This window comes from Amycolatopsis sp. NPDC051061 (assembly GCF_040682935.1).
Classification (GTDB): Bacteria; Actinomycetota; Actinomycetes; order Mycobacteriales; family Pseudonocardiaceae; genus Amycolatopsis.
This window is the reverse complement of the sequence record NZ_JBFBBZ010000019.1, coordinates 30,647-87,759: the sequence shown is the minus strand read 5'-3', so window position 1 is coordinate 87,759 and position 57,113 is coordinate 30,647. Positions and strand designations below refer to the sequence as shown.

50 protein-coding genes and 2 pseudogenes are annotated in these 57,113 nt (G+C 71.6%); 36 read left to right on the top strand and 16 right to left on the bottom strand.

Going from position 1 to position 57,113, the window contains the following annotated elements; genetic code table 11:
* Positions 1–196: 196 nt before the first annotated feature.
* Positions 197–2,410: a tetratricopeptide repeat protein gene (locus AB0N03_RS25490; protein WP_364376510.1), complete on the bottom strand. Its 2,214-nt coding sequence runs from the start codon at positions 2,408–2,410 to the stop codon at positions 197–199.
* A gap of 164 nt (positions 2,411–2,574) precedes the next feature.
* On the opposite strand from AB0N03_RS25490, the gene AB0N03_RS25485 reads away from it, so the two are divergent.
* From AB0N03_RS25485 to AB0N03_RS25455, 7 genes are read left to right on the top strand one after another with little or no spacing between them, the layout of a single operon-like run.
* Positions 2,575–3,531, top strand: a complete 957-nt coding sequence (locus AB0N03_RS25485) for a helix-turn-helix domain-containing protein (protein ID WP_364376507.1) — start codon at positions 2,575–2,577, stop codon at positions 3,529–3,531.
* 57 nt (positions 3,532–3,588) lie between these two features.
* Positions 3,589–4,350 carry a MoaF C-terminal domain-containing protein gene (locus AB0N03_RS25480; RefSeq protein ID WP_364376504.1) on the top strand — a complete coding sequence of 254 codons (762 nt, stop codon included), beginning with the start codon at positions 3,589–3,591 and terminating at the stop codon, positions 4,348–4,350.
* A 10-nt stretch (positions 4,351–4,360) separates the two neighbouring features.
* Positions 4,361–4,756 carry a nuclear transport factor 2 family protein gene (locus AB0N03_RS25475; RefSeq protein ID WP_364376501.1) on the top strand — a complete coding sequence of 132 codons (396 nt, stop codon included), beginning with the start codon at positions 4,361–4,363 and terminating at the stop codon, positions 4,754–4,756.
* A complete protein-coding gene (locus AB0N03_RS25470; protein WP_364376498.1) occupies positions 4,753–5,922 on the top strand; it encodes an ABC transporter substrate-binding protein in 1,170 nt (389 codons plus the stop codon). The genes AB0N03_RS25475 and AB0N03_RS25470 overlap by 4 nt, the downstream gene beginning before the upstream one ends.
* A 10-nt stretch (positions 5,923–5,932) precedes the next feature.
* The gene (locus tag AB0N03_RS25465) at positions 5,933–6,793 is read left to right on the top strand and encodes a branched-chain amino acid ABC transporter permease (protein ID WP_364376495.1); all 861 of its coding nucleotides are present in this window, start codon (positions 5,933–5,935) and stop codon (positions 6,791–6,793) included.
* On the top strand, positions 6,780–8,480 hold the full coding sequence (locus AB0N03_RS25460; RefSeq protein ID WP_364376492.1) for an ATP-binding cassette domain-containing protein: 1,701 nt from the start codon (positions 6,780–6,782) through the stop codon (positions 8,478–8,480). The genes AB0N03_RS25465 and AB0N03_RS25460 overlap by 14 nt, the downstream gene beginning before the upstream one ends.
* A complete protein-coding gene (locus tag AB0N03_RS25455; protein ID WP_364376489.1) occupies positions 8,477–9,169 on the top strand; it encodes an ATP-binding cassette domain-containing protein in 693 nt (230 codons plus the stop codon). Before AB0N03_RS25460 ends, AB0N03_RS25455 begins: the two co-directional genes overlap by 4 nt.
* 1 nt (position 9,170) lies before the next feature.
* Here the strand turns inward: AB0N03_RS25455 and AB0N03_RS25450 are convergent, their stop codons facing one another.
* Both AB0N03_RS25450 and AB0N03_RS25445 read right to left on the bottom strand, forming a co-directional pair.
* A complete protein-coding gene (locus AB0N03_RS25450; RefSeq protein ID WP_364376486.1) occupies positions 9,171–9,971 on the bottom strand; it encodes an SDR family oxidoreductase in 801 nt (266 codons plus the stop codon).
* A 13-nt stretch (positions 9,972–9,984) separates the two neighbouring features.
* On the bottom strand, positions 9,985–10,290 hold the full coding sequence (locus AB0N03_RS25445; RefSeq protein WP_364376483.1) for an SDR family NAD(P)-dependent oxidoreductase: 306 nt from the start codon (positions 10,288–10,290) through the stop codon (positions 9,985–9,987).
* A gap of 113 nt (positions 10,291–10,403) precedes the next feature.
* Here AB0N03_RS25445 and AB0N03_RS25440 point away from each other — a divergent pair, with 113 nt between their 5' ends.
* The 4 genes and pseudogenes from AB0N03_RS25440 to AB0N03_RS25425 form a co-directional block, all read left to right on the top strand.
* Positions 10,404–11,150, top strand: coding sequence for a MoaF C-terminal domain-containing protein (locus tag AB0N03_RS25440; protein ID WP_364376480.1), 747 nt, complete (start codon positions 10,404–10,406; stop codon positions 11,148–11,150).
* A 3-nt stretch (positions 11,151–11,153) separates the two neighbouring features.
* Positions 11,154–12,758 (top strand): amidohydrolase, encoded by a 1,605-nt coding sequence (locus AB0N03_RS25435; protein ID WP_364376477.1) that lies wholly within the window; start codon positions 11,154–11,156, stop codon positions 12,756–12,758.
* A 168-nt stretch (positions 12,759–12,926) separates the two neighbouring features.
* The gene (locus AB0N03_RS25430; RefSeq protein WP_364376474.1) at positions 12,927–14,156 is read left to right on the top strand and encodes a DUF222 domain-containing protein; all 1,230 of its coding nucleotides are present in this window, start codon (positions 12,927–12,929) and stop codon (positions 14,154–14,156) included.
* Between the two features lie 282 nt (positions 14,157–14,438).
* Positions 14,439–14,717, top strand: a pseudogene (locus AB0N03_RS25425) (alpha/beta hydrolase fold domain-containing protein); the annotation flags it as partial.
* 57 nt (positions 14,718–14,774) lie between these two features.
* On the opposite strand, the gene AB0N03_RS25420 reads toward AB0N03_RS25425, so the two are convergent.
* Positions 14,775–16,211, bottom strand: coding sequence for a GMC family oxidoreductase (locus tag AB0N03_RS25420; RefSeq protein WP_364376471.1), 1,437 nt, complete (start codon positions 16,209–16,211; stop codon positions 14,775–14,777).
* 137 nt (positions 16,212–16,348) lie between these two features.
* Between AB0N03_RS25420 and AB0N03_RS25415 the strand changes: the two genes are divergently transcribed.
* From AB0N03_RS25415 to hpaD, 6 genes are all read left to right on the top strand, one after another.
* Positions 16,349–17,788 carry an aldehyde dehydrogenase family protein gene (locus AB0N03_RS25415; RefSeq protein WP_364376468.1) on the top strand — a complete coding sequence of 480 codons (1,440 nt, stop codon included), beginning with the start codon at positions 16,349–16,351 and terminating at the stop codon, positions 17,786–17,788.
* 91 nt (positions 17,789–17,879) lie between these two features.
* Positions 17,880–19,298, top strand: coding sequence for a fumarylacetoacetate hydrolase family protein (locus AB0N03_RS25410; RefSeq protein WP_364376465.1), 1,419 nt, complete (start codon positions 17,880–17,882; stop codon positions 19,296–19,298).
* Positions 19,280–19,948, top strand: coding sequence for a GntR family transcriptional regulator (locus AB0N03_RS25405; RefSeq protein WP_364376462.1), 669 nt, complete (start codon positions 19,280–19,282; stop codon positions 19,946–19,948). The genes AB0N03_RS25410 and AB0N03_RS25405 overlap by 19 nt, the downstream gene beginning before the upstream one ends.
* 29 nt (positions 19,949–19,977) lie before the next feature.
* On the top strand, positions 19,978–20,925 hold the full coding sequence (gene dapA / locus AB0N03_RS25400) for a 4-hydroxy-tetrahydrodipicolinate synthase (RefSeq protein WP_364376459.1): 948 nt from the start codon (positions 19,978–19,980) through the stop codon (positions 20,923–20,925).
* A complete protein-coding gene (gene hpaE, locus AB0N03_RS25395; RefSeq protein ID WP_364376456.1) occupies positions 20,922–22,430 on the top strand; it encodes a 5-carboxymethyl-2-hydroxymuconate semialdehyde dehydrogenase in 1,509 nt (502 codons plus the stop codon). The genes dapA and hpaE overlap by 4 nt, the downstream gene beginning before the upstream one ends.
* Positions 22,427–23,470 carry a 3,4-dihydroxyphenylacetate 2,3-dioxygenase gene (hpaD, locus tag AB0N03_RS25390; protein WP_364376453.1) on the top strand — a complete coding sequence of 348 codons (1,044 nt, stop codon included), beginning with the start codon at positions 22,427–22,429 and terminating at the stop codon, positions 23,468–23,470. Before hpaE ends, hpaD begins: the two co-directional genes overlap by 4 nt.
* On the opposite strand, the gene AB0N03_RS25385 is transcribed toward hpaD, so the two are convergent.
* Together AB0N03_RS25385 and AB0N03_RS25380 are read right to left on the bottom strand one after the other, a co-directional pair.
* Positions 23,453–25,360 carry a prolyl oligopeptidase family serine peptidase gene (locus tag AB0N03_RS25385; RefSeq protein ID WP_364376450.1) on the bottom strand — a complete coding sequence of 636 codons (1,908 nt, stop codon included), beginning with the start codon at positions 25,358–25,360 and terminating at the stop codon, positions 23,453–23,455. The two genes, hpaD and AB0N03_RS25385, sit on opposite strands and share 18 nt — an antisense overlap.
* A 31-nt stretch (positions 25,361–25,391) precedes the next feature.
* Positions 25,392–25,811 (bottom strand): DUF6292 family protein, encoded by a 420-nt coding sequence (locus AB0N03_RS25380; RefSeq protein ID WP_364376447.1) that lies wholly within the window; start codon positions 25,809–25,811, stop codon positions 25,392–25,394.
* Positions 25,812–26,100: 289 nt separating this feature from the next.
* On the opposite strand from AB0N03_RS25380, the gene AB0N03_RS25375 reads away from it, so the two are divergent.
* The 5 genes from AB0N03_RS25375 to AB0N03_RS25355 all read left to right on the top strand — a co-directional run bounded on the left by AB0N03_RS25375 (position 26,101) and on the right by AB0N03_RS25355 (position 30,845).
* Positions 26,101–27,492 carry an FAD-binding oxidoreductase gene (locus AB0N03_RS25375; protein WP_364376444.1) on the top strand — a complete coding sequence of 464 codons (1,392 nt, stop codon included), beginning with the start codon at positions 26,101–26,103 and terminating at the stop codon, positions 27,490–27,492.
* 5 nt (positions 27,493–27,497) lie between these two features.
* On the top strand, positions 27,498–28,769 hold the full coding sequence (locus tag AB0N03_RS25370) for a cyclopropane-fatty-acyl-phospholipid synthase family protein (RefSeq protein ID WP_364376442.1): 1,272 nt from the start codon (positions 27,498–27,500) through the stop codon (positions 28,767–28,769).
* A 100-nt stretch (positions 28,770–28,869) separates the two neighbouring features.
* On the top strand, positions 28,870–29,073 hold the full coding sequence (locus AB0N03_RS25365; protein ID WP_004558414.1) for a cold-shock protein: 204 nt from the start codon (positions 28,870–28,872) through the stop codon (positions 29,071–29,073).
* 291 nt (positions 29,074–29,364) lie between these two features.
* Positions 29,365–30,297, top strand: coding sequence for an acyl-CoA desaturase (locus AB0N03_RS25360; RefSeq protein ID WP_364376440.1), 933 nt, complete (start codon positions 29,365–29,367; stop codon positions 30,295–30,297).
* A complete protein-coding gene (locus AB0N03_RS25355) occupies positions 30,294–30,845 on the top strand; it encodes a polysaccharide deacetylase family protein (protein WP_364376438.1) in 552 nt (183 codons plus the stop codon). Before AB0N03_RS25360 ends, AB0N03_RS25355 begins: the two co-directional genes overlap by 4 nt.
* A gap of 265 nt (positions 30,846–31,110) precedes the next feature.
* On the opposite strand, the gene AB0N03_RS25350 is transcribed toward AB0N03_RS25355, so the two are convergent.
* Positions 31,111–32,127 (bottom strand): endo-1,4-beta-xylanase, encoded by a 1,017-nt coding sequence (locus AB0N03_RS25350; protein WP_364376436.1) that lies wholly within the window; start codon positions 32,125–32,127, stop codon positions 31,111–31,113.
* A 70-nt stretch (positions 32,128–32,197) separates the two neighbouring features.
* Here AB0N03_RS25350 and AB0N03_RS25345 point away from each other — a divergent pair, with 70 nt between their 5' ends.
* Positions 32,198–33,268, top strand: a complete 1,071-nt coding sequence (locus AB0N03_RS25345; protein ID WP_364376433.1) for a LacI family DNA-binding transcriptional regulator — start codon at positions 32,198–32,200, stop codon at positions 33,266–33,268.
* 11 nt (positions 33,269–33,279) lie between these two features.
* On the opposite strand, the gene AB0N03_RS25340 is transcribed toward AB0N03_RS25345, so the two are convergent.
* From AB0N03_RS25340 to AB0N03_RS25325, 4 genes are read right to left on the bottom strand one after another with little or no spacing between them, the layout of a single operon-like run.
* Positions 33,280–36,312, bottom strand: coding sequence for a glycosyl hydrolase 115 family protein (locus AB0N03_RS25340; RefSeq protein ID WP_364376430.1), 3,033 nt, complete (start codon positions 36,310–36,312; stop codon positions 33,280–33,282).
* 15 nt (positions 36,313–36,327) lie between these two features.
* A complete protein-coding gene (locus tag AB0N03_RS25335; protein WP_364376427.1) occupies positions 36,328–37,152 on the bottom strand; it encodes a carbohydrate ABC transporter permease in 825 nt (274 codons plus the stop codon).
* Positions 37,152–38,123 carry a sugar ABC transporter permease gene (locus tag AB0N03_RS25330; protein WP_364376424.1) on the bottom strand — a complete coding sequence of 324 codons (972 nt, stop codon included), beginning with the start codon at positions 38,121–38,123 and terminating at the stop codon, positions 37,152–37,154. The genes AB0N03_RS25335 and AB0N03_RS25330 overlap by 1 nt, the downstream gene beginning before the upstream one ends.
* Complete coding sequence (locus AB0N03_RS25325; protein WP_364376421.1) at positions 38,120–39,418, bottom strand: extracellular solute-binding protein; 1,299 nt, start codon at positions 39,416–39,418, stop codon at positions 38,120–38,122. Before AB0N03_RS25325 ends, AB0N03_RS25330 begins: the two co-directional genes overlap by 4 nt.
* A 151-nt stretch (positions 39,419–39,569) precedes the next feature.
* Between AB0N03_RS25325 and AB0N03_RS25320 the strand changes: the two genes are divergently transcribed.
* The 4 genes from AB0N03_RS25320 (at position 39,570) to AB0N03_RS25305 (ending at position 45,139) form a co-directional block, all read left to right on the top strand.
* Positions 39,570–40,562, top strand: coding sequence for a LacI family DNA-binding transcriptional regulator (locus AB0N03_RS25320; RefSeq protein WP_364376418.1), 993 nt, complete (start codon positions 39,570–39,572; stop codon positions 40,560–40,562).
* An 88-nt stretch (positions 40,563–40,650) separates the two neighbouring features.
* Entirely contained in the window at positions 40,651–42,948 is a 2,298-nt protein-coding gene (locus tag AB0N03_RS25315) for a glycoside hydrolase family 3 N-terminal domain-containing protein (protein ID WP_364376416.1), read from the top strand.
* The gene (locus AB0N03_RS25310) at positions 42,945–44,162 is read left to right on the top strand and encodes an SGNH/GDSL hydrolase family protein (protein ID WP_364376413.1); all 1,218 of its coding nucleotides are present in this window, start codon (positions 42,945–42,947) and stop codon (positions 44,160–44,162) included. The genes AB0N03_RS25315 and AB0N03_RS25310 overlap by 4 nt, the downstream gene beginning before the upstream one ends.
* 260 nt (positions 44,163–44,422) lie before the next feature.
* Positions 44,423–45,139 (top strand): Asp23/Gls24 family envelope stress response protein, encoded by a 717-nt coding sequence (locus AB0N03_RS25305; RefSeq protein WP_364376410.1) that lies wholly within the window; start codon positions 44,423–44,425, stop codon positions 45,137–45,139.
* 44 nt (positions 45,140–45,183) lie between these two features.
* On the opposite strand, the gene AB0N03_RS25300 is transcribed toward AB0N03_RS25305, so the two are convergent.
* The 3 genes from AB0N03_RS25300 to AB0N03_RS25290 all read right to left on the bottom strand — a co-directional run bounded on the left by AB0N03_RS25300 (position 45,184) and on the right by AB0N03_RS25290 (position 47,576).
* Positions 45,184–45,747 (bottom strand): dihydrofolate reductase family protein, encoded by a 564-nt coding sequence (locus tag AB0N03_RS25300; protein WP_364376407.1) that lies wholly within the window; start codon positions 45,745–45,747, stop codon positions 45,184–45,186.
* Positions 45,748–45,844: 97 nt separating this feature from the next.
* Complete coding sequence (locus tag AB0N03_RS25295) at positions 45,845–46,888, bottom strand: alcohol dehydrogenase catalytic domain-containing protein (RefSeq protein ID WP_364376404.1); 1,044 nt, start codon at positions 46,886–46,888, stop codon at positions 45,845–45,847.
* Positions 46,889–46,991: 103 nt separating this feature from the next.
* On the bottom strand, positions 46,992–47,576 hold the full coding sequence (locus tag AB0N03_RS25290) for a helix-turn-helix domain-containing protein (protein ID WP_364376401.1): 585 nt from the start codon (positions 47,574–47,576) through the stop codon (positions 46,992–46,994).
* Positions 47,577–47,662: 86 nt separating this feature from the next.
* On the opposite strand from AB0N03_RS25290, the gene AB0N03_RS25285 reads away from it, so the two are divergent.
* The 6 genes from AB0N03_RS25285 to AB0N03_RS25260 all read left to right on the top strand — a co-directional run bounded on the left by AB0N03_RS25285 (position 47,663) and on the right by AB0N03_RS25260 (position 52,722).
* Positions 47,663–48,421: a cytochrome P450 gene (locus AB0N03_RS25285; RefSeq protein ID WP_364376398.1), complete on the top strand. Its 759-nt coding sequence runs from the start codon at positions 47,663–47,665 to the stop codon at positions 48,419–48,421.
* Positions 48,418–49,308, top strand: coding sequence for an alpha/beta hydrolase (locus AB0N03_RS25280; RefSeq protein WP_364376396.1), 891 nt, complete (start codon positions 48,418–48,420; stop codon positions 49,306–49,308). The genes AB0N03_RS25285 and AB0N03_RS25280 overlap by 4 nt, the downstream gene beginning before the upstream one ends.
* 67 nt (positions 49,309–49,375) lie before the next feature.
* Entirely contained in the window at positions 49,376–49,525 is a 150-nt protein-coding gene (locus AB0N03_RS25275; RefSeq protein WP_364376394.1) for a hypothetical protein, read from the top strand.
* On the top strand, positions 49,522–50,997 hold the full coding sequence (locus AB0N03_RS25270) for an NAD(P)/FAD-dependent oxidoreductase (protein WP_364376391.1): 1,476 nt from the start codon (positions 49,522–49,524) through the stop codon (positions 50,995–50,997). The genes AB0N03_RS25275 and AB0N03_RS25270 overlap by 4 nt, the downstream gene beginning before the upstream one ends.
* A 30-nt stretch (positions 50,998–51,027) precedes the next feature.
* Positions 51,028–51,897 (top strand): NAD(+)/NADH kinase, encoded by an 870-nt coding sequence (locus AB0N03_RS25265; protein WP_364376388.1) that lies wholly within the window; start codon positions 51,028–51,030, stop codon positions 51,895–51,897.
* 144 nt (positions 51,898–52,041) lie between these two features.
* On the top strand, positions 52,042–52,722 hold the full coding sequence (locus tag AB0N03_RS25260; RefSeq protein ID WP_364376385.1) for a DUF998 domain-containing protein: 681 nt from the start codon (positions 52,042–52,044) through the stop codon (positions 52,720–52,722).
* Here the strand turns inward: AB0N03_RS25260 and AB0N03_RS25255 are convergent.
* Positions 52,707–53,539: pseudogene (locus AB0N03_RS25255) on the bottom strand (dihydrodipicolinate synthase family protein). The gene AB0N03_RS25260 and the pseudogene AB0N03_RS25255 overlap by 16 nt on opposite strands.
* A complete protein-coding gene (locus tag AB0N03_RS25250; RefSeq protein WP_364376382.1) occupies positions 53,526–53,888 on the bottom strand; it encodes a DNA polymerase ligase N-terminal domain-containing protein in 363 nt (120 codons plus the stop codon). Before AB0N03_RS25250 ends, AB0N03_RS25255 begins: the two are co-directional and overlap by 14 nt.
* 105 nt (positions 53,889–53,993) lie before the next feature.
* Here AB0N03_RS25250 and AB0N03_RS25245 point away from each other — a divergent pair, with 105 nt between their 5' ends.
* From AB0N03_RS25245 to AB0N03_RS25235, 3 genes are all read left to right on the top strand, one after another.
* Entirely contained in the window at positions 53,994–54,431 is a 438-nt protein-coding gene (locus AB0N03_RS25245; protein ID WP_364376379.1) for a Fur family transcriptional regulator, read from the top strand.
* Positions 54,428–55,951 (top strand): catalase, encoded by a 1,524-nt coding sequence (locus tag AB0N03_RS25240; protein ID WP_364376376.1) that lies wholly within the window; start codon positions 54,428–54,430, stop codon positions 55,949–55,951. The genes AB0N03_RS25245 and AB0N03_RS25240 overlap by 4 nt, the downstream gene beginning before the upstream one ends.
* A gap of 87 nt (positions 55,952–56,038) precedes the next feature.
* Positions 56,039–57,034, top strand: a complete 996-nt coding sequence (locus AB0N03_RS25235) for a YdcF family protein (RefSeq protein WP_364376373.1) — start codon at positions 56,039–56,041, stop codon at positions 57,032–57,034.
* The last annotated feature ends 79 nt before the right edge of the window (positions 57,035–57,113 follow it).

The window sequence follows — 57,113 nt, the reverse complement described above, 5'->3', positions numbered from 1 at the left end:
GCCTGGACCACGCTTCTCGCCGCGCTCGTCGCGGCGTCCTTCTTCGCCGGGGTGCCGGCCGCCGCGGCGGACGAACAGACGCACGTCGTCCTCGTGGAGCGGGTTCGCGACACCGTCACCATCGTCTGCGCGCGACACGACGGCAAGATCACCTGCACCCGCGCGCACCGGGCCCGGCCCTACCTGACGGCCGTCGTCACAACCGGTCCAGCTCCGCTCGGACCGCGGCCGCGCGCTCCTCACCGCCGTACTCCCGCAGCAGCTCCAGCGCGTCCGTGAACTCCTCCCGCGCCCGGTCGCGGTCCGCGCGGCCCAGGTGCGCGCGGCCCAGCTCGGCCAGCGTCATCGCCTCGTACAGCCGGACCCCGGCCTCCCGCCACAGGTCCACGCTCCGGCTCAGCTCCTCGACCGCGACGTCGAACCGGCCCAGCTCCCGGTGCACGATCCCGATCCGCATCCGGCCGTACGCCATCCCGCGCACATCGCCGGTTTTCTCGCCGACGGCCACCGCGTCGGTCGCGTACGCGAGTTCGCGCGCGCGGTCGCCCTGGCGTCCGTACAACACCGCCAGGTTGACCAGGTTGAGCGTCTCGACGTGCCGCAGCCCGAGCGACCGGTTGAGCGCCAGGCTCCGCTCGCCGAAGCCGATGGCCGCGTCGACGTCGTCGCCGAGGCCGTACACGAAGCAGAGGTTGTTGAGGGTGCCCGCCAGCTGACGCTCGTCGCCGATCGCTTCCCAGTCCGCGAGGCTCCGGCGAAGGAACGCGTGCGACCGCCGGAAGCCGGCCGCTTCGCCGCCGCTCGCCAGCTCTGCTTCGGCGACGCCGAGGTCGTTGCGCAGCGTCGCGGCCGCCACCGGGTCGACGCCGTCGACCAGCTGCAGGGCCACCTCGTCGACCTGGATCGCGTCCCGCCAACGAGCCCGCGCGCGGTGGTATTCGTACAGGCCGAGCCCGACGGCCGCGATCGCCTCGGGCGGCACCCCGGGCGTGGCGGCGGCCTGTCGCACGACCGTGACGAGGTGCGCCTGGTGCCGGTCGAGCCAGGCGAACACCTCGTCCGCGGACGCCGGTCCGGCGGCCGCCCACCGTCCGCCCGCCCAGTCGTGCCGGTGCGACGCCGCCGAGACGAGCGCCATGCTCTGCCAGGCCATCGCCGCGCAAAGCTCAACGACGCGGGTGATCGCCGCCGCCCGCTCGCCCGTCGGCAACCGCGCCGCGTGCTCGCGCGCGTAGAGCCGGAGCAGGTCGTGCAGCCGGTACCACCCGGGGGCGGGCGTGGTCAGGAGGTGCTCGTCGGTGAGCCGCTCCAGCAGCGCCTCCGTGTCCCGCTCGGGCGCGTCGAGCAGCCGGCTCGCGACGGGCACCGACAGCTCCGGGACGTCGAGCAGCGACAGCAGCGGATACGCGCGGGCCGCGGTGTCGTCCAGCGCGCCGACGGCGAGCGCGAAACTGGTCCGGACACCCGTTTCGTCGAGCCGCCGGCGTTCGTCGTCGAGCCGGTGCGCGAGGTGGGCGACGGGCCAGCGCGGGCGGGTCGCCAGCCGCGCGCCGACCAGGTGCAGCGCCAGCGGCAGGTACCCGCACAGGCGCGCGACCGTCCGCGCGGCGGTGGGCTCGGCCGCGACGCGCTCGGGCCCGATTTCGGCCGCGAGCAGGCGCAGGGCGTCGGCCTCGGGCAGCACGTCCAGCAGCACCTGGTGTGCCTGCGGCAAGTCCGTCAGCGCGACGCGGCTGGTGACGATGGCCGCCGAGCCGCCGGCGCCGGGCAGCAGCGGCGCGACGTGCGCGGCGTCGCGGGCGTTGTCGAGCAGGAGCAGCACGCGCTTCGAAGCGAGCAACGTCCGGAAGCGGGCGGACGCGGATTCGAGCGACAACGGCTTCGGCGGCTCGCTCCCGAGCTCGCGGACGAGCCGGTCGAGCAGGTCCAGGGGATCCGGCGGGTCGGCGGCGTGTCCGCGCAGGTCCAGGTGCAGCGAGCCGTCGGGGAAGCGCCGGGCGAGGCGGTGGCCGGCTTCGAGGGCGAGCGCGGTCTTGCCGACGCCCGCCATCCCGGCGATCGCCACGACGACGCCGTGGCGGGGTTCGCCGAACAGCCCCAGGACCCGCTCGAGGTCGGCTTCCCGGCCGGTGAACGCGGCGATCCCGCCGGACAGCTCCCGCGGGACGGCGGTGGTCCCCGCCGGGCTTCCGGGCCGCGCGGCCGCGGCGGCGAACTCCGCGCGGTCGTCCCCGGCGAGGCCGAGGGCGTCGGCGAGCCGGTCGAGGGTTTCGCGGTGCGGGTAGCGGCGGTCGCCGCGTTCGAGCGCGCCGACGGCCTGGCCGCTGAGCCCGGACTTCTCGGCCAGCGCCTCCTGGGTCAGCTCCGCGGCGCGCCGAAGGCGGCGCAGCCGAGTGCCGAACGCATCCATGCCGCCCCTCCTCCCCCGGAAGAGGATCACATGCCGGAGCAGGCGGGCGCCAGGAGACGACTCGAGCGAGGTTCGCCGGACGCTCCGCCGGTGACCGGTCACGCGATCGACGATTGTCGCCGAAGATCGTATCGCTTATCGTATACGACACTGCTCCCCTCTCGATGCTGCGAGGTGACCCCGTGCCCGCCCCCACGACCCTCATCGCCCGCGACTTCACCGAGTTCCGTACCGCGGTCTCGCAGTCGTTCGTCCCCCTGCACGTCACCGACGGCGGTGACGGCTTCCGCGGCCGCATCCGCTCCTCGGGCGCCGACGGCGTGCAGGTCTCCGAAGTCACCGCGTCCCCGCACGTCGTCGAGCGCACGCCGGAACTGATCGCGCGCGGCGACCGGCGGTATTACAAGCTGAGCCTGGTCCTCGCCGGCACCAGCCTGCTCGTGCAGGACGACCGCCAAGCCGTCCTGCGCCCCGGTGACGTCGCCCTGTACGACACCCACCGCCCCTACTCGCTGGTGTTCGAAGAGGACTTCCGCACCCTCGTCGTGATGTTCCCGCAGCGTCTGATCGACCTGCCCCCCGAGCTCGTCGGCCGGCTCACCGCGGTGCGCATGTCGGGCAAGGAAGGCGTCGGCAACGTCGTCGTGCCGTTCCTCGCCCAGCTCGGCGGCAACCTCGAGCAACTCGCCGGACCGGCGGGCGCGCGGCTCGCCCACAGCGCCATCGACCTGCTCGGGACGCTGGTCGCCACCGAGCTGGACCTGGCGAACACCGACCCGCACCACGAGCTGATGCGCCGGATCCGCGCGCACATCGACGCCAACCTCCCTTCGGCCGACCTCGGCCCGGCGCGGATCGCCGCCGAACACTTCATCTCCACGCGGCACCTCCACGGCCTCTTCCAGGAGCAGGGCACCACCGTCGCCGGCTGGATCCGCACGCGGCGGCTCGAGCGCTGCCGCCGCGACCTGCTCGACCCGGTGCACGCCGGCCGCCCGGTCGCGGCCATCGCCGCACGCTGGGGGTTCGTCGACGCCGCGCACTTCAGCCGGGTCTTCAAGAGCGCGTTCGGCCGCGCGCCGAGCGAGCTGCGCCGTGAGTTGACCGTCAGCGACCGGTAGTTGCCCCGCAGCGCGTGACCGCTCGCCGGGCGGGCCGCGCCGCCCGACGATGAGGCCATGCCCGAAGCCCCCACCGACGGCTGGCGCACCTACGACGAGTTCGCCGCCGGGATCGCCACCTACCGCCTGCCGAACGCCGACCTCACCGGCCGGGACGTCACGATCACCCTCGACGACGGCGAAGTCCTCGCCCTGAGCTTCCAGGACGCCGAGCACGTCGTGTGCAACGGCGTCGAGGACCCGTACGACGCGGTCGCTGTGCGCGACGACGTCTACTTCGTGAACCTGCCGCTCACCAGCGTCGAGGGCGAAGCGCTGACCGTCGTGTACTCGACGACGTCCCATCGCGCGCTCGCCGTCCGCTCGGTGATCGGCGCGGAAGACGTCGTTCCCCGTGTCTCGCAGCGATTCGCGTCCGGCAGCACCGACGGCGGCATTCCATCCGGCAGCGCGCCCGGGCCGTCGCGCGACCTCATCGGCAAGCGCAACCTCTACCGCTACAGCCCCGAGCACCTCTACGAGCACGTCTACGTCTCGTCGGAGCGCTACGCGTGGCAGTGCCTCGAAGGCGTCCAACGCGGCCACGGCGACATGGACCTCTCGACGGTGTGGAAGTTCGCCGACGGCCTCTACCTGTTCTGCTTCCGGGAGTTCCGGATCGCCGTGGCGAGCGTGTGGCTGCACGACCTCGGCTACGCACTGCGCACCACCGGCGTCTTCCTCGGCCTCACCGGCGAGGGCCGGTCCGAGCATTCCCGCGCCGGCGGGCACATCTACCCGCTGGGCTCGGTCGGCTACCCCGACGCCCAACCCGTCTGAAGGAGACCGTGTGTCCACTGTGGACGTGATCCGCGCGCACTACGCCGCCAGCGACCGGGGCGACCTGCCCGGCATGCTCGCCCCGCTCGGCCCGAAGACGACCTGGACGGAGGCCGCGGGCTTCCCCTACGCCGGCACGTACACCGGTCCCGAAGAGGTGCGCCGCCACGTTTTCGAGGCGATCGGGCGGGACTGGGACGGCTACCGCTTCACCCTCGCCGACCTCCTCGACGCCGGGGACACCGTCGTCGGCGTCGGCACCTACACCGGCACCCACCGCCGGACCGGCCGGTCGTTCACCGCCCGCGTCGCGCACCTGTGGCGCTTCGACGGCGGCGAGGTCGTCTCCTTCGAGCAGATCGTCGACTCCGCGCCCGTCGTGGCCGCGGCCCGGGAGCAATCATGAGAAAGATCTTCCCCACGCTGGCGATCGCCGCCCTCCTCACCGCCGGCTGCGCCGGGTCCGAAGCCGGCGCGGACCGCCCGATCGTCGTCGGCTCGGTGAACGCGCTGAGCGGCGCGGCGACCTTCCCGGAGGCTTCGCAGGCGGCCAAGGCCGTGTTCGACGCGGCCAACGCGGCCGGCGGCGTCAACGGCCGCAAGATCGAGTACAAGGCGATCGACGACAAGGGCGACCCGGCGGCGGCCGCGGCCGCCGCCCGAGAGGTGGTCGGGGGTGACGAGGCCGTCGCGCTCGTCGGGTCGTCGAGCCTCATCGAGTGCGAGATCAACGCGAAGTACTACGAGCAGCAGAAGATCCTGTCCGTGCAGGGCGTCGGCGTCGACCCGGCGTGCTTCTCCAGCCCGAACATCGCGCCGGTCAACGTCGGGCCGTTCCACGACATGACGCTCACCCTGCTCTACGGCTCCGAAACGCTGAAGCTGAACGACATCTGCGCGCTGCTGGAGATCGCGGGCAACACGCTCCCGGCGTACCGGGCCGCGATCGACGAATGGACGAAGATCACCGGCAAGAAGCTGAAGTACGTCGACGCGACCGTGCCCTACGGCGGTTCCGACTACACCTCCTACGTCGTCAAGGCGCGGGCGGCGGGTTGCAAGGCGATCACCGTCAACCCGGTCGAGCCCGACTCGATCGGCCAGCTCAAGGCCGCGCAGGCGCAGGGCTGGAACGACGTCACCTGGCTGCTGCTGACCAGCGTCTACAGCGAGAACTACGCCAAGGCGATCGCGAACGCCGGCGCCGGCGTGTACGTGCCGGCCGAGTTCTACCCGTTCACCGACGCCGGCAGCCCGCAGACCAAGGACTGGCGCGACCTCATGACGAAGAACAAGATCCCGCTCACGTCGTTCAGCCAGGGCGGCTACCTGGCGGCGAAGTACTTCCTGGACGTTCTTCGCGGGATCAAGGGTGACGTCACGCGCGAGTCGGTGACCAAGGCGCTGCGCGAGATGAAACCGGTCAGTGATCCGATGGTCGGGACGCCGTACGTGTTCGGGCCCGCGCAGGCGCACCACGACAACACCGCGGGCTGGCCGATCAAGCTGGCCTCCGGGACGAACAAGTGGGAGCTGGCCAGGCAGGACTGGCTCCGGATCCCCCGGTCCTAGGAGGACGTTCATGCTGCAGGGCGCTCTGGCCGGTCTCGCCGCCGGCGGGCTCTACGCGGTGCTCGCGGTGTGCCTGACGCTGATGTCGCGCCTGGTGCGCGTGGTCAACTTCGCGCAGTCCGCCACCGGGATGTTCGGCTGTTACGTCGCGGTGTTCCTCGCCGTCCACTGGGGACTCCCGGAATGGCTGGCGACCGTGGCGGGGATCGTGCTCGGTGGCGCGCTGAGCGCGGTCCTCGGCTGGATCGTGTCGACCTGGCTCGCCGAGGCCGACACCGGGACGCGGTCGGCGGTGACCGTCGCGGTGCTCCTGCTGCTGATCTCGCTGGCGTTCATCCTGTTCGGGAACAAGCCGCAGCCGTTCCACCCGCTGCTGGCCGGGCCGGCGTTCACCGTCGGCGGCGTGGTGATCAGCCAGGTCACGGTGGTCACCGTCGCGCTGGCCGTGCTGGTGGCGCTCGGCTGCCGGACGGTGCTGACCCGCACGACGCTCGGCGTCCGGCTGCGCGCGCTGTCCGAGCGGCCGACGACGGCGGAGCTGCTGGGCATCCCGGCGCGGCCGCTGTCGGTCGGCGTCTGGACGGCGACCGGCGTGCTCGCCACGCTCGCCGTCTCGATCGTCGCGCCGTCGCAGTCGAACGACCCGACGTCGCTGGCGATGCTCGTCGTCCCGGCGGCCGCGGCCGCGCTGCTCGGCGGCTTCCGGCGCCTGGACCTGGCCGTGGCCGGTGGCCTCGTCCTCGGCATGGCGCAGGGCGCGGTCGCCCAGTCCGACCGGCTGTCGGTGCTGCGGTACTTCCTCCCGTTCCTGGTCATCGTGGCGCTGCTGCTGTGGACGCAGCGCAAGGAGGTGTGGGATGCGGCTCGCTGAGCGGTTCCTGCCGTTCATGGTCGCGGCCGCGGCGGTGGCGATCGGCTACGCGCTGAGCGTCGGGCTGGCCGGGTACTTCGTCTACCTCGGCGTCAGCGCCGTCGTCGCGGCGATCGCCCTGCTCGGGCTCGGCGTCGTGACCGGCACCGCCGGGATGGTCTCGCTGTGCCAGCTCACCTTCGGCGCGGTGGGCGCGTTCGTCGTCTCGGCGTGCAACGTCGCGGGCGTGCCCGGCGGGTTCGTCGTGTGGCTGGTCCTGGGCGGCTTGGCCGCCGCCGTGGCCGGGGTGCTCGTCGGGCTGCCCGCGCTGCGGCTGCGCGGCATCACCCTCGCCGTCGTCACCCTCGGGCTCGCCGCGGCCGCCGACCTGACGCTGGTGCAGATCCAGTTCCCCGGCGCCACGGAAGGGCTCTCGGTCGAGCGGCCGGAAGCGTTCTCCGACGATCGGTCGTACTTCCTGTTCGCGGTGCTGGTCCTGGTCGCCTGCGGGCTGCTGGTGCACTTCCTGCGCCGCGGCCGCTGGGGCAGCAGCTGGCACCTCGTCGCGTTCTCCGAGCGCGGCACCGCGGCGGTCGGCGCCGGCGTGCGGACGTCGAAGCTGACGGCGTTCGCGGTCAGCGCCGCGCTCGGCGGCATCAGCGGCGGCCTGCTCACCGGCCAGGTCGGCCTCGCGTTCCCGGCGAGCTTCACCGCGATCCAGTCCCTCGCGCTGTATGTGCTGGCCATCATGTCCGGCGCGCACCTGATCGACATGGCGGTGTTCGGGGCGCTGCTCTGGGTCGCGGTGCCGGAGCTGCTGAAACGCTGGGGCGTGCCGCAGGACTGGGGGTTCGTGATCTTCGGCGTGCTCGGCATCCAGGCCTTGGCCGGCCGCGGCAACCTCGGGACGGCCGTGCGGAACCTCTCCTACCGGCGCCGGGCTCGCGGGCCGGCCGGCGTCGGGCTCACCGACGTCGAGGAGATCTCGCCGCTGCCGCCGGGCGAACCGGTACTGGAGGTGCGCGGGCTGAGCGTCCACTTCGGTCACGTGCGTGCCCTGTCCGAAGTGGACATCTCGGTGCCCGAACACGGCATCCTCGGGGTGATCGGGCCGAACGGCGCCGGAAAGTCCACTTTGGTCGACGTCGTCAGCGGCTTCCTGCCGCGGGCGACCGGGACGGTGACGCTGGACGGCCGTCCGCTGACCGGCTCGCCCACCCGCCGGGCCCGGCGCGGGCTGCGGCGGACGTTCCAGCAGGACCGCGTCCCTCCCGGACTGACAGTCGGCGCGTACGTCCGGTTCGTCGCCCGGCGGCGGCTCGGCTCCCCGGAGATCGCCGACGCGCTGGAGTTCTTCGGCTGCCCGTCGGCGCGGACGCCGCTGTCCCGGGTGGACGCCGGCGCGCGGCGGCTCGTCGAGGTCGTCGGTCACCTCCTGGCCCGGCCGCGGGTGCTGCTGCTCGACGAGCCGGCGGCCGGCCTGCCGCACGAGGAGCACGTCGCGTTCGGGCGGCGGCTGCGGCAGGTGCCGGCCCGGTTCGGGGTGTCGGTGCTGCTCATCGAGCACGACCTCGACCTCGTGCGGTCGGTGTGCGACCGCCTGACGGTGCTCGACTTCGGCGAGGTCCTGGCGAGCGGCCCGCAGGCCGACGTGCTGGCCGACCCGGCGGTCCTCAAGGCGTACATGGGCGAAACGGAGCTGCTGTGACGGCGTTGCGAGTCGACGGGCTGACGGTGAAGCGCGGCGCGGGCCCGGTGATCCGGGACGTCGGGTTCACGCTGGAACCGGGCCGGATCACCGCGCTGGTCGGACCGAACGGCGCCGGCAAGACGAGCCTCCTGGAGGCCGTGTCGGGCGTGCTGCCCTGTGCTTCCGGCCGGGTGCACGTCGGCGGCGTCGACGTCACCCGGCATTCGCGGGTGGCGCGGGCGCGGCTCGGGCTGGCGCACATCGAGCAGGGGCGGGCGGTGTTCCCCGGGCTGACGGTGCTGGAGAACCTCCGCCTGACCGCGCGCACCCCCGCCCGGCTCGACGCCGTGCTTTCTCTCTTTCCCGAACTCGACAAGCGCCGCGACTCCCCCGCGGCGCTGCTGTCGGGCGGCGAGCAGCAGATGGTGGTGCTCGCGCGGGCGTTCGCGGCGCGCCCGGCGTTCCTGCTCATCGACGAGATGTCGCTGGGGCTGGCGCCGGTGGTGTTCACGCGCCTGCTGCCGGTGGTGACGCGGTTCGCGGCCGAGGGAGCGGCGATCCTGCTGGTGGAGCAGTTCACGCACCTGGCGCTGGGGGTGGCGCAGGAGGCGCTGGTGGTGTCGTCGGGCCGGGTGACGTACTCGGGCGACGCGCAGGCGTTGCTGGACTCCCCCGCGACCCTGCACGCGGCCTACCTGGGGTCGTGAGTCACAGGCCGGCGCGCTCGAAGGCCAGCGTCGGGAGGTCCACCGCGTGGGCACCGCCGTCGGCGACCAGGACCGCGCCCGTGATGTACGACGACTCCGGCGAGCCCAGGAACCGGACCACGGCCGCGATCTCCTCGGGCTCGGCCGCGCGGCGCAGCGGGACCTCCGCCGTCACCCGGCGGTAGCCTTCGTCGTGGCCGCCCGTGAAGCCGGCCGCCGCCGCGAACTGGTCCATCTCCGCGTCCGCCATCGGCGTGCGGACCCAGCCGGGGCACACGGCGTTCGCCCGCACCCCGCGCGGCCCGAAGTCGCGGGCGATCGAGCGGGTCAGGCCGATCAGCGCGTGCTTCGCGACCGTGTAGCCGGCGACGTTCGGCCCGGCGAACAGCCCCGCGAGCGACGACACCACCACGACCTGCCCGCCCGTCTCGACCAGCGACGGCAGTGCGGCCCGGCAGAGCACGAACGCGCTCGACAGGTTCGAGCGCAGCGCGAGCTCCCACTCGTCGTCGCCGGTGTCGACGACCGAGGACAGGCCGTGCCCGCCGGCGTTGGCGACGACGACGTCCAGCCGCCCGTGGCGGCCGACGATCTCGGCGACCGCGCGCTCGGCGTCGTCGCGCACGCTCGCGTCGCAGGTGATCACGTGCGCGCCGGTCTCCGCGGCGACCTTCTCCAGCGGCTCGCGACGCCGTCCCAGCACGACGACCCGCGCGCCTTCGCCCGAGTAGCGCCGGGCGACGGCCGCGCCGATGCCGGTGCCGCCGCCGGTGACCGCGACGACCCTGTGCGTTGTGTCCACTGTGGATCCTTTCCTAGGCGGGGAACGCCGAGCGGGCCGACATCCCGAAGTCGGCCAGCAGGGCTTGGCCGTCGACCGGCCGGGAGGCGGGGGACGCGAGGAACAGCACCTGCCGGGCGACGTCGCCGGCCTGCTGCACGGGAAACGCCGGGTCGTCGAGGACGTCCCCCAGGTCGGCGCGGGCCACGCCAGGTCCGGGCGCCCGGTCGATCACCCGGACCCGGGCGCCTTCGGCCTGGAACGCCTGCGCGCAGGCCAAGCCGATGCCGGACGCCCCGCCGGTCACCAGGACGGCCTTGCCGGCGAGATCGGTTCGCATGGGCTCATCCTCACCGCCGGCGCCGCCGCGCGGGTTGGCGTCGAGCGCACCGTTGTTGTCCGCGCCCGCACGGGCGGTTCCCCGCGGGCCGGCACGAGCCGAGACTGACCGGCGTGACGACGCTTTCCGACACCTCCAGGTGGCTCCCCCTCGACGACCTCGCTCCCGGATTCGACGCGAACAAGGCCCCCGTGGCCGGCGACCTGGACGACCGCGAGTTCGTCCTGCGCGATGCCGACGGACCGGTCTTCACCTGGAACGGCTCGGCACCCGGCGAGACGTTTCTCGTCGACGACGGGTTGTACTACGTCCAGCTCGACCCCGGCGGCGCTCGCGAAGCCGTATCGCTGGTCCTCGACGTGCGCGACGGCCGTGCCCTGGTCGTCACGACCCGGATCGGCAACGCCGGCACCCCGCGCGTCACCCAGGAATTCCGGCCCGCCACGATCGACGGCATCGAGGCGCGGGGCGAGCCGATGGCACCCAGCACCGCGCTGATCGGGCGCCGCGTGCTGTGGGTGTACAGCCCCGAGCACGCCTACGAACACGTCTACCTCAGCCCGCACTGGTACACGTGGCAGTGCCTGGCCGGGCCCGAGCGCGGGCTCGCCGACACCGACGAGAACACCGTGTACCGGGTGCGGCCCGGCATCCACGTCTTCACCTGGCGGGAGAAGGTCATCCCGTGCGCGTCGGTGACGGTCGCCGACCACCGCGACGCCCGCAGCCTGCGCTCCCACGGTGTCCTCTTCGGACTCGACGCGACCGGCGAGCGGCCGACGCACTTCACCTTCGGCGCGCACGGCCGTCTGCTGAGCACCACCGTCCATCCCGGACACCTCGACCCGGCGGAGAGCTGACCCGTGGCCGCCGACCTCGTCCTCACCAACGCCGTCGTGTACACAGTGGACACGGCCCGGCCCTGGGCGTCGGCGCTGACCGTCACCGGCGGGAAGATCGTCGCGCTCGAAGACGTCGACCGCGGGCCGGCCACCGAGGTGCGGGACCTCGGCGGGGCGTTCGTCATGCCCGGCCTGATCGACGTCCACAACCACCACGCGATGGCCGGGCGCGCGGACCTGTTCGAACTCACCTTCGGCGCGGAGGCGGGCTTCGACGCCATCCTCGACGCGGTCCGCGCGCGAGCCGCGTCCCTGGGCCCGGACGAGTGGCTGACCGGCGGCGCGTGGGCGTCCACCCTGGTCGAGACGATGTCGTCCGCGTCCGCCCGGCGCGCGCTCGACGAAGCCGCGGGCGGCCGTCCGGTCGCGCTCACCGACGACAGCCGGCACAACCGCTGGGTGAGCAGCCGGGCCCTGGAGCTGGCCGGGATCACCCCGGCCACGCCGGATCCGGCCGGCGGCGTGATCGTCCGGGACGGCGGCGAACCCAGCGGCCTGCTGCTGGAGGCCGCGGGCGTGCTCGTCGAGCGGGTGACCGGCGAACTGACTCCTTCGCAGCACCGCCGCGCGTCCCGGCGGGCGATCGAGATCCTGCACGGCTTCGGCGTCACGGCATTCCAGGACGCCGGCGTCTCGACGGACATCCTGGGCGCGCTCCACTCGCTGGACTCGGCCGGCGAACTCGACGCGTGGGTGGTGTCGTCGCTGCTGGTCAACGACCCGATCTTCGGCTTCGACCCGATCGGAGCGCCCCTGCTGGAGGTCGCCGGGCGCTACCGCACCGAGCACCACCGCCCCGACTTCGTGAAGATCTTCCTCGACGGCGTACCGCCGACGCGCACGGCGGCGTTCCTCGAGCCGTACCTGCCCGACGACGCCCACGGCGGCTGCTACCACGGCTCGACGACGATGCCGCTCTCGGAGCTGACGGACTGGTTGCTGAAGGCGGCTTCGGCGGGACTGTCGGCGAAGGTGCACTGCACCGGGGACGCGTCGGTGCGGCAGTTCCTCGACGCGGTGTCGCGGGTGCGGGCCGCGGGGTACACCGAGACACGGTTCCAGGTGGCGCACGGGCAGTTCGTCCACCCGGACGACCTCCCGCGGTTCGCTTCTCTGGGCGTGGCGGCCGATATCTCGCCGTTCCTGTGGGTGCCGGGGGTCATCCCGTCGGCGATCGCTGCCGTGCTGCCGGCTTCGCGCGCGTCCCGGATGCAGCCGAACCGAGCGTTGCTGGACAGCGGTGCCCTGGTCGCGGGTGGGTCGGATTGGCCGGTGAGTTCGTCGCCCAACGCTTGGGAAGGTATCGCCGGGTTGGTGACACGTCAGGATCCGCATGGGCGGTTCCCGGGGGCGCTTTGGCCATCGCAGGCGATCACTTTGGCCGAGGGCATCGAGGTTTTCACCCTTGGTGGGGCTCGGGCTTGTGGGCTCGATGATGTCACCGGGGCTTTGACTCCTGGGCGGTCGGCGGACTTCGTTGTTCTTGATCGGGATCCTTTTCGGAGTTCTTCTTTGGCTGATACGCGGGTTGTCGAGACTTGGTTCGGTGGGCGGCGCGTTTTTTAGGTTTTTAGGGATGCGGCTTCGCCGGGGCGTGGGGAATCGGCGCTTGCTGTCCTTGCTTCCCGCTCGGTGCGAGAGCGCCGATTCCTCACGCTACGGTGCCCCTGCCGGGCTGCCGCTTCCACCTGATCGAGTGATGAACATGCGTTCGTGGGTCGGTAATCTTGAGGTGTGGACAGCGAAGCGGTGATGCGAGCGGATGCGGTGGCCCTGGCCGACCGCATCTCCGCGCTGCTCACTGTTGTGCGGTCCGCTGAGGCCGAGATCGGTGCGCTGCTCGTGGAAATCGAGTCGCGCGGGGTGATGGAACTCTTCGGATACCGGTCTGTGGCGCGGCTTTTCGAGCACCTCGCCGATGTTCCCAAGGCTGCCGCCGAGTCTGTCGTGAAGCGGGCTCGGGCCCTTGCGCCCGGCCGGAACCTCGACGGCAGCCCGGTGCCTGCTGTTGCTCCCGCCACCGGCGCTGCCGCGTCGGACGGCCGGTTGAGCACCCCGATGATCGACACGATCGTCGGGGTGATGACCCAGGTTCCGCTTGAGCACCGCGACGACGCCGAGCAGCATCTGCTGTCCTTCGCCTCCGAGGCCGGGTACAAGCAAGTCGCAGCGTTGGGTGCGCGGATCCTGGCCCACCTCGACCCCGACGGTGCCGAGCCGGACACCACCGAACCTGCTACTCCTTCTCGCGAGCTGTCGTTGCGCCACAAGAGAACCGGGGTCTGGGAACTTCAGGGCCGCTTCGACGACGAGACCGGCGCCCGAGCCAGCGCTCTGCTCGACGCGCTGGCCGAACGCCGCACCAGCGACGAAGGCCCCGACCTGCGCTCCCCGCTGGAACGCTACGGCGATGCCTTCTCCGACGCGATCGACCTCGCGTTGAACTCCCCAGACCTGCCGATGCAGGCCGGCGAACGAGCCCACGTGATGGTCGCCGTGTCATTGGAAGACTTGAAGACGGGCGTCGGCCGGGCCATCCTCGGCGACACCGGCACTATGTCCGCGGCCGAAGCCCGGATCCACGCGTGTGACTGCATGCTCATCCCCGCCGTCCTCGGCACCAAGAGCGAACCCCTCGACCTGGGACACCAGCGACGCCTGGTCTCGACCCCGCTCCGCCACGCCCTATACCTGCGCGACCGCGGCTGCGCCTTCCCCGGCTGTCATCGCCCACCCCGCCACTGCCAGGGCCACCACGTCCGCCATTGGGCTGACGGCGGCCCCACCGAGCTGGGCAACATGGTCCTGATGTGCGCTCACCACCACCGGCTGCTGCACCGCTCCGGCTGGCAAGTCCGCATCGCCGCCGACGGCCTCCCCGAGTTCTTACCCCCGGTATTCCTGGACAAGCGCCGAAAACCGAGGCGCAACAACCTCCACCAACCGCTGCCGTTCGCGGCGTAGACAACCGAACATGGGAAAGGCCCGCAGCCACCGGCTACGGGCCTACACCCACGTCCGCAATAGCAACTGTCGAGCGGCGTCGGCAGCTGCGGACCGCCTCGACTCATCTCGCTACCACGGGCCGCAGCTTGCCCCCCACCGCCGTCCCGCGTACCGCTGGGCACGGTGATGGGCAAGGAGCTGACGATCGCCGGGTCGCTCAACGGCGACATCGCCGACTACCACCGCTCGGTGGGATTCTTCCGCTCGTTCGCCGGGCGGATGCCGTGGGCCGAGCTGTTCAGCGCGCCGGTCGGGCTCAGCGCCGGCGTGGCCCTGCTGGCGCGGGACCGCGGCGGGCCGGCGTTGGCGGGGCAGCTGCTGCTGTGCCCGATGCTGGACGACCGCACCTCCCGGGCCTCGTGTGGACCCGCGAAGCCAACGACTTCGGCCGGCGCAGCCTGCTGGGCGGGCGGACCTCGCCGTACGCGGCCCCGGCGCTGATGCCGGACCTCGGCGGCGTTCGTGGAGGTCGGCGGGGCGGAGCTGTTCCGCGACGAGGACGTGACGTATGCGCAGCGCGGTCCTCGTGGCTGCGGTGGCTGCTCGCTGCGGGGGTCGTGTGAGAAACCGTGTTTCTCACTCACGACCGCCGAGGATGAACTTCGCGGCCTGCTCGCCCACCAGGACCGCCGGGGCGTTCGTGTTGCCCGTCGGCACGCGCGGCAGCACCGACGCGTCCGCGATGACCAGGCCGTCGAGACCGTGCACCGCCAGCTCCGGATCCACCACCGACGCGGCGTCCGTCCCCATCCGGCACGTGCCGACCTGGTGGTGGTACGTGATCGCCGTCCGGCGGACGTACTCCCGGACGTCGTCCGGCGGAGCCGGGTACAGCCGGCGCGCACCCCACTCCGAGGACAGCGCCGGGGCCCGCCCCACCGCCGAGCACTGCTCCACCGACGCCACCAGGCTCTCGAAGTCGGCCCGTTCGGCCAGGGCGGCCAGGTCGATCAGCACCGAGCCGTCCGGCGACAGCCGCAAGCTGCCCCGGCTCTCCGGCGACACCATCCCGGCCATCAGCGAGAACCCTGTCGGCGGCCCGGACATCCACGGCTCGTACATCGGCACGCTGAAACAGATCGGCTGCGTGTCCGGCACCGCCAGGCCCGGACGGCTGCGCCAGAACCAGTGCACCTGCGTCACCGACCGGCCCGGCCACGGCGAAACAGCGCGATCCGTCGCGAAGATCACCGGCGAGAGGAGATGATCGTGCAGGTTGCGCCCCACCCCCGGCAGATCCGCGACGACGTCGATGCCGAGCGCGGCCAGCTCGTCCGCCGGGCCGACGCCGCTGCGCAGCAGGATCGCCGGCGACGCCAGCGCGCCCGCCGCGAGCACCACCAGGTCCGCCGACAGCTCCTGCGAAGAACCCTCGATGGAAGCCACCACGCCGACGACGCGCGAACCGGAGAACCGCAGCCGCTGCACGAAAGCTCCCGTGTGGACGGTCATCCGCGAAGCCACCGGCGAACCGTAAGCGTGCCAGGTGGTGCACCGGCGGCCGTCCCGCAGGGTGATCTGCTGGACGGACACCCCGTCCGGCACACCGCTGTTGTAGTCCGGGTTCACCGGCAGGCCCACGGAAAGACAAGCGTCCATGATGGACTGCTGGATCGGGTGCAGCGGCGCGTTCGGGACGACCTCGACGAGATCCTGCTCGATCCGCTCGAACACCGGCTCGACGTCGGACCAGGCCCAGCCGGGCAGGCCCCAGCCGTCGTAGTCGGCGGGCGCTCCGCGGACCCAGATCATCGCGTTGAGCGCGTGCGAGCCGCCGAGCACCCGGCCGCGCGGCAGGTGCAGCCGGCGGCCGGCCGCGTGGGGCTGCGGGACCGTGTGGAAGTCCCAGTCCTCCGGCCCGTGCCACAGTTCGCCGGCCCGGGCCGGGTCGTGGATCGCCGGGTTGACGTCCGGACCGCCCGCCTCCAGGAGCGTCACCGCCGCACCCGCGTCCACCAGCCGCCGGGCCACCACCGAGCCGGCCGAGCCGGCGCCCACCACGATCACGTCCATGCCGTTCAGCCTGGCCGGTGTCCCGGGCACCGGAACGCATCCCTTCGCCGTCGGTCAACGGGCATGCGTGAGCGGACAAGACCCGCGGCGCCCCGGCGCCCGATACTCGGCTCACCCAAGGCCGAGGAGGAACCCGGATGGCGACACGCCTGTGCATCGACGGACAGTGGACCGAGGCCGGCGGCGGGACGATCCCGACGCGCGACCCCGCCACCGGCCGGGTGCTCGAAGAGGTCGGCACCGCCTCGAAGGCCGACGTCGACGCCGCCGTCGCGGCCGCCCGGCGCGCGCTGACCGCGCCCGGGTGGGCCGGGCTGCTCCCGGTGCAGCGTGCCGCGTTGTTGTTCCGGCTGGCCGACCTCGTCGAGCAGCACCACGAAGAGCTGGCCCGGCTGGAAACGCTCGACCAGGGGCAGCCGATCGGCGTCTCCCGCCAGGTGAGCGTCACCGGCACGGCCGAGCACTTCCGCTACTTCGCGGGCTGGGTGACGAAGCTGCAGGGCACGACGAACCCCGTGTCGTTCCCCGACACCCTGCACTACACGCGCCGCGAGCCGGTCGGGGTGAACGCCCTGATCACGCCGTGGAACTTCCCGCTGATGATCCTCGCGTGGAAGCTCGCGCCGGCGCTGGCCACCGGCAACACCGTGGTGATCAAGCCCAGCGAGGTCACGCCGTTGACCAGCATCCGCCTGGTCGAGCTGGTCCACGAAGCGGGCATCCCGGCCGGCGTGGTCAACCTCGTCACCGGCGACGGCGCGGTCGGCGCCCTGCTGACCGAGCACGCGGACGTCGACCACGTCTCCTACACCGGCTCGACGGCGGTCGGGAAGCTGATCACCGCGGCCAGCGCGGCGTCCAACCTCAAGCGGCTCACCCTGGAACTGGGCGGGAAGGCCCCGAGCATCATCGCGGCCGACGCCGACATCGACGCCGCCGTGGCCGGCAACCTCGCCGGGGCGACGCTCAACACCGGCCAGGTCTGCGCCGCCTACACGCGGTTCTACGTCGACCGCAAGCGTGAGCAGGAGTTCGTCGAGAAGATGTCCCGCGGCCTGGCCGGCCTGCGGATCGGGCCGGGCACCGACGAGACCACCCAGCTCGGCCCGCTGGTGTCCGAGAAGCACCGCGAGCACGTCGACTTCCTCGTCGGCACCGGCCGCGAGCAGGGCGCCGACCTGATCACCGGCGGCAGCGCTGTCGACGTCGACGGCGACGGCTACTTCTACTCGCCGACGCTGTTCGCCGGCGTCCGCGACGACATGGCGATCATGCGCGAAGAAATCTTCGGACCGGTCCTGGCCGTGACCGCCTACGACGACGGCGACGAGCTCCTCGGCCGCGCCAACGACACCGAGTACGGCCTCGCCGCGACCGTGTGGACGCGCGACCTGCGCACCGCTCAGCGCTACGCCGACGGCATCCGGGCCGGCGCGGTGTTCGTCAACATGCCGCCGATCCCGGACATGGCCGCGCCGTGGGGCGGCTACAAGGCGTCCGGCTGGGGCCGCGAGATGGGCCCGTGGGCCCTGGACGCCTACACCGAGACGAAGTCCGTCTGGCTCCACTACGGCTGACGATCAAGGGAAGCCGAACGGGGGTTTCCCTACGCCGCAGATCGTATATTATTTGAGATACCTTCCCGAACCCGGCAGGCAGGAACCCCGGATGACCAGCATCGCGCGGCCCGGCAAGATCATCGCGCTGCACCTCGGCTACCGCTCCCGCGCCGCCCAGCGGGGCCGGGTCCCGGAGCAGCCGTCGTACTTCCTGAAGCCGCCGACGTCGGTGGCGGCGAGCGGGGCCGCGCTCGAACGCCCGGCTGGCACCGAGCTGCTCGGCTTCGAAGGCGAGATAGCGCTGGTCATCGGCCGCACCGCCCGCCGGGTCGCCCCCGAAGACGGCTGGTCGTACGTCGGCGGCGTCACCGCGGCGAACGACTTCGGCGTCTACGACCTGCGCTACGCCGACAAGGGCAGCAACCTGCGGTCGAAGGGCGGCGACGGCTTCACCCCGCTCGGCCCGGCGGTGCTCCCCGCCGCCGACGTCGATCCCGCCGCGCTGCGGCTGCGGACCTGGCTCAACGGCGACCTGGTCCAGGAGGACACCACCGGCGACCTGCTCTTCGGCTTCGGCCGGCTGGTCGCCGACCTCTCCCAGCTGATCACCCTCGACCCCGGCGACGTCGTCCTGACCGGCACCCCCGCCGGCGCCTCGGTCGCCATCCCCGGCGACGTCGTCGAGGTCGAGGTCGACACCACCGGGCACACCACCGGCCGGCTCGTCACGCCGATCACCGAAGGCACCGTCCCGTTCGGACCGTACGGCGCGCTCCCCCGCGCCGACGATCAGCAGCGAGCGGACGCGTACGGGACGGCCGCGCCGCTTTTCGATCTCACGGATGCGCTGAAGGAGCGGATCGAGTCCGTCGGCACCGCGACGCTGTCCGTCCAGCTCCGCAAGCGCGGGCTCGACGACGTCTTCATCGAAGGGCTCACCTCGACCCGCCCGGGCACCCGGCTGACGGGCCGCGCCCGGACCTTGCGCTACCTGCCCTACCGCGAGGACCTCTTCAAGAAGCACGGCGGCGGCTACAACGCGCAGAAGCGGGCCATCGACGGCCTCGGCCCCGGCGACGTCCTCGTCATGGAGGCCCGTGGGGAACGCGGCACCGGCACGGTCGGCGACATCCTCGCGCTGCGGGCGCAGGTGCGCGGCGCCGCCGGGATCGTCACCGACGGCGGCGTGCGCGACCTCGCGGCCGTGTCCGCTTTGGACATTCCGACCTACCACGCGGGGCCGCACCCGGCGGTGCTCGGCCGCCGGCACGTGCCGTGGGACGTCGACGTCGCGATCGCCTGCGGTGGCGCGGCCGTCTGTCCCGGCGACGTGATCGTGGGCGACTCCGACGGTGTCCTCGTCATCCCGCCGGACCTCGTCGAGGAAGTTGTCGGCGCGGCGATCGAGCAGGAGCTGCAGGAGACGTTCATCGCCGAGCAGGTCGCCGCGGGCGAGCGCGTCGAAGGCCTCTACCCGATGGACGAGCACTGGCGCGGAAGGTACGCCGCATGGCTCGCGAAACGGTGAACGGCACGGCGATGAGCAAGTCGCGGATTGCCTACGAGTGGATCAAGGCCCGGATCGCCGACGGCACCTTCTCCCCCGGCTACCGCCTCGTCCTCGGCCAGCTCGCCCAGGAACAGGGGGTCAGCGTCGTGCCGATCCGCGAGGCGATCCGGCTGCTGGAGGCCGAGGGGCTGGTGACGTTCGAACGCCACGTCGGCGCGCAGGTCGCGATGGTCGACGAAGGCGACTACCAGCACACGATGCAGACCCTCGCCCTGGTCGAGGGCTACGCCGCCGCGTTGGCCGCGCCGCACCTGCCGCCCGGATCGCTCGACCGGGCGCGGGCGCTGAACGCCGACCTGGCCGGCTGCCTCGGGCACTTCGAGCCGGCCCGGTTCACCGCGCTCAACCGGGACTTCCACGCCGTGCTGTTCGACGCCTGCCCGAACCCGCAGGTCCTGGACCTGGTCCGGCGGGGCTGGGACCGCCTCAGCGGGCTGCGCACCTCGACGTTCAGCTTCGTGCCCGGCCGGGCCCGCCAGTCCGTGGCCGAGCACGAAACCATCCTCGGCCTGCTCGACCGCGGCGCCCCCGCCGCCGACGTCGAACAGGCCGTCCGCGCCCACCGGCTGGCCACGCTCGACGCGTTCCTCGCCCACCGCCACCCCTGACCCCGGAAGACCGACACAGGAGAGCAGCCATGCGATTCCGCTCCGACCCCCAGGCCATCCGCGGGTCGATCGCGCCGCTGATGACGCCGTTCGCGGCCGACGGCGCGGTGGACCACGACGGCCTGAAGAACCTCGTGCGCTGGCAGCTCGCCTCGGGCTCGCACGGCATTTCGATCGGCGGTTCCACCGGCGAACCCGGTTCGCAGACCGTCGCAGAACGGGCTGAGGCGATCCGCACGGTGGCCGCGGAGGTCGGCGACCGCGTGCCCTTCGTCCCGGGCACCGGCTCGGCGAAGCTCGACGAGACGCTCGAGCTGACCGCCGCCGCGCGCGACGCCGGGATCGACGCCGCGCTCGTCATCACGCCGTACTACGCGCGGCCGACGCAGGACGCGCTGTTCGTCTGGTACCGCACGGTCTGCCGGGAGTTCCCGGACCTGCCGATCGTCGCCTACAACGTGCCGAGCCGGACCGCCGTCGACCTCGCGCCGGCGACCGTCGCGCGGCTGTTCCGCTCGTGCGACAACTTCGTCGGGATCAAGGAGACGACGAAGGACTTCGAGCACTTCTCCCGGGTGCTGCACCTGTGCGGACGCGAGCTGCTCGTGTGGTCCGGGATCGAGCTGCTCTGCCTGCCGCTGCTGGCCCTCGGCGGCGCCGGGTTCGTCAGCGCGACGGCCAACATCGCCCCGGTCGCCTGCGCGGAGATGTACACCGCGTGGCAGGCGGGCGACCACGAACGCGCCCGGGAGATCCACTACGGCCTGCACCCGCTGGTCGACCTGCTGTTCGTCGAGACCAACCCGGCGCCCGGGAAGTGGGTGCTGGAGCAGCGCGGGCTGATCGCGTCCGGGCACGTGCGGCTGCCGCTGATCACGCCGACCGAGCACGGCGTCGCGCGGATCAAGGACCTCATGGCCGAGGGCGAGAAGTACCTTTCGCCGGCCGAAGGCTTCACCGTGGAGGGGAAAGCATGAGCCACTACGTCCCGGAAGGCCTGCCGGGCGAGCTGAAGCACTACATCGGCGGGGAGCTCGTCGACAGCGTCTCGGGCAAGACCTTCGACGTGCTCGATCCGGTGTCGAACACCCCGTACGTGACCGCGGCCGCCGGCCAGGCCGAGGACGTCGACCGGGCGGTCGCCGCGGCGCGGCGGGCCTTCACCGACGGGCCGTGGCCGCGGATGCCGCCCCGCGCCCGGGCCCGGATCCTGAACAAGATCGCCGACGCCGTCGAGGCGCAGGACGCCCGCCTCGCGGAGCTGGAGACGTTCGACACCGGGCTGCCGATCACCCAGGCGCTCGGGCAGGCACAGCGCGCGGCCGAGAACTTCCGGTTCTTCGCCGACCTCGTCGTGGCGCAGGCCGACGACACCTACCAGGTGCCCGGGCGGCAGGTGAACTACGTGCACCGCAAGCCGGTCGGCGTCGCCGGGCTGATCACGCCGTGGAACACGCCGTTCATGCTGGAGAGCTGGAAGCTCGCGCCGGCGCTGGCCTCGGGGTGCACGGTGGTGCTCAAGCCAGCGGAGTTCACGCCGCTGTCGGCGGGCCTGTGGGCGGGGATCTTCGCCGATGCCGGGTTGCCGGAAGGCGCGTTCAACCTGGTCAACGGCTTCGGCGAGGAAGCGGGCGACGCACTGGTGAAGCACCCCGACGTCCCGCTGATCTCGTTCACCGGCGAGACCACGACCGGGCAGACGATCTACCGCAACTGCGCGGCCGGCCTCAAGGGCATGTCGATGGAGCTGGGCGGCAAGTCCCCGGCGATCGTGTTCGCCGACGCCGACCTCGACGCCGCGCTCGACTCGACCCTGTTCGGCGTGTTCTCCCTCAACGGCGAACGCTGCACCGCCGGCAGCCGGATCCTCGTCGAACGCCCGATCTACGACGAGTTCTGCGCACGGTACGCCTCGCGCGCGGCGAACATCGTCGTCGGTGATCCGCACGACCCGGCCACCGAGGTCGGCGCGCTGGTGCACCCGGAGCACTACGAAAAGGTGATGAGCTACGTCGAGCTGGGCAAGTCCGAAGGCCGGCTGCTCGCGGGTGGCGGGCGTCCGTCCGGTTTGGACACCGGGAACTACGTGGCGCCGACGGTGTTCGCCGACGTCCCGTCGACCGCGCGGATCTTCCAGGAGGAGATCTTCGGGCCGGTCGTCGCGCTGACGCCGTTCGACACCGAAGCCGAGGCCCTGGCGCTGGCCAACGACGTCAAGTACGGGCTGGCCGCGTACCTGTGGACGGCCGATTTGCAGCGCGCCCACACCTTCGCGCAGTCGGTCGAGGCCGGGATGGTCTGGCTGAACTCGCACAACGTCCGCGACCTGCGGACGCCGTTCGGCGGGATCAAGGCGTCCGGCCTCGGCCACGAAGGCGGCTACCGCTCGCTCGACTTCTACACCCACCAGCAGGCGATCCACGTCTCGCTCGGGCCGGTGCACACCGCCCGGTTCGGCAGTGTCCGGAAGGGACAGTCATGACCGCCACCCCGCCGGACGTCCTCCGCTGCGCGTACGCCGAGCTCGTGGTCACCGACCTGGCGGCGTCACGGGCGTTCTACGTCGACGTGCTCGGGCTCGTCGTGACCCACGAGGACCCTTCCGCGCTGTACCTGCGGGCGTTCGAGGAGTACCTGCACCACTCTTTGGTGCTGCGCCAGGGATCCACGCCCGCGCTGGCCGTGCTGGCTTACCGGGTGCGGAGTCCTCTCGATCTCGACCTGGCCGAGGCCTACTACCGCGCGCTGGGTGTCCGGGTGGAACGGCGCCCGGCGGGCGCGACCCGCGGCATCGGCGAGGCCGTGCGGGTGATCGACCCGCTCGGATTCCCGGTCGAGTTCTTCCACGAGGCCGAGCACGTCGAGCGGTTCACGCAGCGCTACGACGTCCACGGCGCCGGCGCGCTGTCCCGGCTGGACCACTTCAACCTGGACACCCCGGACGTCCCGGCGGCCCGGAAGTACTACGAGGGCCTGGGTTTCCGCGTGTCCGAAGACATCCAGGACGACGAAGGCACGGTGTACGCGGCCTGGATGTTCCGCAAGCCGACGGTGCACGACGTCGCCCTGACCGGCGGCGACGGCCCGCGGCTGCACCACATCGCGTTCGCCTCGCACGAACGGCACCAGATCCTGCACATCTGCGACCACCTGGGCGCGCTGCGCAAGCCGGGCATGATCGAGCGCGGCCCCGGCCGGCACGGCGTGTCGAACGCGTTCTACCTGTACGTCCGCGATCCCGACGGGCACCGCATCGAGATCTACACGCACGACTACTACACCGGCGACCCGGACAACCCGGTGATCACCTGGGACGTGCACGACAACCAGCGCCGCGACTGGTGGGGCAACCCCGTGGTGCCGAGCTGGTACACCGACGCCTCGGTGGTGCTGGACCTCGACGGCGCGGTCCAGCCGGTCGTCGCCCGGGCCGAGCCGCGCGAAGCCGACGTCACCATCGGCGCGGACGGGTTCTCCTTCAGCACCGGGGAGGCGGAGTTCAAGCTAGGCGAGCAGGTGTGAGAACCACTCGCGGGTCCGGTTGAGGACGTCGATCTGGTGGTCGCGTTCGCGGATCGAGTGGTTTTCCCGCGGATAGACGACGTATTCGTGGTGCTTCTCTCCGAGGGCGCGGTGCAGGAGTTCGGCTTGCGAGAGCGGGACGTTGGTGTCGTCCTCGCCGTGCATGATCAGGACGGGCGTGCGGATCTTCGCGGCGTGGGTGATGGGGCTGTTGGCGACGCCGCCCAGCGCTGCTTCGAACCTCGTGTGTTCGCCGGTGGCGGCGAGCGCCGGCCAGTCGATGACGCCCGCGCCGACGAGGGCCGCGGCGAAGCGGTCGGTCTGCGTCACGGCCCACGCGGCGAAGAACCCGCCGTGGCTCCAGCCGCCGATCCCGAGCCGGGTTTCGTCGGCGACACCGTCATTCACGAGGAGGTCGATCCCGGTGAGGACGTCGGTGAACTCCGCACCGCCGACGTCCCCGGCGACGCTTCGCGCGAAGGCGTGTCCGTGGCCCAGGCCGCCGCGCGCATTCGGGAGGAAGACCGCGAAACCGGCGGCGGCCAGCCATTGACCCGAGGGGTACCAGCCGAGGTGGAAGCGGTCGGCGAACCGGTCGTGGGGGCCGCCGTGGACGAGGGTGACCAAGGCGAAGGGGCCGTCTTCGGTCGTTCTTCCCGGCGGGAGGATCAGGAGCCCGTCGAGGTCCAGGCCGTCCGCGGCTCGGTAGTTCAGGCGGTGCTGGGTGCCCCAGGTGCCGTCCGGGGCGGTGCGGCCGAGGCGGGTCAGGTCGTGCGGCGGACCGGCGTGGACGTCGTCGGGTTCGGTGCCGGTGCTCGCGACCATGGCGATCACCCGGCCGTCACGGCTCGCGGTCAGGGCCGTGCCGTGGACCGGGGCGACCTCGGTGAAGGTGCGGGTGGCGGGGTCGAGGCGGCGGAGGGTGGTGTCCAGGCCTTCGGCGAAGAGGGCGAGCGGTGGGCCGTCGTCGACCTGGGTCAGTTCGATCGGGCAGATGGTCAGGTCTTCGGTGAGGTTGTCGCCGCCGTCGAACACGGCGGTGCCGCCGACCAGGCCGGGTGGGGTCAGGCCGAGGTAGGCGAGGTGCCAGTCGGTGCCGTCGTGCCACCAGGCCGGCGCGGACGCTTCGAGGGCCGGGGTGCCGAGGTCGTGAGTGTCGCCGGTGGCGGGGTCGACGAGGTGGAGGCCGGGTTCGAAAACGCCGGGTTCGCGGTCGGCGCAGGACCAGGTGAAGACGGCGAGGGCTTGCCCGTCCGGTCGCGCGGCGACTTCGCAGACGTGCTGGTCGTGCAGGTCGCCGAGGGGGCGAATGGCGGAGGTTCGGAGGTCGAGCAGCCAGAGCCGGTCGGGCCGGGCGCGGGTGTCCCAGACGCGGGACCGGCGGGCTTCGGAGTCTTTGGTCGAGGAAACCGGTGGTTGCCCGGCTGTCGTGTCCGGCTCGGCCTGGCCCGGCCGGACGATCCGGACCCGCGGATCACCCGCGCGATCCTCCGCGTCCGGCGCGATCACCACCACCGCCGCCGATCCCGGCAGCGGGACGTGGCCGCTGATTCCCGCGGGCCACTCCGTCAGCCGCTCGGGGTCGCCGCCTTCGAGGGAGATCCGGTACAGCTGCGCCGTGCCGCGCTCGTCGCCGTCGGAGAGAAAGAACACCGAACCGGAGTCCGCCGCCCATCGCGGGGCCTGGTGCTCGGCCGTGCCGCCCGCGAGCTCCCGGGCCGGGGCACTCCCGTCGGCCGGCGCGAGCCACAGGCCGCTGACCGGGTGCTTCCCGGTCCGGCCCACCGGAGCCGTCACGTAGACGACCCACCGGCCGTCCGGGGAGATTCGCGGCCGGCGCGGCACGATCCGGTCCACCACGGTCTCCGCCGTCAGTTCCACCCGCGCCACGACACCCCCACTCCCGTGAGGACAGTCTGCCTCAGGCCGGCGCCGCCAAGCCGGCCAGGAGGTCCTCGTGGGCCCCCGGCTCGCGCAACGACGGCGCTTCGAGCGTTCCGGCGTCCGGGTCGTCGGCGCGGATCGCCGCGAGGAACCGGACCACCGCGCGGGGCGCCGGGAGCACCTCGCCGCCGAGGTAGGCCAGCACCGTCGCCCCGTTACCGTCTTCGATCGCCGCCGCCCAGCCGTGCACCTCGTCCCAGACCAGCGCGAGGTCGTGGTCCGGGAACCGGGTCAGGCGCCAGTCGAGCGCGATGTACGCCGCCGCGGGCGTTCCCGCGTCGAGTGTGCAGGACTCCAGCCCGACCCCCACCGCGCCGGCGACCGCGGCCACGTACCCGCGCAACCCGCGCTCGAACGAGAACTCCGTGTCGCGCCCGAAATCGATCAGAATGCTCAACGCCGCCTCGCTTTCCCCATGCGCCGCGGGATCCCCGCGGTCCGGGCGCCGGATACCCCGCGGTCGCCGCGATCAACCGGGAAGATCCGATGTCCGGTGTCGTCCATCCGGCGACATTGTACTTGTCATCTCTTCGATGACAAGTCTGGCGGCCGAGGAACCCCCTTCGCGCGGTCGCCCACCCACACCGGCCCGGGCCACTCCCCGGGTTCCCACCACTCGGGAGGTTCCGAAAGCCCGGCCCGAACGGCACGGTGCGCCCGCCTTCGCCGTGAGGCAGGATCGGGGTGTGACCATCGATCAGGCCGGGGTGCCGGAAGCCCGTCCGGGCCCGGCGTTCCCCGAGCACGAAGCCCGCGTCGACGCCTTGAGGCGGCAGCTCACCGCGATCAGCGGCGAAGCCACCGTGCGGCTCGCCAAGCGGACGTCCAACCTCTTTCGCTCGCGGGCCGCCGCGAAACACCCGGGACTGGACGTTTCCGGCTTCACGCACGTACTGCGCGTCGACCCCGAAACCCGCACCGCCGACGTCGAAGGGATGGTCACCTACGAACAGCTCGTCGACGCCACGCTGCCGCACGGCCTGATGCCCCTGGTCGTCCCGCAGCTCAAGACCATCACCCTCGGCGGCGCGGTCACCGGGCTCGGCATCGAGTCCTCGTCCTTCCGCAACGGCATGCCGCACGAGTCGGTGCTCGAACTGGAGATCCTCACCGGGGACGGCCGGATCGTCGTCGCCACGCCGGACAACGAGCACGCCGCCCTCTTCCGCGGCTTCCCCAACTCCTACGGCACCCTCGGCTACGCACTGAGCTTGAAGATCGTCCTCGAGCCGGTGAAGCCGTTCGTCGAGCTCCGCCACGTCCGCTACGGCGACCGGGACACCTACTTCCGCGCCCTCACCGAGGCCTGCGACAGCGGCGAGCACGACTTCGTCGACGGCACGGTGTTCGGCCCGGACGAGCTGTACCTCACCCTGGCGAAGTTCTCCGACACGGCGCCCGCGACCAGCGACTACACCTGGCTCGACATCTACTACCGCTCGATCCGGACCCGCGAGACCGACCACCTCACGGTCCGCGACTACCTCTGGCGCTGGGACACCGACTGGTTCTGGTGCTCCCGCGCCTTCGGCGTCCAGCACCGGCTGCCGCGGCTGCTGCTCGGCCGCCGGTTCCTGCGGTCCTCCGTCTATTGGAAGGCCGTCGCGCTCGACCGCCGGTTCAAGATCGCGCAGCGGCTGCTCAAGCTCCGGCGGATGCCGCCGGAAGAGACGATCGTGCAGGACATCGAGGTACCGATCGGCCGCGCCGCGGAGTTCCTCGAGTTCTTCGAGCGGGAGATCCCCATCAGCCCGGTGTGGGTCTGCCCGCTGCGGCAGCGCCCCGGCGGCGTGCGCTGGCCGCTCTACGAGCTGAACCCCGAAGCGCTCTACGTCAACTTCGGGTTCTGGTCGGCCGTTCCCCTGGACCCGGGTGAGCGTGACGGCGTGCACAACCGGATGATCGAAGCCGAGGTCACCCGGCTGGGCGGGCACAAGTCGCTCTATTCGGACAGCTTCTACGCCGAAGACGAGTTCTGGCGGCTCTACAACGGTGACGTCTACCGGGAGCTCAAGCGGACCTACGACCCGGACAAGCGACTGCTCGGCCTCTACGAAAAATGTGTCCGCCGCCGGTGAAAGGAATGAACGTGACCCAGGCAACCATCCCGGTCGGCGAGGTCTTCGAGCGCCTGCTCGGCCCCCGCGCGACCGTGTCGATCACCGCCTACGACGGCAGCAGCAGCGGGCCGGCCGACGCGCCGGTCGCGATCCAGGTGCGCTCGCCGCTGGCGCTGGACTACCTGATGTCGTCGCCCGGCGACCTCGGCCTCGCCCGCGCGTACGTCGCGGGCGCGCTCGACGTCACCGGCGACCTCTACACCGCGCTGCACGCGCTGTCGGCCCAGGTCGACCAGCTCACCGCGGCCGACCGGCTGTGGATGCTGCGCAAGCTCGGCCCCCGCCACCTGCGGGTCGTCAAGCCGCCCGCCGAGGAGCACCCGAGCCGGTTCCGGCGCGGGATGACCGCGCTCCGGCACTCGAAGGGCCGCGACAGCGAGGCCATCGCCAGCCACTACGACGTGTCCAACCGGTTCTACGAGCTGGTCCTCGGCCCGTCGATGGCCTACACGTGCGCGGTGTTCCCGGAAGCCGACGCCACGCTGGAGCAGGCGCAGGAGCACAAGTTCGACCTGGTCTGCCGCAAGCTCGGCCTCGAGCCCGGCATGAAGCTCCTCGACGTCGGCTGCGGCTGGGGCGGGATGGTCGCGCACGCCGTCCGGCACTACGGCGTCGAGGCGATCGGCGTCACGCTCTCGCGCGAGCAGGCCCAGTGGGCGCAGAAGAACATCGTCTCCCTCGGCCTGGCCGACCGCGCCGAGATCCGCCACCTCGACTACCGGGACGTCACCGAGACCGGATTCGACGCGATCTCGTCGATCGGCCTGACCGAGCACATCGGCGCCCGCAACGTGCCCGGCTACTTCCGGTTCCTCGCGGAGAAGCTCAAGCCGCACGGGCGCCTGCTCAACCACTGCATCACCAACCCGGACACCAGCGTCGCCCACCGCTCGCGCGGCTTCATCGACCGCTACGTCTTCCCGGACGGCGAGCTCGAGGCGCCCGGCGAGCTCGTCACGGCCATGCACGACGCCGGCCTGGAGGTCCGGCATTCGGAGAACATCCGCGAGCACTACGCGCTCACGCTGGCCGGATGGTGCGCGAACCTCGACGAACACTGGGACGAGGCGGTCGCCGAGGCGGGTGCCGGCCGCAGCCGGGTCTGGGCGCTCTACCTGGCGGCTTGCCGGCTGGCCTTCGAACGCCGGGAGATCGAACTGCACCAGATCCTGGGGGTTCGGACCGACCGCGAGGGCGGGATGGGGATGCCGCTGCGCCCCGATTGGGGAATTTGACCACCGGGGCTGGCCAGCACGGACCGGCAATGGGAGGATGGTCCCGAGACCGGGCGTCCGAACGGGACGTCCAGGCTTACTAAAAAGAGTAGGTATGGGTATGGCTCAGGGCAGTGTCAAGTGGTTCAACGGCGAAAAGGGCTTCGGCTTCATCGCGCAGGACGGCGGGGGTCCGGACGTGTTCGTCCACTACTCCGAGATCCAGGGCAGCGGCTTCAAGTCGCTCGACGAGGGTCAGCGCGTGGAGTTCGAAATCGGCCAGGGCCAGAAGGGCCCGCAGGCCCAGCGCGTCAGCGTCATCTGAGCCACGAGGCATCCTGAAGGCCCTCGCCCCCACCGGGGCGGGGGCCTTTCTCGTGCCCGGCCACACTGCGGATTCACAACAGTCCGGTAACGTAGTGGGTGTCGAGAGCCCTTTTCGGATGCCGGCGTCCCGCCGGTCTCACCTCTCGACCTTGGCCGACCAGGCCGATCGCCGAACAGGAGCGGCGACGTGCCCGGCCCCCGCAGACCGCTGACCGCCGGGTGTTCCGATCCCCCGGCCACCCGCGCGTGAGCCCCGCTCCGCGCGCGATGACTTCGAAACGAGTAATGCATGACAGCCTCCGTGAAGGCTCGCCCTTCCGTCCCGAAACCCGTGCTCTCCGGCCGCCAGACCGTGGCCGAGCTGATCACGATCCGCACGTTCCTGCTGGTCCCGTTCCTCGCGCTCGCCGCGGCCGTCCCGGTCTTCTGGGGCTGGGGCGTCAGCTGGCTCGACCTCACCATCGGCGGCGCGTTCTTCGTCGTGTCGACGCTCGGCATCACCGTCGGCTACCACCGCTACTTCACCCACGGCTCGTTCCGCGCGAAGCGGGCGCTGCGGATCGCCCTGGCCGTCGCCGGCGGCCTCGCGGCGCAGGGCCCGGTCATCGGCTGGGTGGCCGACCACCGCCGGCACCACGCGTTCTCCGACCGCGACGGCGACCCGCACTCGCCGTGGCTGTTCGGCACGTCCCCGGCGGCGCTGGCCCGCGGCTTCTGGCACGCCCACATGGGCTGGCTCTTCGGACGTGACAAGACCAACATCGACCGGTTCGCCCCCGACCTGGCGGCCGACCGTGACCTGCGCGTCGTCGACCGGCTCTTCCCGGTGTGGGTCGTGGTGAGCCTGCTGCTGCCCGCGCTGCTCGGCGGGCTGATCACGCTGTCGTGGTGGGGCGCGCTGACCGCGTTCCTCTGGGCCGGCCTGGCGCGGATCTCGTTCCAGCACCACGTGACGTGGTCGGTGAACTCGGTCTGCCACATGATCGGCGAGCGCCCGTTCGCCAGCCGTGACCGCTCGGCGAACTTCTGGCCGCTGGCGATCCTGTCGATGGGCGAGTCCTGGCACAACACCCACCACGCGGACCCCACGTCGGCCCGCCACGGCGCGCAGCGCGGGCAGATCGACATCTCGGCCCGGGTGATCTGGGCGTTCGAGAAGCTCGGGTGGGCGTGGAACGTCCGGTGGCCGACCGCGAAGCGGCTGGCCGCGCTGGCCCGGTGACCACGGTCGCCCTGACCTTCGACGACGGGCCGTACCCCGAGACGACGCCCGCGCTGCTGACCGCCCTCGGCGACGCGCCCGCGACGTTCTTCCTGTGGGGCGAGCACGCCGCGGCGCACCCGGACCTGGTCCGGGCGATCGCCGCGGCGGGGCACACGATCGGCAACCACACCTGGACGCACCCGCGGCTCACCGGCCTGGACGCCGGGGTCCGCGGCGAGGAGGTCCGGCGCACGCAGGACCTCCTCGCCGAGCTCACCGGGACCCGCCCGGTGTTGTTCCGCCCGCCCTACGGCGACACGGGTCCCGCGGTCGCGGCGACCATCGCCGAGCACGGGCTCACCGAGGTGCTGTGGACCGTCGACACCCGCGACTGGGCGGGCGCCTCGGCGGACGAGGTCGAGGCCACGGCGTCGCGAGCCGAGCCGGGCGGGGTCGTCCTGATGCACGAGGGCCGCCCGGCGACGGTCGAAGCGGTACCCAGGATCCTCGCGGCCCTCGCCGCCCGCGGCCTGCAGCCGGTTCCGGTCACATCCGACCGGTCATGAGGGGCACCTCCATGGCTCCTATGGCCAGGGTCTCGGCAAAGTCGCGTTTGCCGGCCGGGACGTCATGAAAGGGTCGTTCATGACGCTGGACGACTTGAAAGAGTCGTTCATGACGTCGCCAACCCGCGCCACACGTCGCGAATGACTCATTCGGGACCTCCGGCGCCCCCAATGACTCATTCGCGACACCCGACTCCGCGCGCGACCGTGACTTTGCCGGAGCCCTGGCTCTCATGGCCATGAAGGTGCCCCCTCATGGCATCGGTCAGGGGTTGATGCGCAGGTACGCGGGCTTCGGCCGCAGGTTCTCGTCGAACAGGCAGGCCGCCCCCTCGCCCGGGAACACGTCCGGGACCCACGAATGCCGGTCCGTGAAGCCCCACGTCGTGAACTCCACGCACCGCCGGACCGCCTGGCAGCCGTCCCACAGCCGGTCGAAGTAGCTCGCCTGCGTGTCGAGCTTCGCCGCGTCCGGCGGGGTCGGGATGCGGACGTCGGCTTCGGTGATGGCAACGTCCACGCCGAGCCTCGTCAGCCGGGCCAGGTTCTCGCGGTACTCACCCGGGAAGCCGTACTGGATCGACAGGTGCGCCTGGACCCCGACGCCGCCGATCGGGACGCCCTGCCGCCGGAGCGTCTTCACCAGGTCGTACACCGCGTCGCTCTTCGGGTTGCGGCCTTCGATGTTGTAGTCGTTGATGTACAGCGTCGCGGACGGGTCGGCCGCATGCGCCCAGCGGAACACGTCCGCGACGAACCCGTCGCCGAGCTTCTGCCGGAAAACGGTGTCGCGCCGCGTGCCGTCCTCGTTGAACAGCTCGTTGACGACGTCCCAGGCGCGGATCTTTCCCTGGTACCGCTTGACTTCCGTCGTGATGTGGTCGTGCAGGACGCGGCGCAGCTCGGCCGCGGGCAGCGCGGCCACCCAGTCCGGCAACTGGGAGTGCCAGACGAGCGTGTGGCCGCGGACGGTCTTGTGGTGCGTCTGCGCGTACCGGACGATCGCGTCGGCACCCGACCAGTCGTACTGGCCGCGGACGGCTTCGACCGTGCCCCATTTCATCTCGTTCTCGGGCGTCACGTTGTCGAATTCGCGCGTGAGGACGGCCCGGTAATCGGGTTCGTCCGCCAGGTAAGCCGCTGCCACGGCACTCCCGACGTAGCGGTGGGTGATGTCTTTCAGCGGAACGGCCGCCGAAGCCGCGGGGGCCTGCCACACGGCAATGCCCGCGACGACCGCCGCGGTCAGCAGAGCACGTTTAATAGGAATACTTCTCAGCATCTCTTTCCTCCGTTTTTCCGAAAGTTTCGAGGTGTGTCAAACCGGCTTTCGATGACCTAGAATCTCCTTCATGACAACGAAGTCCGATGATCCCGAGCCGGTCGCGTCCCGCGTCACCATCGCCCGGATCGCCGCCGAGACGGGGGTTTCCGTCCCGACGGTTTCGAAAGTGCTCAACGGACGCCCCGACGTCGCCGAAAGCACCCGCGCCCGCGTGGAAGCGGTCATCGGGAAATACGGTTACCGCCGTCGCGCCGACGAACGGTCCCGGCGTTCTCGACTGCTGGAACTGATGTTCCACGAACTCGAAAGCACGTGGGCACTGGAAATCATCCGCGGGGTCGAGTGCGTGGCCCGCGAAAACGGAATGGCGGTCGTGCTCGCGGAATCGTCGGGCCGGCACACCCCCGGGCAGAGCTGGCTGGAAAGCGTGCTGGCGCGGCGGCCGGTCGGCATCGTTTCGGTGTGTTCCGACTTCACCGGCGGGCAGCTGGCGAAGCTGCGGGCCCGCGACATCCCGCTCGTCGTGGTCGACCCGGCCGGCGCGCCCGGGCCGGAGACGCCCTCGATCGGGGCCACGAACTGGCAGGGCGGGCTGACCGCGACCCGGCACCTGGTGGAGCTGGGGCACCGCCGGATCGCGATGATCGGCGGGCCGGACGGGGTGTTGTGCAGCCGGGCCCGGATCGACGGCTACCGCACGGCGCTGGAGACGGCCGGGCTGGCGTTCGACCCGGCGCTGGTCCGCCGCGGCGACTTCCACGTCCGGTCCGGCTACCGGGAGCTGGCGTCATTGCTGACCCTCCCCGACCGCCCGACGGCGGTGTTCGCGGGCAGCGACCTGCAGGCGCTGGGGGTGTACGAGGCCGCACGCGACGCGGGGCTCCGCATCCCGGACGACCTGAGCGTGATCGGCTTCGACGACCTGCCGGTGGCCCGCTGGCTGACCCCGGAGCTGACGACGATCCGCCAGCCCCTGCAGGAGATGGCGGCCGCGGGGGCGCGGCTGGCGATTTCGCTGGCCCGCGGGACGCATCCCGAGAGCCACCGGCTGGAGCTGGCGACAAGCTTGGTGGTCCGCCACAGTACGGCCGCCCCGGCACACCGGGGAAACGGCGCGCTGGCCGGCGGGCGGAGGTAGGAGAGTCCCGCTCATCCCGGCCACCGCAGGCTCTCCGGGGGTCCCAGATAACTCGGCCGCAGCCCGCCCGTGTCGACCACCAGCTTCTGGACCACCACCGCCGGGTCGACCATCCACACCTTCAGCACGTGCGGACCGGGCGCCGCCACCACGTGCCGCGTCGAAGTCAGGTTCACGTTGTCCGACGTGGTCCGCTCCCACTGCCGGTTCATCGTCATGTCGTCGGCGCCCGTGGCCTTCGTGATGTTCACGACCTGTGGCGCCGCGTCGTCCAACGACACCGCGTACCGCAGCCCGTCCCCCGGCAGCACGTTGCTCCGCGGCGAAAGGTACGCCCACACCGTCACCGGGCCGGCCGTGAACAGCGTCATCCGGTACTCCAGCCGCGGTCCATCACCCGCCGTACGGCTCGCGGCCGTCACCGGGAACGGTGTCATCCCCGCCCCCGTCCGGCCCAAGTCCGGGATCAGCCGCCACGAAACCGGACCGGCGGAGACGTTCGCGCTGCAGTGCGAAGCTTCCATCGACACGTATCCGCCGGCCTCGACGAACCCGCGCCGCCACGACGACGGCACCGGGCGATGAGCCACCACCGCGTCCACCACCACCGACTCACCCGCCCCCGACACCGTGATCGGCACGGTCGTCACGCCCTTCGGCGCGCGGCTCCAGTCGATCCGCACGGTCATCCGCAGCTCCTCCTCCACCCGGCCGCCGCGCGGCTCGACCAGCACCCACGGCGCGCCGGCGACGGAGACACGGCACCGGAACGGCGTCCGGCCCCGGTTGAACACGTCGATGTACTGGGCCGGCGCGCTCTGGTAAGGGCTGAACTCCGGCAGCACCGGACGTCCCGCCGCGCCCGGCCACGCCTCCGAAGACCCGTCGACGGCGACCCCGAGCGTGGCGGCGGCCGGGAGGGAAATCCGCCGCACCGCGGGAAAGATGATGTCCGGCAGCGCGACGTTGTTCAGCTCCGGCTGCTGCCAGGGCGCGTTCGGGCCGTAGCGGGCGACGTCGCCGTAGTCGATGTGCGGCTGGGTCTGGAACCCCTTCCACTTGCCGCCCGCGATGCCGGTGTTGTACTTCTCCGCCAGCGCGAGGTCGTCGGCGAAGCGCGCTTCGGTGACGGCGGCGAGCCCGTTCGCCGAAGCGCGGCCCTGAGCCGCGTACAGCAGGTTCGTGAACTCCGCGCGCCGCAACGCGTAGAGGTTCGCCGACGCCGTGACCTCGTACGCGACCAGTTCGTAGAACGCGTCCCGGTACGCCGCGGGCAGCCGCGCCGAAATGCGGGCCGAGCGCGCGGCGAGCGCCTGCCACTCGTCGGTGACCCGGTCCAGCTCGCGGTAGTTCACCAGGCTGAACGGCGTCGCCTGGTCGTCGTACACGATCGTGCCATCGGGCTGCAGCGTGATCCGCCGGTTCAGCAGCTCCGGCTTCCGGCGGGACTGCAGCCGTCCGTAGTCGTGCAGCACACCGGCGATGTCCGACGCCAGAGCCGGACCGAAGTTCGTCGCGGCGAACTGCCGCTCCCAGGTGGACAGCCGCTCGACGGGCAACGCCGACGGATCCCACGCGTAGTCCAGGAAGAACTGCAGGGGCAGCTCGTTGCCCTTCAGGTCCCCGACGTTCGCCACCCACAGCCGGTCGTTCCCGTAGGAAACCGCCTGGTGCAGCTGTTCCCACGTGTTCGCGATCAGCGCCGTGTCGACCCACTTGTAGTTGCGGCCGCCGCCGACGTAGTCGAAGTGGTAGTACAGCCCGTACCCACCGGGATGCCGCGGGAGCGAGAGGTCCGGGTGCTTGCGGATGTTGCCCCAGTTGTCGTCGGTGAAGACCACGATGACGTCGTCGGGCGGGCGGAGGCCCTGCGCCCAGTACCGCTGGACCTCCTTGTACAGCGTCCACACCTGCGGGACGTCGGTGCTCAGCTCGCGGGCGAGGATGTCCCGTTCCGTCGCGATGATCTCCCGCATCAGCTCGATGCCGTCGCCGTCGGGCAGGCTGACGTCGCCGTTGCCGCGCATGCCGAGGGTGACGACGCCTTCGAAGTCCTCGCGGGCCATCCGCCGGATCCCGTCGGTCCAGTAGGCCTTGATCGCCTCGCCGTTGCGGCGGAAGCTCCACTCCCCCGTGCCGCCGTACGGGTCGTGGCCCGGCGTAGTGATGGTCCCGGCCGCGTCGCGGACCGCGGGCACCGCGTGCCGGTTCCACTCCTCGATCCCGCGCATCATCGGCGCCTCGTGCGAGGTGCCCATCACGACGCCGTACTCCTTGGCGGTCGCGTGGTTGAGCGGGTCGTCCTCGGCGAAGGCGCGGCCCCACACCGCGGGCCACAGGTAGTTGGCCCGCAGCCGCAGCATCGTCTCGAAGACCTTGGCGAAGAACTCGTGGTTGAAGCCGTTCGGGAAGCCCGGCGCGAGACCGGGTCCGAAGTACGCGGGCGCCCAGGTGCCGAGCGCCGGGTTCTCGTCGTTGATGAAGAACCCGCGGTACTTCACGTGCGGCGTGCCCAGGCTGAACCGCTCTCCGGGGAGGTGCAGTTCCGAAGCCCGGGCGGGCGGGACGTCGGCCCACCAGTACCACGGGGAGACGCCGATGCGCCGCGAAACCTCGTAGACGCCGTAGATCACGCCCCGCTGGTCGCTGCCGGTGAGCACGAGCCGTCCGTCGACGACCTGGCTCAGCGACGTCTCCCACTTCCCGGCGACCCCGGTGACGTCGAGCTTCCCGGCCGAGACGAGCGAGTCGACCAGAGGGCTGTGGCCGAGCGTGCCGACCAGCACCACCGGCCCATGGACGGGCGCGACCCCGGACACCGCCGGCCGGACGCCGGTGACGCGTTCGACGTCGGCGGCCAGGTCGCCGGCGACCCGCCGGACGCCCGGCAGGTCGCCGGGGCTCACCACGATCGTCGCGGCTTTCCCCCGCGACACCAACGGGAACCCGGTCCCGGCTTCGGCGAGGCCCGGCAGGGCCACGGACCCCGCTCCGGCCAGGGCGAGCAACTGCAAGAACGCACGACGGTGGACCTCGGACGGCACGGCAGACCTCCTGAGTCAGCCCTTCACGGATCCGGTCAGCCCGCCGACGATGCGCCGTTCGGCGAGCACGAAGAACGCGAGTGCCGGGATCATCGACAGCGCGGTGAACGCGAGCACCCGGGCGGTGTCCTGGGAGTACTGGGACTGGAACGTGGCGACGCCGAGCGGGAGGGTGAAGTGCGCGGAGTCGTTGAACACCAGTAGCGGCAGCAGGTAGGCGTTCCAGCTGGTGACGAACGCGAGCACGCCGACCGTGGTCAGCGCGGGCGCCGACAGCGGCAGCAGGATGCGCCAGAAGAACCCGAGCCGGCTCGCGCCGTCGAGCACGGCGGCGTCCTCGAGCTCACCCGGGATGGCGTGCATGAACGGGCGCAGGATCACGATCGTCACCGGCAGCGAGAACGCCGCCTCCGGGATCGCGACACCCCAGAAGCTCTCGAGCATGCCCAGCTCGCGCAGCCACAGGTACAGCGGCAAGGTCGCCACGGTGAGCGGGAACAACAGGCCGAGCGTGAACAGCGTGTACAGCGCCTCACGGCCCTTGAACTGGTACCGCGACAGCGCGAACCCGGCCATCGAACCCAGGCCGACGGCGACGGCGGTCGCGATCACCGCGATCAGCGCACTGTTGCCCAGGAACCCCCAGAACGCGCTCGAGCCGAGGACCGAAACGTAGTTGTCCATGACCCACGGGCCGGGCAGCCCGGCCGGGTCGGAGTTGATCTGCGCGTTGGTGCGGAACCCGCCGAGCACGACGAACAGCAGCGGCACGACGGTCACGCCGAGCACGACGATCGCCGCGAGGTACCCGATCGAGAGGCCGAACTTGCGTGACCGCATCAGCTCACCATCCTCGTCAGGGCGCCCTGGGTGTCGCGGCGGAGCGCGAACCGCTGGTACAGCAGGGCGAACAGGAAGCAGATGACGAAGAGGATCACCGCGACGGCGGAGCCGAACCCGAACTCGTAGCGCTTGAAGCCGTGGTCGACCAGGTACGTCGCCATCGTCGTCGACGCGTTCGCCGGCCCGCCCAGCGTCATGATCCACACGACGTCGAACAACTGCAGCGAACCGATCACCGACAGGAAGATCCAGATCCGGATGGTCGGCCCGAGCAGCGGCAGCACGACGTGCCGGGTGGTCTGCCACGCCGACGCGCCGTCGAGCGCGGCGGCCTCGCGCAGTTCGGCGGGCACGCCCTGGAGACCGGCGAGCAGCAGGATGATGCCGAAGCCGATGTACTTCCAGGTGATCACCGCGAACATCGTGTAGAGCACGATGCCCGGGTCGGCCAGCCACTGGTGGACCAGGCCGCCGAGCCCGGCGCCCTTCAGCACCTGGTCGGCGAACCCGTTCGGCTGCAGCATGAGGAACCAGATCACCGCGGTGATCGCTTCGGAGAGGACGTACGGTGCGAACACCAGGGCTCGCAGCACCGCGCGTCCCCGCAGCTTGCGGTTGAGCAGCATCGCCAGGCCGATCGACAGCGGCAGCTGCACCACGATCGACAGCCCGGCGATGATCAGGTTGTGCACGATCGCGCCCTGGAACACCGTGCCGCTGAAGGCGTCCACGTAGTTGTCGAGACCGATGAAGTCGTCGAGCGGGCCGAAGCCGTTCCACTGGAACAGGCTGTAGAACCCGGCGATCCCGATCGGTACCAGGACGAAGCCGACGAAGACCAGCAGGGCCGGCCCGAGCAGGAGCGTCAGCTCGAGCCGTTTGCGCACGCCGGAACGCTTCGCCCGGCGGCCCGCCGCCGGTGCGGACGGCTGGGCAGCCGTCCGCACCGGCGTCGTCGCCGTGGTCACTTGTTGCCCGCCGCGGCCTGGTTGACGGCGGCCACGATGCCTTCGGGGGTGCCCTGGCCGGCGAACATGTTCGCCACCGCGTCGTTCAGCGCGGCGCCGACCGCGGTCGGGAACGCCCGGTCGAAGTACATCTGCAGGTACGGCGCCTTCGTGCCGTAGTCGTAGACGGCCCGCAGCGTGTCGGTCTTCAGCGACTTCGCGGCGACGGTGTTGACGGGCAGGCCGGCCCCCTGGGCGGCGAGCTGCGTCTGCACCGGCTCACTGCCCAGGTACTGCAGGAAGTCCGCACACGCCTTCGACGCGCGGGTCGTGCAGGCGAAGCCGTCGCCGCCGCCGAGCACGGCCGCCGGGTCGCCCTGGCCGCCCGCCACGGACGGGAACGGGAACCAGCCGACCTTCGAATCCAGCTGCTTGTCGTCGGTCAGCGCCGACATCGTGCCGGGCTCCCAGTCGCCCTGCAGTTCCATCGCGGCCTTGCCGTTGGCGACGAGGCCGGCGGAGCTGCCCGCGCCCTGCTGGGCCGGCGTGCCGGCGAACCCGGTCTGGAACGGCTGCGTGGCCAGGAAGTTCTTCAGGTCCTGGCCGGCCTTCGTCCAGCACGGGTCGTCGAGCTTGACCGCCTTCACCGACTGCTTGAGGACGTCGACCGAGCATTCGCGGACGGCGAAGTAGTTGAAGTAGAAGGCGTCGGGCCAGCGGTCCTTGCCGCCGACCGAGATCGGCGCGATGCTCTTGGCCTTCAGCTGCGTGACGGCCGCGTTCAGCTCGTCCATCGTCTTCGGCGGGGTGGTGATCCCCGCCTGCTGGAAGAGGTCCTTGCGGTACCAGAAGCCGACGAAGTGCTGCTCGAACGGCACCCCGTACTGCTTGCCGTCGACCTGCCAGTTCTCCCCGAACTTGCCGGTGGTCTGGGTGATCCACGGCTTCGTGGCGTCGGTGATGTCGGCGACCTTGCCCGAGGTGATCTGCGAGGCCAGGTCACCGGCGCCCCAGGACTGGTAGACGTCCGGCGGCTGGGCCCCCTGCAGCGCGAGCGGGACCTTGGTGGGGAAGTCCTCGTTCTGCAGCGGCTGGGCCTTGATCGTGACGTCCGGGTGCGCCTGGTGGTAGTCGGTGACGACCTTTTCCCAGATCGACTTGATCGGGTCGGTGGTGCCGTTGTGCCACCAGGTGAGGGTGACCGGCCCGCTCGGCTGCGCGGGTGTGTCGCTCCCCCCGCTGCTGCACGCCGAAAGGGTGAGCGGGAGGACCGCCACCAAGGCGGCGAGAAGGGGGATTCTGTGCTTCACAAACATCGTGGGTCCACTCCTGACGACTTCGGCCGAGTTGGACGGGGCGCGACGGCACCCGGGTTGGCGAAGAGTTTGCTCCCGGGCAAATCGGATGTCAATCGTTGTCGATAACGTTTTACATGGCTAGTCTGAGCCGATGCAGCCCAGTTCGAGGGTGACCATCCGTGACGTCGCGGCCCAAGCCGGCGTCTCGGTGGCCACAGTCTCCAAAGTCATCAACGAGCGCTACGGCGTCTCCGCCGCGACGCTCGCGAAGGTCCGCGCGGTGATCGAAGACCTCGGGTACGAAGCGAGTCTCGTGGCGCAGAGCCTGCGCAACCACCGGACCAACGTGATCGGGATCCTGGTCGCCGACCTCGAACCGTTCTCCACCGAGCTGCTCAAGGGAGCCGCGGACGCCATCCGCGGCAGCGGGTTCGAACTCGTCGTCTACTCCGCCGGCGGCCGCACCGGCGACCCGAAGGGCTGGGAAAAGCGTTACCTGTCCCGCCTTTCCGGCACGCTCGTCGACGGCGCCGTGCTCGTCACGCCCGCCGTCTCGCTCGAAGCCGTGCCCGGTACGCCGGTCGTCGCGGTCGACCCGCACACCGGGCCGTCTCACCTGCCCACGATCGATTCCGACAACCTGCGTGGTGCGCAACTGGCCACCGAGCACCTCCTCGATCTGGGTCACCGGCGGATCGGATTCCTCTCGGGCCGCCCCGACCTCGAATCGGCGTCGCTGCGCAAGGCGGGTTACCTGCGGGCCCTCGAAGCCGCGGGCGTGCCGGCCGACGAGGACCTGATCCGGATCGGCGCCTACGACCCGGAGATCTCCGCGGCCTCGGCGCACGACCTGCTGACCGGCCCGGACCGCCCCACCGCGGTGTTCGCCGCGAACGACATCTCGGCCATCGCGACCGTCGGCGCGGCTCGCGAGCTGGGACTTTCCGTGCCCGACGACCTCTCCGTGGTCGGCTTCGACAACGTCCCCGAATCCGCGCTCTGCAGCCCGCCACTGACCACAGTGGACCAGCCGATCCGCGAGATGGGGCACCGGGCGATCAGCATGCTCATCGCACTGATCAACGGCGACGAGGTCGGGCGCACCCACGTCACCCTCGACACCGGCCTGGTGGTGCGCAGCTCGACCCGGGCCCTCTCCTGATCCTGTGCCATCCGGGGCTTCGCCCCGGGCCGGGGGCTCCGCCACCCGGAACCCCCGGAAGCTCCCTCCTGACGAAGGGCGGAAAGCCTTGACCACGCAGCCTGCCGCGGCCCCCGAGCCGTGGCGAAACCCCGCGGCCGACCCGGGCGAACGCGTCCGCGCCCTGATGGCGCGCATGACGCAGCGCGAAAAGCTCGCCCAGCTCTACGGCGTCTGGGTCGGCATCGACTCGGGCGGGGAGATGGCGCCGCACCAGCACGACTTCGTCGACGCCGACGTCGACCTCGACGACCTGGTCCGCCACGGCATCGGACAGCTCACGCGCGTCTTCGGCACCCGGCCGGTCGATCCGCTGGTCGGGGCGCACAGCCTCGCCCGCAGGCAGCGCCAGATCGTCTCCAGCAACCGGTTCGGCATCCCCGCCGTCGTGCACGAGGAGTGCCTGACCGGCCTGGCCGCGTGGCAGGCGACGATCTACCCGGCCCCGCTGTCCTGGGGCGCGACGTTCGACCCCGACCTGGTGCACCGGATGGCCGCGCGGATCGGGCGGACCATGCGGGGACTCGGTGTGCACCAGGGCCTCGCGCCGGTCCTCGACGTCGCTCGGGACCTGCGCTGGGGCCGCGTCGAGGAGACGATCGGCGAGGACCCGTACCTGGTCGGGACGATCGGTGCCGCGTACGTCGCCGGGCTCGAGTCGGCCGGCGTGATCTCGACGCTGAAGCACTTCGTCGGGTACTCCGCCTCGCGAGCCGGGCGCAACCTGGCCCCGGTTTCGGCCGGGCCGCGCGAGATCGCGGACGTCCTGCTCCCGCCGTTCGAGCTGGCCCTGCGCGCGGGCGCCCGGTCGGTGATGAACGCCTACACCGACACCGACGGCGTCCCTTCCGCCGCCGACGCGTCGCTGCTGACCGGCCTGCTGCGCGACACCTACGGGTTCACCGGCACGGTCGTCGCCGACTACTTCTCCGTCGCGTTCCTGCACCGGCTGCACGGCGTCGCGGCCGACCGCGGCGACGCGGCCGGGCAGGCGCTGACCGCGGGCATCGACGTGGAGCTGCCCACCATGGACTGCTACGGCGAGCCGCTGCTCGCCGCGGTGGAAGGGGGCGCGGTCGACGCCGCCGCCGTCGACCGCGCCCTCGAACGGGTGCTGCGGCAGAAGTGCGAACTGGGACTGCTCGACGCGGACTGGGCGCCGGAGGTGCCCGAGGAGATCGACCTCGACGACGCCGGTGCCCGCGCCTTGGCGCGCGAGGTGGCCGAGAAGTCGATCGTGCTGCTGCACAACGACGGGACGCTGCCGCTCTCCCCCGGCGCCGACGTCGCCGTCGTCGGGCCGCGCGCGGACACGCCGGGCGCGATGCTCGGCTGCTACTCGTTCCCGCTGCACGTCGGCGTCCACCACCCGGACGTCCCGTTCGGCGTCTCGGTGCCGACGGTGGTGGAGGCGCTGCGGTCGTCTTTCGACGTCACCTACGCGCTGGGCTGCCCGGTCGTCGGCGGAGACGACGACGGGATCGCCGAGGCGGTGGCGGCGTGCGCGTCGGCGTCCGTCTGCGTGGCGGTGCTCGGTGACCGGGCCGGCCTGTTCGGCGGCGGCACGTCCGGCGAGGGCTGCGACGCGCCGGACCTGCGGCTGCCGGGCCGTCAGGAGGAACTCCTCGAAGCGCTGCTCGCCACGGGCAAGCCGGTCGTGCTGGTGCTGCTCTCGGGGCGCCCGTACGAACTTTCCCGGCAGATCGACCGGCTGGCGGCGGTGGTCAGCGGGTTCTACCCCGGCGAGGAGGGCGCTCCCGCGCTGGAAGGTGTCCTCAGTGGACGGATCGACCCCTCCGGCCGGCTGCCGGTGAGCTTCCCGGCGGCCGGGGCCAGCCAGCCCTCGACGTACCTCGCGGCGCCGCTCGGCCGCCGCAGCGAGGTGAGCACGGTCGACCCGACGGCGTTGTTCCCGTTCGGGCACGGGTTGTCCTACGCGCCGGTGACCTGGGTCGACGTGAGCGCGACGGGTTCGCTGTGGCCGACCGACGGCGTGTGCCGGGTCCGGGTGACGCTGCGGAACGACCACTCCCGGCCCGCGTCGGAAGTGGTCCAGGTGTACCTGCACGACCCGGTGGCGGAGGTCGTGCGTCCCGAGCGCCAGCTGATCGCGGCCCGGCGGGTTTCGCTGGAGCCCGGTGCGACGGTCGTCGTGGACATCGGCCTGCACGCGGACCTGACGTCGTACACGGGCCGGGCGGGCCGGCGCCTGGTCGAGCCCGGCGACGTCGAACTGCGGATCGGGACGTCCAGTGAGCAGTTCGTGGCGACGCTGCATTGCACGCTCAGCGGGCCGCGGCGTTACGTCGGCTTCGAGCGCGTCCTGGCTCCGGAGTTCGGGTCATGAAAAGGACGCTGGCGGTCTGCTGCCTCGCGGTCCTGACCGCGCTGTTCGTGGGTGCGTCCGGGCGTCCTCCCGCGTCGCACTGGGTGGCGACGTGGACGTCGATGCCGCAGCTGACCGAGCCGTCGAACATGCCGCCGGCGCCGTACACGGGCACGGACCGGGTGCTGGACAACGCTTCCCTGCGCCAGACGGCGCACGTGTCGGTCGGCGGCCCCCGGATCCGGCTGCGGTTCTCCAACGCCTTCGGCGGGGCGCCGCTGCCGCTCTCGGCCGTCTCGGTGGCGCGTCCGCTCGACGGGCGCGCGGGCGTTTCGGCGCTGGTTCCCGGCAGCGTGGTGCCGGTGACGTTCCACGGCAAGCCGTCGGCGACGATCCCGGTGGGCGCGCAGGTCGTGTCGGACCCGCTGCCGTTCCCCGTGCGGTCCTTCGAGAACATCGCGGTGACGGCCTACCTGGCGCACGGCCAGGGATCGCTGTCGATCACGTCCCACCCGGGCTCCCGCACGACGTCCTACCTGGTGCCCGGCAACCAGGTGTCCGCTTCGGACCTGCCGGGCGCGACGCCGGTGGACCACTGGTACTTCCTCAGTGGCATCGAGGTCCTCTCCCCCGCGTCGGCGGTGGCGGTGATCGGCGATTCGCTCTCCGACGGCCGCGGCTCGACGACCAACGGCAACGACCGCTGGCCCGACGTGCTGGCGTCGCGGCTGTCGTCGGCGGTGGTCAACCAGGCCGCGGGCGGCAACCGGGTGCTGCAGGACGGCCTGGGCCCGAACGTCCTGGCGCGCCTGGACCGCGATCTGCTGGCCCAGAGCGGGGTTTCGCGGGCGATCGTCTTCGAGGGGATCAACGACATCGGCACCGCCGCGCCCGCCGCCGCGGCGGCCACGGCGTCGGATCTCATCGACGCGTACGACCAGATCCTCACCCGGGCCCACGCGGCCGGCATCGAGGTGTACGGCGCGACGCTGACACCGTTCGGCGGCAACGAGGCTTACGATTCGCCGGAGCGGGAGGCGGCGCGGACTTCGGTGAACGCGTGGATCCGCGGCCACTTCGACGCGGTCCTGGACTTCGACCGCGTGGTCCGCGATCCGGTGGCGCCGGTACGCCTGCTGCCCGCTTACGACGTCGGCGATCACCTGCACCTCACTCCCGCCGGGTATCGCGCTTTGGGGACGAGCGTTCCCGCCGGGCTGTTCCGGAATGGCTGACGGAATGCCGATGGGTCAAAAAGTGGACAATTCCCGGACGCCATTTCTGCGCCGGCATCACTGATCGCTCACCCCCGCCTGACGGACCGTGATCACCGGTCCAGTCAACCGGGAGAGCGTTGTCCGGCGCCGGATATCTCTTGGGACACAAGCGAGTCTCGAACCCGGGGGTCTGTGACGAGAATCATGGGCGATGCCCCTATAGTGTCGCCGTCTCCGCTCGTCCCCATCCGTAGTCGTCGCTCCCGAAAAGGGGAAACATGTCCGACGTCATCAACAGCATCTTCGGTCGCGCTCAGAACGAAACGCCCAGTTCAGAAGGTTACGGCTACGGCACCACCGCCACCGAGACCGTCGATGCCGACACGACCGAGACCGAGACGGTCGAGCCGGCCGAGGACACCGCGGAGACCGAGACCGAGGACGCCGTCGACGAGACCGCCGACGCTGCTGAGGCCGACGACTCCGCCGACGAAGATTCCGCTGTCGAGGCCGAAGAGGACACCACCGACGAGCCGTCCGACGAAGCTGTCGCGGACGAGGTCGCCGGCGACGAGTCCGCCGAGGACACCGACCCCGCCGACGAGGCGGTCGCGGAGGAGACCGAAGCCGCGGAAGAGGTGCCGGTGACGGTCGTCGCCGAGACCGAAGAGGCCGAGGAAGCCGGAACCCGGCCCGCAGCAGGCAATCGCGGCAGCACCACGGTGGCCGACGGCGTGGTCTCCAAGATCGTCATCCGGGTCGCCCGCAAGGCCGAAGGCGTTTACGAACTCGACGAGGCGGGCACGTCGGTCGAGGTCGACGGCGAGGTCGCGACGATCGCCGTCACGCTGGTGGTCGAGTTCGGGCGCGCGGTGAAGACGCTGGCCGAGCAGATCCGCATCCAGGTGGTCGAAGCGGTCGAGCAGTACCTGGGCCTCGAGGTCGCGTCGGTGGACGTCCACGTCGCCGACATCCACTTCCCGGACGCCGACTGACTCTTCGCTCGGTCCCGGGTGTCGCGCCCGGGACCGAGCGTCCGTCACCGGCGCACGGTGTACCGCAAGTGGAGCACGTCGCGAGCCGCCAGCTGCCGCACCAGGTCCAGCTCGACCTGGTCCCCGTCCCCGAACAACCGGCGACCGGCGCCGAGCAGCACCGGTACGACGTGGAGTTCCAGCTCGTCGAGCAATCCCGCTTTCAGCAACGCTTGAGCGGCACCCGCGCCGTGGACCATGACCGCGCGGTCCCCCGCCGCCGCACGCGCCTCTTGCGCGCACGCCACCACATCGGTGAAGAACCGCGCGCTCCCGGGCGGGGTGTCGGACGGGTCGACGTGGTGGGTCAGCACGTGGATCGGCACGCCGTCGTGGTGATCACCGCCCCAGCGCCCGGCCAGCTCGAACGTCCGCCGGCCGGAGATCAGCGCACCGGTCGCCATCGCTTCGGCGAAGATCCGTGCGCTCGGCCCGTCACCGTGGCGGTCGTCCAGCCAGTCGAACAACCGGAAGCCGCCACGGCCCATCTCCTGTCCGGGGCGGTCGTCCGGCCCCGCCACGAAGCCGTCGAGCGACATCGTCATGTACAGCCTGATCGGTCCGGTCATCGCCGCCCCGCCTCCTTGGTGTCGTGGTCACCAGTGCGTCGAACGGGAGGCACCCGAATCGACCGGGGCGGGGCGGCAGGTATCGCCTGCTAGCTCCTCACGGGGTGATGACCACCTTGAGCGCCGAGTTCGCGGCCGCGTTGGCGAACACCTCGTACGCCTCCTCCATCTGCGCGAACGTGAACCGGTGCGTTCCCATGCGCTCGGCCGGGATGCGCCCGGACGCCACCATCTTCAGCAGCGTCGGGATCGACACCGTGTCCACCAGGCCCATCGTCAGCGTCAGGTTCTGGATCCACATCTCCTCCATCGGCAGCTCCACCGGGACGCCGTGCACGCCGATGTTCGCGATGCGGCCGCCCGGGCGGACCAGCGATACCGCCGTTCGCAACGTCTCCGGGTAGCCAACCGCCTCGATCGCCACGTCCACGCCCAGCCCGTCGGTCAAGCCGAGCACGTCCGTACGAGTGTCGGGGCCCGCTTCGAACGCGTCCGTCGCGCCGAACTCCAGCGCCTTCTCCAAGCGGAACTTGTTGGAGTCCACCGCGATCACCTTCGACGCGCCCCACAGGCCCGTCGTCAGGATCGCCGCCAGCCCGACCGCGCCGGCGCCGACCACCGCCACCGTGTCGCCCGGGCGGACGCGGCCGGCCAGGACGCCGACCTCGTACCCGGTCGGGAGCGAGTCGGCCAGAAAGATCGCTTGTTCGTTCGTGACGGCGTCGGGGACCGCGTACAACGACGTGTCCGCGAAGGGCACGCGCACCAGCTCGGCCTGCGTGCCGTCGATGAGGTGGCCGAAGATCCAGCCGATCCCGCCGACCGTCTGGCAGTGCGACGGCATCCCGCGCCCGCAGTATTCGCACCGCCCGCACTGGGTGATGGCCGGGACCAGCACCCGGTCGCCGATCGCGAACGCCCGGACCGCGTCGCCGACCGCGGTCACCGTGCCGACCGCTTCGTGGCCGAGGATCCGGCCGTCGGTGACCGCGGCGACGTCGCCCTGCAGGATGTGCAGGTCGGTGCCGCAGATCGTGGTGGTGTCGACGCGCACGACCACGTCGGTCGGCTCCTGGACGGCGGCGTCCGGGACGTCTTCCCAAGCCTTCGCACCCGCACCGTGGTAGACCAGCGCCTTCATCGTCGCCTCCGTCGGCCGCCCGGCTCTCGTGGCCGGGCCCGGCCGTCCTCGACGCTAGGACCGCGGCGAACGCGCGGCTGTCGCAATTTGAGACCGCACCCACCTAAGGGCCGAGCACCGCGATCGACGCCCGCACCGCGACCTCCGTGACGTCCCCCGCTCGCCCGCCGTCCTCCACCGTCGTCGCGATCAGCTCCCGCAACCCGCCCAGGAGCATGATCGCCAACTGGCGGGACGGCGGTTTGATCCCCGCCGCGCGCAACTCCGGCGTGTCCGTCAACCGCTGCGTCATCGCGATGAACCCCTCCATCGCGTCGCGCTGGAGGTCGCGGGCCGGGGCTCCCAACGCCGGGACGTCGCGGATCCAGCTCAGCGTGATCGCCGGCTCGGACTCCGCGCACGCGATCCACGCCTCGATCGCCTGGCGCACCTGGACAGCCCAAGGCGCGCGAGGGTCGACGGCGTCGGAGATCTGCTGGATCATCGAGCGGTTCGCTTCGGCCAGCAACGCGATCAGGCACTCTTCGCGACTGGAGAAGTGTTCGTAGAACGTGCGGCGCGATGTGCGGGCGCGGCGGACGACGTCGGCGACCGTCGTGTCGCGGAACCCGTCCTCGATGATCGATGCGGCCAGCCCGTCGAGCAGGCGCTGCCGGAACCGGCGCGTGTCGACGTCCACGGAAGTCACGGTATACCCCTCATCTTGAAACGAGATGGTACACCGGCGTACCGTACCGACGGTACGGCCGCGTACCACCACTTCGGGGAGGGTCGATGACGACCATGACGAGCGCGGTGACGCTGCCGCCGGGCCCTACCGCGCCGCGCGCCGTCCAAGGCGCCTACGCGCTGACGCAACCGCTGCGGGGCCTGCGCCGCCGGGTGCTGGGCCCCCACTCGATGTTCGCGCTGTCCGGCGACGAGCACAGAAGGCAACGCAAGCTCCTCGTCCCGCCCTTCCACGGCCGCCGGCTCGCCGCGTACGAGAAGATCGTCGAGGAAGAAAGCGTCCGCGAACTCGCGAGCCGGCCGGAGGGAAAAGCGTTCGCCACCCTGCCGTCGATGATGCGGATCACGCTCAACGCCATCCTCCGCGCGGTGTTCGGCGCCGACGGGGCCGAGTTCGCCGAGCTGCGCGAACTCCTCCCGCCGTTCGTGGCCCTCGGCTCCCGGCTGGCCGTCGCGCCGATCTCCAAGAAGGGCCGCTTCAACCCCTGGCGCCGCTTCGAACGGATGCGCCGCGAGTACGACGCGGTCTTCCCGCACGCGGCCACCTTCGACCCGCACCGCTTCGAAGGCGCGCGCCCGGACCTGTACCAGTGGATCCCGTTCGGCGGCGGCACCCGCCGCTGCCTCGGCGCCGCGTTCGCCACCATGGAAATGACCGTCGTCCTGCGAACGCTGCTGCGGGACTGCACGCTCGAGCCGACGACCGACGCCGGCGAACGCCGGCACTCGCGGGGCGTGGCCTACGCCCCCGCCAAGGGCGGCCGCGCGATCGTGCGCCGCCGGAGCACCGGAGGAGATTCGTGACCGAAGAGATCGCCGACGCCGGCCGGGGCATTTCCCTGGCCTACGAACGGATCGGGGACCGCGGCGCGGAACCGCTGCTCCTCGTCGCCGGGCTGGGCCAGCAGCTGCACAGCTGGCCGGACGCGTTCTGCGCGCGGCTCGCGGCACAAGGCTTCGAGGTCGTCCGGTTCGACAACCGCGACGCGGGACGCTCGACGCACCCGCGGTTCCGCCCGTCGAGCCTGCCCGCGATGTTCGCCGGCCGCTTCCCGTCCGAGCAGTACGACCTGACGGACATGGCCGCCGACGCCGTCGGCCTGCTCGACGCTCTCGACATCGAGACCACCCACATCGCGGGCGTGTCGATGGGCGGCATGATCTCCCAGACGGTGGCGGCGCTGCACCCGGCGCGCGTGCGGACCCTGACGTCGATCATGTCGACGACCGGGTCCCGGCTCATCGGCCGCCCGGCGTTCTCGACGTTGCGGCTGATGGGCGCGAAGCCGCCGAAGTCCCGCGAAGAGGCCGTCGAAAGCGCCGTGAAGATGTTCCGGCACATCAGTTCGCACGGCTTCCCCTTCGACGAGGCCTGGGTGCGCGAGAAGGCCGGGGCGGGCTGGGACCGTGATCCGACGGCGGGCGGCGTGGGCCGTCAGCTCGGCGCGATCCTGAAGTCCGGCAACCGGAAGGCGTGGCTGCGCAAGATCACCGCCCCCACGCTGGTGATCCACGGCGACCGCGACCGGATGGTCCACCCCACCGGCGGCTCCGCCACCGCCCGCGCGATTCCCGGCGCCCGCCTCGAAACCGTCCCCGGCATGGGTCACGACCTGCCCGAAGGTGCGTGGCCGGTCCTGCTCGACCTCATCGGCGACCACGTGAGGAGCAGCGATGTCACGGCCCCGTAGTGCCCATCCGACCGAAAGTAGGCGGAAACGGTCCGCAGCCGAAGTGCACGAGGCAACGGTTTCCGCCATGGCTGCCGTCGGATTGGCAACTAGACCGCACAGCATCACCGGCCGCCCGGTGGTGTTCGACGCGCTCGCCCGCGTCACCCCCACCCACTACAACGCCGTGCTCACGCGCCTGATGAGGCGCCCGCGGCGGACGGAGGCCGTGCGATGACCGAGCACGTCGATGTCCTGCTCGTCGGGGCCGGGTTGTCCGGCGTCGGCGCGGCCCACCACCTGCGCACGGCGTTCCCGCGCAAGACGTACGCGATCCTCGAAGCCCGTGACGCCATCGGCGGCACGTGGGACCTGTTCCGCTACCCGGGCGTGCGGTCCGACTCGGACATGCAGACCCTCGGCTACCGGTTCCGGCCGTGGACCGGCGAGAAGGCGATCGCCGACGGCCCGTCGATCCTGCAGTACGTCCGCGACACCGCGGCCGACGCCGGCATCGACCGGCACATCCGGTTCGGGCACAGGGTGATCCGCGCCGAATGGTCCACAGAGGACGCACAGTGGACGGTCGAGGCGACGCACGACGGCGAGCCCGTGCGGTTCACCGCCAAGTTCCTCTACCTGTGCAGCGGCTACTACGACTACGCGGGCGGCCACACGCCGGAGTTCCCGGGCATCGAGAACTTCGGCGGCACGGTCGTGCACCCGCAGCACTGGCCCGAGGACCTGGACTACGCCGGCAAGAAGGTCGTCGTCATCGGCAGCGGCGCGACGGCCGTGACGCTGGTGCCGGCGATGACCGACCGCGCCGAGCACGTGACCATGCTGCAGCGCTCCCCCACCTACATCCTGTCGCTGCCTTCGGAGGACGCGCTGGCCAACCGGCTGCGCGGGCTGCTCGGCCCGAAGCTGGCCTACCCGATCGCGCGGTGGAAGAACGTCGCGGTGAGCACGCTGATCTACCAGCTCAGCCGGCGCCGCCCCGGTGTGGTCAAGGCGATGATCCGCAAGGCCGCGATGAAGCAGCTGCCGGCCGGGTACGCCGTCGACACGCACTTCAAGCCGCGCTACCAGCCGTGGGACCAGCGGCTGTGCCTGGTGCCCGACGGCGACCTGTTCCGCTCGATCAAGCGCGGCGACGCCTCGGTGGTCACCGACCGGATCGCCGCGTTCACCGAGACCGGCATCCGGCTCGAATCGGGCGACGAGCTGCCCGCCGACGTCGTCGTCTCGGCCACCGGGCTGCGGCTGCTGGCCTTCGGCGGCATCGACCTGGTCGTCGACGGCGATCCCGTCAAGCTGCCGGAAACCATGGCGTACAAGGGGATGATGCTCAGCGGGGTGCCGAACTTCGCGTTCACGATCGGCTACACGAACGCGTCGTGGACGCTCAAGGCCGACCTCGTCGGCGAGTACGTCGTCCGGCTGCTGCGCCACCTCGACCGGAACGGGTACGACCAGTGCGTGCCGGTCAACGACGACCCGGCGGTCACCGAGCGGCCGCTGCTCGACTTCGACGCGGGGTACGTGCTGCGGGCGATCGACGAGTTCCCGAAGGCCGGCTCGCGGGCGCCGTGGACACTCGGCATGAGCTACGCGCACGACGTCGTCAAGCTGCGGCACGGCCGGATCGACGACGGCGCGCTGCGCTTCTCGCGGCGGAAGGCGGGAGCGGGCAGACTGAGCGCATGACGCTCTCTTCACCCGTCCGGGGACGCTGACATGCACTCCGCGGGACTCGTGCTGCACCCCCGCCGCGACTCGGCGGCCGCCGTCGAAGCCGTGCTCGGCTGGGCCGGCCACCGGAACATCGAGATCCTCGGCATCGCCGACGAGATCGTCCGCCTGAACTGCGCGGCGATCGGGGTGACGCCCGAGGAGCTCGGCCGCCGGTCCGACCTCGTGGTCAGCCTCGGCGGCGACGGCACGATGCTGCGGGCGATGCGGCTGGCCGACGGGCAGCGCGCGCCGGTGCTCGGGGTGAACCTCGGCAAGCTGGGCTTCCTCGCCGAGGTCGACGTCCCCGACCTGCCCAGTGCGCTCTCGGCCATCGACGACCACCAGTTCACGGTGGAGCCGCGGCTGGCCGTGGACGCCGTGCTGGAAGGGCGCCGGATCACCGCGTTCAACGACATCGCGGTGGTGCGCGTGCCCGGCAACGGCAGCGCGGTGGTGGCGGTGCACGTGGGCGGCCAGCAGTTCGTCAGCTACTCGGCGGACGCGGTGGTCGTCGCCACCCCGACCGGCTCGACGGCCTACAGCTTCTCGGCCGGCGGCCCGATCACCAGCCCGTCGGTCGAGGCGCTGCTGGTCACGCCCGCGGCGCCGCACTCCGCGTACAGCCGGGGCATCGTGCTGTCGGTGCACGACGAGGTGACGCTGGAACTGCTGCCGACCAGCGGCCGGCTGGCGGTGGAGGTCGACGGCCAGGTCGAGGGGTACGTGTCGCCGGGCGACCGCCTCGACCTGCACGCCCGCCCCAGCGCGGCGCGGGTCGTCCGGCTCGGGATGACGACGTTCTACCAGCGGGCGCGCCGCAAGCTCCGGCTCACGGATTCGGCGGAGATCCCCCAGCGGGACGGTGAGCACTGACGCGACGGAGCTTTCACGAGAAAGCTCCGCCTTCGTGGTTGGGGTCACATCTCGGGCCTGTCCCGCGATGGTCACGGAACGGTCACAGGTAGCGTCCGCGGCTTGCGCCTGAACCAGCCGAGCCGTCGCGGAGTGTCTTAACGCATGCTGTCCCCTTCACCCGTCCGTCCCCCGCTCCGTGCCCGGCTGCTCGTGCCGGGGGCGCTGACCGCCTTCGCCGGCGCCGTCGTCCTGCTGGCCGTGCTGCACCTCGACCGGCGGCTCGCGCCGCTCGACCCGGTCAGCACGATGCTCAGCGACTACGCGTTGAGCCCGGGCCGGTGGATGTGGGACGGCGCGCTGCTGCTCACCAGCACCGGCTCGGCGCTGCTGCTGGTCGCGCTCTACCGCCGGCGCCTGCTGGCCAACCCGGCACTGGTGGTGGCGAAGGCCCTGTGGTGCCTCAGCCTGCTCGCCGTCGCGGTCTTCGCGAAGGATCCGCAGGGCGGCGCCAGCACCGCCACCGGCAAGATCCACCTCTACGCCTCGGCCGTGACGTGCCTCAGCCTGCCGGTGGTCGGCTGGGCGCTGGGCCGCCGGCACCGCGACGACCCGCGCTGGCGGCGGTTCGCGACCTGGTCCCGGCGGCTGGCGCTCGCCGCGATCCCGTTCTACCTGCCGTTCATCGTGCCGTTCGCGGTGAACGTCATCCTCGGCGGTCACCTCCCGACGGTCGCGACCGGCCTGGTGGAGCGCCTGATGATGGTCCTGGAAATCGCGCTGCTCGCCGTCCTCGGCCACTGGGCCCACCGGGCGATGCGGGCCGGGGTTCAGCTCCGCGCGTAGGCCGCGATCGGCCCGGCCGCCGGTGCGGACGCCGGCATCCGGAGCAGGCCGTTGCCGACGCCTTGCTGCCGCAGCGCCTCCTTGATCCCCTCGACGGTGCCGCCCAGCACGGCCAGCACCTCGTCCGCCCGGGCCTGCGCCGCCCGCTCGGCCGGCCCGTCCCCCGCCCCGACCGCGGCCGCCAGGTCCGCGAAGGGGGCCGGGAACGCCGCGGACAGGCCCGACACGATGCCCGCCCCACCGGCCCGGGCCACCGCCGCCAGGTCCGTGTCGGCGCCGGACCAGAACCGCGCGTCCGGCAGCGCCGCCCGGAAGTCCGCGAACCGGGCCGCCGCGGCGCCGGACAGCTTGCCGCCCCGCAGGCCCGTCGCGGCGAACTCCTCCGGGGAGAGGGTGACACCGGTGCGTTCCGGGAAGAGGTAGCCGTAGACGTCGGCGTCCCCGGCTGCCTCGGCCACGGCGGCGAAGTGGCGCCGGACCGCCTCGGCGTCGACGGGGAGGTAGTACGGCGTGAGCACGGCCAGCGCGTGGCCCCCGCGGCGAGCGCGTCCGCGGTCAGCGCCACGGCTTCCCGCGTGCTCGCCGCGCCCACGTGCACGATCGTGCGTGCCGGTCCGAACACCTCGAGCGCCAGTCCCGCGAGCGCCCGGCGTTCGGCCCGGTCGAGGGCCGGGAACTCGCCGGTCGTCCCGGCGACGAACACGCCGTCGACACGGTCGCGCAACCGCCTCAGCAGCGCGGCGTTGGCGGATTCGTCGAGCGAGCCGTCGTCACCGAAGAGCGTCGGCGTGGCGGACAGGACCTCAGGACGGGGCATCGGCGTCTCCCGGCTGCTCGCGGGTGCGGTGCAGGAGCCAGTCCCGATCGGTGCGGATCAGCGCGTACCGGACCGCGCCCGTCCGGCCGTGCAGGGTGAACAGGATCCGCTTCTCCGTGCGGTCGTGCTCCTCCCACCAGCCGGTGTCGGCGACCTTCTTCGTGTCGTCTTCGTAGGCGAGGTGGTCGAGCGCGTGGTCGGGCACGGCGACCGCGAGGCGGTTGCCGCGCGCGTCCGGCGGGAGGCCACGCGGCACCGCCCACGAGCGCAGCACGCCGTCCTCCTCGAGCCGGAGGTCGAAGTGGTGCCGTGGGCGCCAGTGCTCGTGCAACACGAAAGCCGGTTTCACCCCTTCACCATGCCAGAACCGCGTCCCAATACCCGTTTTCCGGCCGGTCAAACCGTCCATCCGAGGACTTGACCCGATCCAGAAAAGCGCGCACGGTGGAGTGCCATGAGCGATGTGACCACCACGCTGCGGGCCGCCGGCCTGCGCGTCACCGCGCCCCGGCGGGCGGTGCTCACGTGGCTGGCCGCGCATCCTCATTCCACAGTGGACGAAATCGGCACCGGGGTCCGCTCGGTGCTGGGATCCGTGTCCACCCAGGCGGTCTACGACGTTCTGGGCGCGTGCGCGGAGGCCGGCCTGATCCGGCGGATCGAGCTGCCCGGACACCCGGCCCGCTTCGAGCGGCGGGCCGGCGACAACCACCACCACGTCGTGTGCCGCCGTTGCGGGCGGACGGAGGACGTCGACTGCGTGGTCGGTGCGGCCCCGTGCCTGACCCCGGACGACGCACACGGCTTCCTGGTCGACGAAGCGGAAGTGGTGTTCTGGGGCGTCTGCCCCGGCTGCCGCGCCACCACTTCCCGGAAAGAGGCATCACCGTGACGCAGCCCCACCCCGAACCGACCACCACCGACGCCGGCATCCCGGTCGAAAGCGACGAACACTCGCTCACCGTCGGCCCCGACGGACCGATCCTGCTGCACGACAACTACCTCATCGAGCAGATGGCGCAGTTCAACCGCGAACGCGTCCCCGAACGGCAGCCGCACGCCAAGGGCAGCGGCGCGTTCGGGCACTTCGAGGTGACCGGCGACGTCAGCGCGTACACCAAGGCGGCCGTCTTCCGGCCGGGCACGAAGACCGATCTGCTGATCCGGTTCTCCACCGTCGCCGGCGAGCGGGGCAGCCCCGACACCTGGCGCGACCCGCGCGGCTTCGCGGTGAAGTTCTACACCGGCGAAGGCAACTACGACATGGTCGGCAACAACACCCCGGTCTTCTTCATCCGGGATCCGTTGAAGTTCCAGCACTTCATCCGCTCGCAGAAGCGCCGGGCCGACAACAACCTGCGCGACCACGACATGCAGTGGGACTTCTGGACGCTGTCGCCGGAGTCGGCGCACCAGGTGACGTGGCTGATGGGCGACCGCGGCATCCCGCGCACGTGGCGCCACATGAACGGCTACAGCTCGCACACCTACATGTGGGTCAACGCGTCGGGCGAACGATTCTGGGTGAAGTACCACTTCAAGACCGACCAGGGCGTCGAGACCTTCACGCAGGACGAAGCCGACCAGATGGCGTCGGCCGACACCGACTACCACACGCGCGACCTCTACGAGGCGATCGAGCGCGGCGACCACCCGAGCTGGACGCTCAAGGTGCAGGTCATGCCGTTCGACGACGCCAAGACCTACCGGTTCAACCCCTTCGACCTGACGAAGGTGTGGCCGCACGGCGACTACCCGCTGATCGACGTCGGCCGGATGACGCTCGACCGCAACCCGACCGACCACCACGCCGAGATCGAACAGGCGGCGTTCGAGCCGAGCAACCTGGTGCCGGGGATCGGCGCCAGCCCGGACAAGATGCTGCTCGGGCGGCTGTTCTCCTACCCGGACGCGCACCGCTACCGGATCGGCGCGAACTACAAGCAGCTGCCCGTCAACGCCCCCGTCGTCCCCGTGCACAGCTACAGCAAGGACGGCGCGATGCGGTACACGAAGGTCTCCGACCCGGTGTACGCGCCGAACTCGAAGGGCGGCCCGCGGGCCGACGCCGCCCGGTTCGGGCAGCCGGCGGGCTGGCACACCGACGGCGACATGGTCCGCACGGCCTACACGCTGCGCGCAGAGGACGACGACTTCGGCCAGGCCGGGACCATGGTCCGCGAGGTGCTGGACGACGCCCAGCGCGGCCGGCTGGTCGACAATATCGTCGGGCACCTGCTCAACGGCGTCACCGAACCGGTGCTGCTGCGGGCGTTCGACTACTGGCGCAACGTCGACAAGGACCTCGGCGACCGGATCGAGTCGGGCGTGCGCGCCAAGCAGGACGAGACCGACCCGAAGGCCGCCGACCAGGGCAACCCGGCGCGATCGAGCATGCAGCACAAGGCCTGACGCGTCCACAGTAGACGCGGACCCGGTGGGCGCCCACCGGGTCCGCGTGCTCTACCTTGGCCTCTTCGGGGAAGGTGGGGAGGCCGGGTGAGCGTCACCGATGCCGTGCTGCCCGGCTGCGCCGCGGTGGCACTGGTGGTGTTCGCGGTCCGCCTCGCCCGCGAACCGCGCCGGCTCGGCAACGCCGTCTGGCTCGGGGTGGCGCTGCTGCTGACCGGGTTGTGGCTGCTGCGCGCGGCCCTGCACCTGGAGTGGCTCACGCCGATCCTGGCCGGGGTGGTGGGGGTCGTCGCGCTGGTGGTCGCGGTGGTGCTGCCGGCCGCACTGATCGTCAACGGCGTCGGGATGGTGCGGCGCGAAGGCCGGAGTCTCGCGAACCTGCTCTCGTTCCTGCTCGGCGTCGGCATGCTGGTGCTCGAAGGGCTGTTCTTCGCGCCGCTCGGCCGGTGGGGCTCGGCGCTGGTGGCCACGGCCGCGGTGCTCGCCTGCTACTTCGGGTTCCTGTTCGCGTCCCTGCTCGGGTATTCGATCCTGTACGGCGGGCTGCGGCGGCGCACGGGGTTCGACGCGATCATCGTGCTCGGCTGCGGCCTGGCCGGCGGCAGCGTGACGCCGCTGCTCGCGGCCCGGCTCGACCGCGCGATCCGGCTGTACGAGCGCGAAGCCACGCCCCCGCTGCTGGTCGTGTCGGGCGGCCGGGGGCCCGGCGAGACGACGACCGAAGCTTCGGCGATGCAGGAATACCTGCGCTCGCGCGGAATCCCGGCCGGCCACATCCGCCTCGAGGACCGCGCGACGACGACCGAGGAGAACCTGGCGTTCTCGACGCAGCTGCTGCCCGGCGGCGTGCGGCCGCCCCGCGTGCTGGCGGTGACCAGCAACTACCACGTCTTCCGGACGGCGGTGGAGTGCCGCCGCCTCGGCCTGCCGTTCGACGCGACGGGGGCACCGACCGCGCGGTACTTCCTGCCGAGCGCGCTCCTGCGCGAGTTCGCGGCGCTGATCCTCCACTACCGGCGCACGACGGTCGCGGCGTGCGCGCTGATCATCGGCACCGGGCTGGCGCTGGCGATCTTCGCCTAGCCGGGTCACGCTCGGCGCCGGGCCCCGACCGTCGCGAATGACTCATTCCCGGCCTCCGACGCCGCGAATGAGTCATTCG

Excerpts from the sequence above, each read along its gene's own strand:
- AB0N03_RS25490 (WP_364376510.1), bottom strand. The coding sequence starts at position 2,410 with ATGGATGCGTTCGGCACTCGGCTGCGCCGCCTTCGGCGCGCCGCGGAG.
- AB0N03_RS25485 (WP_364376507.1), top strand. The coding sequence starts at position 2,575 with ATGCTGCGAGGTGACCCCGTGCCCGCCCCCACGACCCTCATCGCCCGC.
- AB0N03_RS25480 (WP_364376504.1), top strand. The coding sequence starts at position 3,589 with ATGCCCGAAGCCCCCACCGACGGCTGGCGCACCTACGACGAGTTCGCC.
- AB0N03_RS25470 (WP_364376498.1), top strand. The coding sequence starts at position 4,753 with ATGAGAAAGATCTTCCCCACGCTGGCGATCGCCGCCCTCCTCACCGCC.
- AB0N03_RS25465 (WP_364376495.1), top strand. The coding sequence starts at position 5,933 with ATGCTGCAGGGCGCTCTGGCCGGTCTCGCCGCCGGCGGGCTCTACGCG.
- AB0N03_RS25460 (WP_364376492.1), top strand. The coding sequence starts at position 6,780 with ATGCGGCTCGCTGAGCGGTTCCTGCCGTTCATGGTCGCGGCCGCGGCG.
- AB0N03_RS25445 (WP_364376483.1), bottom strand. The coding sequence starts at position 10,290 with ATGCGAACCGATCTCGCCGGCAAGGCCGTCCTGGTGACCGGCGGGGCG.
- AB0N03_RS25420 (WP_364376471.1), bottom strand. The coding sequence starts at position 16,211 with ATGGACGTGATCGTGGTGGGCGCCGGCTCGGCCGGCTCGGTGGTGGCC.
- AB0N03_RS25415 (WP_364376468.1), top strand. The coding sequence starts at position 16,349 with ATGGCGACACGCCTGTGCATCGACGGACAGTGGACCGAGGCCGGCGGC.
- AB0N03_RS25410 (WP_364376465.1), top strand. The coding sequence starts at position 17,880 with ATGACCAGCATCGCGCGGCCCGGCAAGATCATCGCGCTGCACCTCGGC.
- AB0N03_RS25405 (WP_364376462.1), top strand. The coding sequence starts at position 19,280 with ATGGCTCGCGAAACGGTGAACGGCACGGCGATGAGCAAGTCGCGGATT.
- dapA (WP_364376459.1), top strand. The coding sequence starts at position 19,978 with ATGCGATTCCGCTCCGACCCCCAGGCCATCCGCGGGTCGATCGCGCCG.
- hpaE (WP_364376456.1), top strand. The coding sequence starts at position 20,922 with ATGAGCCACTACGTCCCGGAAGGCCTGCCGGGCGAGCTGAAGCACTAC.
- hpaD (WP_364376453.1), top strand. The coding sequence starts at position 22,427 with ATGACCGCCACCCCGCCGGACGTCCTCCGCTGCGCGTACGCCGAGCTC.
- AB0N03_RS25370 (WP_364376442.1), top strand. The coding sequence starts at position 27,498 with ATGAACGTGACCCAGGCAACCATCCCGGTCGGCGAGGTCTTCGAGCGC.
- AB0N03_RS25365 (WP_004558414.1), top strand. The coding sequence starts at position 28,870 with ATGGCTCAGGGCAGTGTCAAGTGGTTCAACGGCGAAAAGGGCTTCGGC.
- AB0N03_RS25360 (WP_364376440.1), top strand. The coding sequence starts at position 29,365 with ATGACAGCCTCCGTGAAGGCTCGCCCTTCCGTCCCGAAACCCGTGCTC.
- AB0N03_RS25350 (WP_364376436.1), bottom strand. The coding sequence starts at position 32,127 with ATGCTGAGAAGTATTCCTATTAAACGTGCTCTGCTGACCGCGGCGGTC.
- AB0N03_RS25345 (WP_364376433.1), top strand. The coding sequence starts at position 32,198 with ATGACAACGAAGTCCGATGATCCCGAGCCGGTCGCGTCCCGCGTCACC.
- AB0N03_RS25335 (WP_364376427.1), bottom strand. The coding sequence starts at position 37,152 with ATGCGGTCACGCAAGTTCGGCCTCTCGATCGGGTACCTCGCGGCGATC.
- AB0N03_RS25325 (WP_364376421.1), bottom strand. The coding sequence starts at position 39,418 with ATGTTTGTGAAGCACAGAATCCCCCTTCTCGCCGCCTTGGTGGCGGTC.
- AB0N03_RS25310 (WP_364376413.1), top strand. The coding sequence starts at position 42,945 with ATGAAAAGGACGCTGGCGGTCTGCTGCCTCGCGGTCCTGACCGCGCTG.
- AB0N03_RS25305 (WP_364376410.1), top strand. The coding sequence starts at position 44,423 with ATGTCCGACGTCATCAACAGCATCTTCGGTCGCGCTCAGAACGAAACG.
- AB0N03_RS25300 (WP_364376407.1), bottom strand. The coding sequence starts at position 45,747 with ATGACCGGACCGATCAGGCTGTACATGACGATGTCGCTCGACGGCTTC.
- AB0N03_RS25295 (WP_364376404.1), bottom strand. The coding sequence starts at position 46,888 with ATGAAGGCGCTGGTCTACCACGGTGCGGGTGCGAAGGCTTGGGAAGAC.
- AB0N03_RS25285 (WP_364376398.1), top strand. The coding sequence starts at position 47,663 with ATGACGACCATGACGAGCGCGGTGACGCTGCCGCCGGGCCCTACCGCG.
- AB0N03_RS25275 (WP_364376394.1), top strand. The coding sequence starts at position 49,376 with ATGGCTGCCGTCGGATTGGCAACTAGACCGCACAGCATCACCGGCCGC.
- AB0N03_RS25270 (WP_364376391.1), top strand. The coding sequence starts at position 49,522 with ATGACCGAGCACGTCGATGTCCTGCTCGTCGGGGCCGGGTTGTCCGGC.
- AB0N03_RS25265 (WP_364376388.1), top strand. The coding sequence starts at position 51,028 with ATGCACTCCGCGGGACTCGTGCTGCACCCCCGCCGCGACTCGGCGGCC.
- AB0N03_RS25260 (WP_364376385.1), top strand. The coding sequence starts at position 52,042 with ATGCTGTCCCCTTCACCCGTCCGTCCCCCGCTCCGTGCCCGGCTGCTC.
- AB0N03_RS25245 (WP_364376379.1), top strand. The coding sequence starts at position 53,994 with ATGAGCGATGTGACCACCACGCTGCGGGCCGCCGGCCTGCGCGTCACC.